This is a genomic window from Lentimonas sp. CC4, assembly GCF_902728235.1.
Lineage (GTDB): Bacteria > Verrucomicrobiota > Verrucomicrobiia > Opitutales > Coraliomargaritaceae > Lentimonas.
Genome location: NZ_CACVBO010000001.1, coordinates 1 through 57,671 on the forward strand (window position 1 = coordinate 1; position 57,671 = coordinate 57,671).

The 57,671-nt window shown below is 52.1% G+C and carries 50 protein-coding genes, 3 pseudogenes and 1 riboswitch (1 of these 54 running past the window's edge); of the genes and pseudogenes, 32 read left to right on the top strand and 21 right to left on the bottom strand.

The genetic code is table 11. From position 1 onward, the window contains the following. Nucleotides 1-898: 898 nt before the first annotated feature. Nucleotides 899-1,090, top strand: a complete 192-nt coding sequence (locus GZZ87_RS00005; RefSeq protein WP_206753323.1) for a hypothetical protein — start codon at nt 899-901, stop codon at nt 1,088-1,090. A gap of 58 nt (nt 1,091-1,148) precedes the next feature. On the opposite strand, the gene GZZ87_RS00010 is transcribed toward GZZ87_RS00005, so the two are convergent. Beyond that, nucleotides 1,149-1,886: an insulinase family protein gene (locus GZZ87_RS00010; protein WP_162071416.1), complete on the bottom strand. Its 738-nt coding sequence runs from the start codon at nt 1,884-1,886 to the stop codon at nt 1,149-1,151. A gap of 2 nt (nt 1,887-1,888) precedes the next feature. Then, on the bottom strand, nt 1,889-3,244 hold the full coding sequence (locus GZZ87_RS19860; RefSeq protein WP_162071417.1) for a M16 family metallopeptidase: 1,356 nt from the start codon (nt 3,242-3,244) through the stop codon (nt 1,889-1,891). Nucleotides 3,245-3,742: 498 nt separating this feature from the next. Here GZZ87_RS19860 and GZZ87_RS00025 point away from each other — a divergent pair, with 498 nt between their 5' ends. Then, entirely contained in the window at nt 3,743-4,318 is a 576-nt protein-coding gene (locus GZZ87_RS00025; protein ID WP_162028339.1) for a hypothetical protein, read from the top strand. 124 nt (nt 4,319-4,442) lie between these two features. On the opposite strand, the gene GZZ87_RS00030 is transcribed toward GZZ87_RS00025, so the two are convergent. From GZZ87_RS00030 to GZZ87_RS00040, 3 genes are all read right to left on the bottom strand, one after another. Further along, nucleotides 4,443-4,868 (bottom strand): Minf_1886 family protein, encoded by a 426-nt coding sequence (locus tag GZZ87_RS00030; RefSeq protein WP_162028340.1) that lies wholly within the window; start codon nt 4,866-4,868, stop codon nt 4,443-4,445. A 61-nt stretch (nt 4,869-4,929) separates the two neighbouring features. Next, on the bottom strand, nt 4,930-6,417 hold the full coding sequence (gene glgA / locus GZZ87_RS00035) for a glycogen synthase GlgA (protein ID WP_162028341.1): 1,488 nt from the start codon (nt 6,415-6,417) through the stop codon (nt 4,930-4,932). Between the two features lie 10 nt (nt 6,418-6,427). Then, nucleotides 6,428-7,480, bottom strand: a complete 1,053-nt coding sequence (locus GZZ87_RS00040) for an exosortase/archaeosortase family protein (protein WP_162028342.1) — start codon at nt 7,478-7,480, stop codon at nt 6,428-6,430. Between the two features lie 151 nt (nt 7,481-7,631). On the opposite strand from GZZ87_RS00040, the gene GZZ87_RS00045 reads away from it, so the two are divergent. The 4 genes from GZZ87_RS00045 to ybeY all read left to right on the top strand — a co-directional run bounded on the left by GZZ87_RS00045 (nt 7,632) and on the right by ybeY (nt 12,155). Continuing rightward, entirely contained in the window at nt 7,632-8,207 is a 576-nt protein-coding gene (locus GZZ87_RS00045) for an HIT domain-containing protein (RefSeq protein WP_244648046.1), read from the top strand. Between the two features lie 81 nt (nt 8,208-8,288). Beyond that, nucleotides 8,289-9,239: a PhoH family protein gene (locus GZZ87_RS00050; RefSeq protein ID WP_162028343.1), complete on the top strand. Its 951-nt coding sequence runs from the start codon at nt 8,289-8,291 to the stop codon at nt 9,237-9,239. Nucleotides 9,240-9,247: 8 nt separating this feature from the next. Beyond that, nucleotides 9,248-11,722, top strand: coding sequence for an HDIG domain-containing metalloprotein (locus GZZ87_RS00055; protein ID WP_162071419.1), 2,475 nt, complete (start codon nt 9,248-9,250; stop codon nt 11,720-11,722). Then, nucleotides 11,685-12,155 (top strand): rRNA maturation RNase YbeY, encoded by a 471-nt coding sequence (ybeY, locus tag GZZ87_RS00060; RefSeq protein ID WP_162028345.1) that lies wholly within the window; start codon nt 11,685-11,687, stop codon nt 12,153-12,155. The genes GZZ87_RS00055 and ybeY overlap by 38 nt, the downstream gene beginning before the upstream one ends. Before the next feature lie 578 nt (nt 12,156-12,733). Here the strand turns inward: ybeY and GZZ87_RS00065 are convergent. Together GZZ87_RS00065 and GZZ87_RS00070 are read right to left on the bottom strand one after the other, a co-directional pair. Then, nucleotides 12,734-13,159: a hypothetical protein gene (locus GZZ87_RS00065; RefSeq protein WP_162030922.1), complete on the bottom strand. Its 426-nt coding sequence runs from the start codon at nt 13,157-13,159 to the stop codon at nt 12,734-12,736. Between the two features lie 1,719 nt (nt 13,160-14,878). Then, nucleotides 14,879-16,285, bottom strand: coding sequence for an integron integrase (locus GZZ87_RS00070; protein ID WP_162028294.1), 1,407 nt, complete (start codon nt 16,283-16,285; stop codon nt 14,879-14,881). A 666-nt stretch (nt 16,286-16,951) separates the two neighbouring features. On the opposite strand from GZZ87_RS00070, the gene GZZ87_RS00075 reads away from it, so the two are divergent. The 6 genes from GZZ87_RS00075 (at nt 16,952) to GZZ87_RS00100 (ending at nt 20,556) form a co-directional block, all read left to right on the top strand. After that, entirely contained in the window at nt 16,952-17,317 is a 366-nt protein-coding gene (locus GZZ87_RS00075) for a hypothetical protein (protein ID WP_162071420.1), read from the top strand. 776 nt (nt 17,318-18,093) lie between these two features. Next, a complete protein-coding gene (locus GZZ87_RS00080) occupies nt 18,094-18,480 on the top strand; it encodes a hypothetical protein (RefSeq protein ID WP_162026037.1) in 387 nt (128 codons plus the stop codon). Between the two features lie 88 nt (nt 18,481-18,568). Next, nucleotides 18,569-18,949: a hypothetical protein gene (locus tag GZZ87_RS00085; RefSeq protein WP_162026036.1), complete on the top strand. Its 381-nt coding sequence runs from the start codon at nt 18,569-18,571 to the stop codon at nt 18,947-18,949. A gap of 73 nt (nt 18,950-19,022) precedes the next feature. Beyond that, nucleotides 19,023-19,529, top strand: coding sequence for a hypothetical protein (locus GZZ87_RS00090; RefSeq protein ID WP_162026035.1), 507 nt, complete (start codon nt 19,023-19,025; stop codon nt 19,527-19,529). A gap of 25 nt (nt 19,530-19,554) precedes the next feature. Further along, nucleotides 19,555-20,253, top strand: a complete 699-nt coding sequence (locus tag GZZ87_RS00095) for a hypothetical protein (RefSeq protein WP_162026034.1) — start codon at nt 19,555-19,557, stop codon at nt 20,251-20,253. Between the two features lie 69 nt (nt 20,254-20,322). Next, complete coding sequence (locus tag GZZ87_RS00100) at nt 20,323-20,556, top strand: hypothetical protein (protein WP_162026033.1); 234 nt, start codon at nt 20,323-20,325, stop codon at nt 20,554-20,556. Between the two features lie 88 nt (nt 20,557-20,644). On the opposite strand, the gene ltrA is transcribed toward GZZ87_RS00100, so the two are convergent. Continuing rightward, nucleotides 20,645-22,024 (bottom strand): group II intron reverse transcriptase/maturase, encoded by a 1,380-nt coding sequence (gene ltrA, locus GZZ87_RS00105; RefSeq protein ID WP_244648176.1) that lies wholly within the window; start codon nt 22,022-22,024, stop codon nt 20,645-20,647. A gap of 515 nt (nt 22,025-22,539) precedes the next feature. On the opposite strand from ltrA, the gene GZZ87_RS00110 reads away from it, so the two are divergent. From GZZ87_RS00110 to GZZ87_RS00130, 5 genes are all read left to right on the top strand, one after another. Then, on the top strand, nt 22,540-23,223 hold the full coding sequence (locus GZZ87_RS00110) for a hypothetical protein (protein WP_162026032.1): 684 nt from the start codon (nt 22,540-22,542) through the stop codon (nt 23,221-23,223). 35 nt (nt 23,224-23,258) lie between these two features. Further along, on the top strand, nt 23,259-23,798 hold the full coding sequence (locus GZZ87_RS00115) for a hypothetical protein (protein WP_162026031.1): 540 nt from the start codon (nt 23,259-23,261) through the stop codon (nt 23,796-23,798). Nucleotides 23,799-25,007: 1,209 nt separating this feature from the next. Beyond that, nucleotides 25,008-25,334 carry a hypothetical protein gene (locus GZZ87_RS00120; protein WP_162026030.1) on the top strand — a complete coding sequence of 109 codons (327 nt, stop codon included), beginning with the start codon at nt 25,008-25,010 and terminating at the stop codon, nt 25,332-25,334. 70 nt (nt 25,335-25,404) lie between these two features. Next, nucleotides 25,405-25,812 (top strand): hypothetical protein, encoded by a 408-nt coding sequence (locus tag GZZ87_RS00125; protein ID WP_162026029.1) that lies wholly within the window; start codon nt 25,405-25,407, stop codon nt 25,810-25,812. Nucleotides 25,813-25,930: 118 nt separating this feature from the next. Beyond that, the gene (locus tag GZZ87_RS00130; RefSeq protein WP_162026028.1) at nt 25,931-26,341 is read left to right on the top strand and encodes an ACT domain-containing protein; all 411 of its coding nucleotides are present in this window, start codon (nt 25,931-25,933) and stop codon (nt 26,339-26,341) included. Nucleotides 26,342-26,398: 57 nt separating this feature from the next. On the opposite strand, the gene fmt is transcribed toward GZZ87_RS00130, so the two are convergent. Together fmt and GZZ87_RS00140 are read right to left on the bottom strand one after the other, a co-directional pair. Next, nucleotides 26,399-27,391: a methionyl-tRNA formyltransferase gene (gene fmt, locus GZZ87_RS00135; RefSeq protein WP_162026027.1), complete on the bottom strand. Its 993-nt coding sequence runs from the start codon at nt 27,389-27,391 to the stop codon at nt 26,399-26,401. A gap of 50 nt (nt 27,392-27,441) precedes the next feature. After that, nucleotides 27,442-28,083, bottom strand: a complete 642-nt coding sequence (locus GZZ87_RS00140; protein ID WP_162026026.1) for a 3'-5' exonuclease — start codon at nt 28,081-28,083, stop codon at nt 27,442-27,444. A 541-nt stretch (nt 28,084-28,624) separates the two neighbouring features. On the opposite strand from GZZ87_RS00140, the gene GZZ87_RS00145 reads away from it, so the two are divergent. Genes GZZ87_RS00145 through GZZ87_RS00155 form a run of 3 tightly spaced genes read left to right on the top strand, consistent with a single transcriptional unit; the run spans nt 28,625 to nt 31,865 of the window. Further along, nucleotides 28,625-29,413: an inositol monophosphatase family protein gene (locus GZZ87_RS00145; RefSeq protein WP_162026025.1), complete on the top strand. Its 789-nt coding sequence runs from the start codon at nt 28,625-28,627 to the stop codon at nt 29,411-29,413. Between the two features lie 32 nt (nt 29,414-29,445). Then, nucleotides 29,446-31,284, top strand: a complete 1,839-nt coding sequence (locus GZZ87_RS00150) for a SulP family inorganic anion transporter (RefSeq protein ID WP_244651532.1) — start codon at nt 29,446-29,448, stop codon at nt 31,282-31,284. Between the two features lie 8 nt (nt 31,285-31,292). Further along, a complete protein-coding gene (locus GZZ87_RS00155; protein ID WP_162026024.1) occupies nt 31,293-31,865 on the top strand; it encodes an alpha/beta fold hydrolase in 573 nt (190 codons plus the stop codon). A gap of 62 nt (nt 31,866-31,927) precedes the next feature. Here the strand turns inward: GZZ87_RS00155 and GZZ87_RS00160 are convergent, their stop codons facing one another. Further along, nucleotides 31,928-33,268, bottom strand: a complete 1,341-nt coding sequence (locus GZZ87_RS00160) for an MFS transporter (RefSeq protein ID WP_162026023.1) — start codon at nt 33,266-33,268, stop codon at nt 31,928-31,930. A gap of 172 nt (nt 33,269-33,440) precedes the next feature. Beyond that, the gene (locus tag GZZ87_RS00165; protein WP_162026022.1) at nt 33,441-34,145 is read right to left on the bottom strand and encodes a ribonuclease HII; all 705 of its coding nucleotides are present in this window, start codon (nt 34,143-34,145) and stop codon (nt 33,441-33,443) included. Between the two features lie 286 nt (nt 34,146-34,431). On the opposite strand from GZZ87_RS00165, the gene GZZ87_RS00170 reads away from it, so the two are divergent. Both GZZ87_RS00170 and katG read left to right on the top strand, forming a co-directional pair. Next, a complete protein-coding gene (locus tag GZZ87_RS00170) occupies nt 34,432-37,728 on the top strand; it encodes a matrixin family metalloprotease (protein ID WP_162026021.1) in 3,297 nt (1,098 codons plus the stop codon). Between the two features lie 166 nt (nt 37,729-37,894). Beyond that, a complete protein-coding gene (gene katG / locus GZZ87_RS00175) occupies nt 37,895-40,093 on the top strand; it encodes a catalase/peroxidase HPI (protein WP_162026020.1) in 2,199 nt (732 codons plus the stop codon). A gap of 202 nt (nt 40,094-40,295) precedes the next feature. On the opposite strand, the gene rnhC is transcribed toward katG, so the two are convergent. Continuing rightward, entirely contained in the window at nt 40,296-41,300 is a 1,005-nt protein-coding gene (rnhC, locus tag GZZ87_RS00180; RefSeq protein ID WP_162026019.1) for a ribonuclease HIII, read from the bottom strand. Nucleotides 41,301-41,543: 243 nt separating this feature from the next. Between rnhC and GZZ87_RS00185 the strand changes: the two genes are divergently transcribed. Further along, nucleotides 41,544-42,212: a hypothetical protein gene (locus tag GZZ87_RS00185; protein WP_162026018.1), complete on the top strand. Its 669-nt coding sequence runs from the start codon at nt 41,544-41,546 to the stop codon at nt 42,210-42,212. 49 nt (nt 42,213-42,261) lie between these two features. Here the strand turns inward: GZZ87_RS00185 and thiD are convergent, their stop codons facing one another. From thiD to thiC, 8 genes are all read right to left on the bottom strand, one after another. Beyond that, on the bottom strand, nt 42,262-43,041 hold the full coding sequence (gene thiD, locus GZZ87_RS00190) for a bifunctional hydroxymethylpyrimidine kinase/phosphomethylpyrimidine kinase (protein WP_162026017.1): 780 nt from the start codon (nt 43,039-43,041) through the stop codon (nt 42,262-42,264). Between the two features lies 1 nt (nt 43,042). Further along, nucleotides 43,043-44,152 (bottom strand): molybdopterin-synthase adenylyltransferase MoeB, encoded by a 1,110-nt coding sequence (gene moeB, locus GZZ87_RS00195; RefSeq protein ID WP_162026016.1) that lies wholly within the window; start codon nt 44,150-44,152, stop codon nt 43,043-43,045. Nucleotides 44,153-44,163: 11 nt separating this feature from the next. After that, nucleotides 44,164-45,330 (bottom strand): 2-iminoacetate synthase ThiH, encoded by a 1,167-nt coding sequence (gene thiH / locus GZZ87_RS00200; protein ID WP_162026015.1) that lies wholly within the window; start codon nt 45,328-45,330, stop codon nt 44,164-44,166. A 208-nt stretch (nt 45,331-45,538) separates the two neighbouring features. Next, on the bottom strand, nt 45,539-46,315 hold the full coding sequence (locus GZZ87_RS00205; RefSeq protein WP_162026014.1) for a thiazole synthase: 777 nt from the start codon (nt 46,313-46,315) through the stop codon (nt 45,539-45,541). 11 nt (nt 46,316-46,326) lie between these two features. Then, nucleotides 46,327-46,962, bottom strand: coding sequence for a thiamine phosphate synthase (thiE, locus tag GZZ87_RS00210; protein ID WP_162026013.1), 636 nt, complete (start codon nt 46,960-46,962; stop codon nt 46,327-46,329). Beyond that, nucleotides 46,963-47,550, bottom strand: coding sequence for a thiamine phosphate synthase (locus GZZ87_RS00215; RefSeq protein WP_162026012.1), 588 nt, complete (start codon nt 47,548-47,550; stop codon nt 46,963-46,965). Continuing rightward, on the bottom strand, nt 47,550-47,753 hold the full coding sequence (thiS, locus tag GZZ87_RS00220; protein WP_162026011.1) for a sulfur carrier protein ThiS: 204 nt from the start codon (nt 47,751-47,753) through the stop codon (nt 47,550-47,552). Before thiS ends, GZZ87_RS00215 begins: the two co-directional genes overlap by 1 nt. Continuing rightward, nucleotides 47,750-49,687, bottom strand: coding sequence for a phosphomethylpyrimidine synthase ThiC (gene thiC, locus GZZ87_RS00225; RefSeq protein WP_162026010.1), 1,938 nt, complete (start codon nt 49,685-49,687; stop codon nt 47,750-47,752). The genes thiS and thiC overlap by 4 nt, the downstream gene beginning before the upstream one ends. A gap of 65 nt (nt 49,688-49,752) precedes the next feature. After that, a riboswitch (TPP riboswitch) is annotated at nt 49,753-49,867 on the bottom strand. 143 nt (nt 49,868-50,010) lie between these two features. Between thiC and GZZ87_RS00230 the strand changes: the two genes are divergently transcribed. From GZZ87_RS00230 to GZZ87_RS00270, 9 genes and pseudogenes are all read left to right on the top strand, one after another. Further along, complete coding sequence (locus tag GZZ87_RS00230; RefSeq protein WP_162026009.1) at nt 50,011-51,090, top strand: A/G-specific adenine glycosylase; 1,080 nt, start codon at nt 50,011-50,013, stop codon at nt 51,088-51,090. A 45-nt stretch (nt 51,091-51,135) separates the two neighbouring features. Further along, nucleotides 51,136-51,768 (top strand): hypothetical protein, encoded by a 633-nt coding sequence (locus GZZ87_RS00235; RefSeq protein WP_162026008.1) that lies wholly within the window; start codon nt 51,136-51,138, stop codon nt 51,766-51,768. 120 nt (nt 51,769-51,888) lie between these two features. Continuing rightward, nucleotides 51,889-52,928 (top strand): annotated as a pseudogene (locus GZZ87_RS00240) (PDDEXK nuclease domain-containing protein). A 29-nt stretch (nt 52,929-52,957) separates the two neighbouring features. Beyond that, nucleotides 52,958-53,239: a hypothetical protein gene (locus tag GZZ87_RS00245; RefSeq protein WP_162026007.1), complete on the top strand. Its 282-nt coding sequence runs from the start codon at nt 52,958-52,960 to the stop codon at nt 53,237-53,239. Nucleotides 53,240-53,515: 276 nt separating this feature from the next. Further along, nucleotides 53,516-53,809, top strand: a complete 294-nt coding sequence (locus GZZ87_RS00250) for a type II toxin-antitoxin system HigB family toxin (RefSeq protein ID WP_162026006.1) — start codon at nt 53,516-53,518, stop codon at nt 53,807-53,809. A gap of 100 nt (nt 53,810-53,909) precedes the next feature. Next, complete coding sequence (locus tag GZZ87_RS00255; protein WP_162026005.1) at nt 53,910-54,293, top strand: transcriptional regulator; 384 nt, start codon at nt 53,910-53,912, stop codon at nt 54,291-54,293. Nucleotides 54,294-54,392: 99 nt separating this feature from the next. Continuing rightward, a pseudogene (locus GZZ87_RS19730) lies at nt 54,393-54,596 on the top strand (hydroxyacid dehydrogenase); the annotation flags it as partial. 20 nt (nt 54,597-54,616) lie between these two features. Further along, nucleotides 54,617-55,406: pseudogene (locus GZZ87_RS00265) on the top strand (PDDEXK nuclease domain-containing protein). Nucleotides 55,407-55,424: 18 nt separating this feature from the next. Further along, a protein-coding gene (locus GZZ87_RS00270) for a U32 family peptidase (protein WP_162026003.1) crosses the window boundary here: on the top strand, nt 55,425-57,671 show its 5' portion. It continues 303 nt past the right edge of the window; only the first 2,247 of its 2,550 coding nucleotides appear in the window; its start codon is at nt 55,425-55,427; its stop codon lies off the right edge, out of view.

Sequence of the window (57,671 nt, forward strand, 5' to 3'; positions counted from 1 at the left end):
CCCGGCCAAACCAATTCCCCCCATATCGCCCCATTTCGCCCCACACGTCAAGTGTTTTTATCCAATGAATCCAGTGTGAACAAGTTGTGGATAAGCGATTTAAGTGACTTCAGCTAAGGGATTTGAGTGACTTATTCACAGGCGAATAAACTACATTTATTCCCACCAGAAGATCCCCCACTTCGCCCCACCCCGTCGACCAGCGAACAACCCAAGAATTTCGCCGCGATCCACCAATTTAGAAATACGGAGTGAGCACCTTCAGATTGCAGGAATAGGCGCTATTGCTTACCATTGAACCAGCATCCACTAGAGTCATGCTACGTGCTTCAGGTGGTGTAATACTATCCTTTGACATTTTCTGGTAGCATGTAGCCATCGAAGGGAAGACCACTGTGAATACTTTTCAGCTGTATTTGTTAACCGCCCGCTACGCTAGAGATCGCAGAGCACGCTTAGAGCTGACGCAGAGCATTTCACGCAGCCCGCCCCTTCTCCTCGGCGCACTCAGCGATCTCTGCGGTTAAAGCTTTTTACCAGTTTTAGTCGCATGTTGGTATTATATAGCTCATGGATGTGAGCTAAGGGTAAGAAGCTCTTCGCCATTTTGGCGACCTGTCAGATTGCTTCGCCATCTCCGGACTTCGGCGAGCTCAGTCGTGCCGCAGACCTACGTCGCGTAAATTGAGGATTGCTACGCCATCTACGGCAGACCTCCGTCGTAGTTTATAAAATCGAACCTAAGCCTACTGCCGAATCTAGGTTTAAGTTAAAAGATCCTCAGCCTGAACCCCGCGCCTTCGCGCCCTTGAGCGCAGCGGGTGGTTCAATAAAACAGAACCCCAGCTTCGCATGCACATAAATCCCCGGTTTAGACAGCGCACCTGAAACATGCGACATGTTGCAGGTGCGCGGTCGTCGCGAGCAACGCCCCTGCAAATTACGCTTCTGGCTGCACGATGAGGCGCACTTGACGCTTCGCATCGAAGAACTCCTTGGCGAATGCTGCCATGGCGGGCGCATCGACCTGGTCGAGCTTCTGCGCGTGCTCTGCGTCATCATCAAGCCGGCAACTCGTAAGTCAGATTAATCGCAGTGTGCATTGCACGTGCGCCAATCGTCTGTCCGCCCCATCGGGCGCGCGGCTTTCAACGTGTGCGGCAACGTGCCAACTCATCCTCTGTCACCTCGCCTGCAATCACTCGGGCAATCTCGGCGTCGATCTCAGTTACGACCTCAGCGGCTTGGCTGGGATGCGTGCCAGCATAAAAAACAAACATGCTGCTCTGCAGGCCGATAATACGGCTCGAACCAACATAGTAGGCCATGCCCTTGTCTTCGCGCACGCGCTCAAATAGTCGACTCGACATACCACTAAAGAGTTCGTTCAGCATCTCACCGACGACGTAGCGCTCATCCTTGATACCCACATCGGGATAGGCTTGAAGCACGACCGCTTGTTCGCGATCCATCGGCTCGACAATGTCCACCGCTTCTTCAGGGCCAGCATAGGCTGCCGTTTCATCCACCGCGAACGGCGTAGTCGGAACACCGGATTCAAGCAGGGACTTGAGGCGCGGCTCTAAGTGCGAACGATCAAAATCACCGCTCACCGATAGCACGATATTAGGCGCAGTCACAAGTCGCTCAAAATGCGCCACCACATCTTCGCGGGTTAATTGCTCCAGATCTGCGAGGCGCCCATCCGAGGCAATCGCAAACGGATGCTCACCAAAGAACCGCTCACGTAATTTACGGAAGCCATAATCTAGAATTTCATCATCCTCTTCTTTTAAGTTGGCAATCTGCGCTTCCAGCTCAGTGCGGAACGTCGCTTCTTCAAATACCGGGCAAGTCAATGCATCGCTCAATAAATCGAGCGCCACTTCTAGATCCGTGGCAGGACTTCGATCGCAAAGCTGAACGTGTTATTACCACCGGTCGCTGAAAAGCTTCCACCGATACTATCAATCAAAGTTGAAATCTCAGAGGCGCTACGATTTGCCGTATCTTTGGTCAACAACTCCGCTAGCAATTCTGTGATACCACGCTGATTCGTCGGCTCATAAAACGGACCTCCACGCAGCACACAGCGAAGGTGCACCTTCGGCAGACGCTTATCTTCCTGCAGCAACAAACGCGCCCCACTCTGATACTCGACCAGCTCGAACGGATCTAATGCCAGCACTTCCGCCATAGCTTCCGATTCAGCGACGGCCTCCTCAGGTTTCGGCCCGAGTGTAACCGCCGACATCCCCTCTTCAACCAAATAGGCCTTCGCGACGGCTTGTAAATCCCGCGGAGTGACTGACTGCAAACGTTTCAAATAGCGGCGACCATAGTAAATATCACCGATCACGACTTCCCCCAACCCTAGGCGGGACGCCTGCCCGCTCATAGTCTTGCGGCCGTTAATCTCGCCACTCAATGCCTGCCGACGCGCCTTCTCGACAACGGACTCACTCAAGCCGGACTCACAGACGTCACGAATGACAGCATGAATCGCCGCCTCCACCTCGCTCTGCTTTTCTGGATCACAGACATACGAAACCCACATCAGTCCACGTCCACCTGGATTCCAATTTCGGCAATCAATATAGTGCACCAGCTTTTGCTCGTTGCGCAGGCGCTCCCACAGCAACGAACTCTCGCCGCCGCCGAGCGCGTGCGCCAACGCATCCAAGCGCGGCGAATCCGGGTGACTCAGATGCGGCACCTTAAAGCCGAGGCCACCACGAAAAATATTATAATCGCCCACGATATCCTCTCGGCGCGTTGCCAATTGCACCGGCTCTTCCTCAATCTGCACTGGCGCCAAACGTCCACGCTCAACTTGACCGAATGTTGATTCAACCGCATGCAGGCAGTCCTCCGGCGTCACTGCACCGACGATGGACACGACGATATTATTCGGCACGTATCGAGATTTATAATACGCATACAGTTCCTCGCGTGTGACTTTCTCGTAGAGCGCACGATGCCCGATTACCGGCTCACGATACGGGTGGCATTGAAATGCGGTGCGGAAGAGCGCTTGGCTGAGTTGACGATCTGGATCGTCGAGTCCCATATCAATTTCGCGCAGAATCACATCGCGCTCCCGCTCGACCTCATCAGCAGGCAGAGTCGAATGCAGCACAATATCAGAGAGCACATCGACGATTTGTTCAAACGCCTGCGAAGGCGCATCGATATAATAGACCGTGCGATCAAATGTCGTGTAGGCATTAATCCCGCCGCCCATGCCATGCACTCACGGCTAATGCTCTTACCATCGCGCTTTTCAGTGCCCTTAAACAGCAAATGCTCTAGGTAATGAGACAGGCCAGAACCAATCAGCTGATCCTCATGAATACTCCCCGTCTTCACCCAAACCTGCACCGAGACGACTTCACTAGAGAAGTCCGGGCGATGAACGAGCGTCAGCCCATTATCCAAGACATGACGTTCGACAGGCGCTTTGAAAAGACGCTCAATAATATCATGCGAGGCAGCGGCAGAGAATTGACTGGTGGAAATATCCATATATGCGATCTAACTAATCCTGTTCGTATCTCGATTTCGATACTTACTTTCAAAGGAAACACCCTATTTTAGTCGCAAGAGCAACCTCTAGTTTACGTTATAAATTTGTTTAAGTCATTGCCCTGCGCCACGATGCATGGCTCAAACATTGATATTACAGAACAAGTGCCCCATTATCGCACCATCGATTCCATTCAAAGACTTTCCAACATCGTAAATGAAGCCCAGCAAAGACCTACCTCCACCACCTCCCGCGCGCGAACAGAAGCGGAAGTTAAGCCTTAAGGCCGCCATAGCTGTCGCTACTAAGTCCAAAGGCCACCAAACTTTTAAGCCTTTGATGGACCCGATGGACGAGTTCCCCGCAGCCCAATCAGGCGCGCAGCAGGACATGGAAGCACGCCTGCTGGAGCTACAAGCAGACATCATCAACCGCGAAGAAATACTCAGTCAGAATGAAAAAAACTTTCGTGCCCGCGAACTCGAATTAAACGAACGCGAGGCGCTGCTAGAAGCCCGCACGAAAATTGTCGAGTCTACAGCAACTCAACCGACAGGCACCTCTGACGGCGCAGAAGCCGCACTCGCTGCCCTAAAGAAGACACTCGATGCACAGGAAATGACACTGCGCGACACTCGCGACACATTACGCAAGCGTGAAACCTACATCGAAGAATGCGAGAATGCGCTAGTCGAACAATCCATGATGCTCACAGAACGTGAAGCGCGACTGGAACAACGCGAAGAAGACAGCACGCCACACAACACATCCTCAACACCCCCATCAGAATAATCGACGAACCCCTGTAGGGATTCCTGAACCACTCGACTGTATACTCAGTGAGTGACGCTGATTCGAATCGCCGAAGGCAGAAGTGGGCACGCTTCACGGCCTTTCGCCGAAATGCAGCGAGGACTTAACGTAAGCGCGGGCGCTTAATTGTCGGCTTAACCGAAGGCATATAAGGCGCCTCAAATGCGGTTTTAAAATCGTAGCCGCCATTGAAATCTTCGGGGCTGTCCTTCTCGGTCTTCCCCAGCACACGGCAAGCGACGAGGTTAAACACGATATTTCCGAAATCTCGGCAACTCGTAATCCCCCAGTATTCCAACACAGAGCGCGTCATTGGCCCATATTGCTCCAATGCATACAGGCGAATTCCCTCCAGCAACTGTTGACCGCTCAAGTGGTTCGTTTGCTCCAACTTACCCTGCTTGCCCATTTCTTTGATACTGAAGTCAAGCGCCTGCCTAAGGAAATAATAGGCACCGCGTGCATAGCGTGGATCATCCTTACGAATCGTATGGATCACTTCATTAAAATCTAGGGCTGGATCATTCACTTCGACTCAATAAAAATCGAATCTTGGCACACGTCAACCATCAGGGGCGACCAATCTCAACTCAATAGGTATACGCAGCGCTACGTGCTTCGATCGCCCAACCATAGATATCTTCATATGCACCCGCCGAGGCTTCCCAGCTGAAATCACTGAGCATCCCATTGCGCTGAATCCTCGCATATTCCTCAGGCCGGAAAGAATAAATCGAGCACGCCCTACGAATCGCCTCATACAATGCAGCTGGCGTTGCATCTTGAAATAAGAACCCCGTGCCACCAGCCTCGCCCTCGACATACTGAGTCACCGAATCTTTTAGCCCCCCGGTGGCGCGGACTATCGGCGGCGCGCCATACACCATCGAATACATCTGGCTCAGGCCACAGGGCTCGAACCGGCTCGGCATCAATAGGAAATCCGTGCCCGCAGCAGTGAGGTGCGACAACTCATTATTAAAGCCTAAGTGCACACCGAAGCGCCCGGGATAACGCTGCGCCAAAGCCTCAAATGCCGATTCCAAACTAGGCTCGCCCGTGCCCAGCACCGCGACCTGAAGTTGCTGATCTGCCATCAACTGATCGCTAATCGCTACCAATAAATCGAGCCCCTTCTGAGCGACCAAACGCGCCACCGCAGCAAAAACAGGCACCTCCGCATCAACCGCCAAGCCATAGGCCTCTTGCATCTGCGCCTTACAAACGGCTTTACCGCTCAAATCATCCACCGAATAGCGTGCAGGCAATAACTCATCCGTCTGCGGGCTCCACTCAGATTCATCGATACCGTTGATCACGCCAATCAAATCAGCAGACCGAAAGCGTAGCACATGATCTAAGCCACCACCACCCTCGGGCTCTTGGATCTCACGCGCATAGCTAGGGCTTACCGTAGATACCTTCGATGCGTGATAGATTCCGCCCTTTAGCATATTTAACTCCCCCATCGACTCCAAACTATCAGCGCGAAAGACTGACGATGGCAAACCCGCGAAATCCACAAGGTCACGATGAAACCAGCCTTGGTGCCCCATATTGTGCAAAGTCATCAACGAGGCCGCACGCCCGATCGGCTGCTCACGCTCAGTCGTATTTAAATAAATCGGCACCAATCCAGTTGTCCAATCATGACAATGCAGCACATCTGGCACCCAGTCCAAATACGTGCACAAATCGATCGCGGCACGGCTCAAAAACGTAAAACGCTGGGCATTATCGTCTTCATTGCCAGACGGCCCGCCTCCATACACTGACGGATGGTCGAAATACTGGTTATGCTCCAACAAGTAACACACGACCGTCGAACCGGGCAACTCACACTCCCAAACTCGTGCATACGCTTCATGTCCACCCAGCTTCACCACTAAAGGCGCATCGAGTGGGCGAGCCGACTCGATCTGCTTCAGCCCCGCATATTTCGGCATCACAATGCGCACATCATGCCTACGCGCATCAAGCGCTTTCGACAACGCACCGACGACATCCGCTAGGCCCCCGACTTTCACAAAGGGCACCGCCTCTGGCGCGACCATCAATATCTTACGTTTCTGCGCCATCGAGCACGCGCTACTCCTCGCCGGCAGTAGCATCAAATACATCTGGATGCGGCTCGTAGTGCTTCAGACTGAAGTTAAACACTGGTAACAAGCAAATCAGCCCGATGCAGGTAAACCCAAGAATCGCAAACCCAGTCACATCATGCACACTACCGATATCTCCGATCAGAGGTAGCACCCAGTGCTCATCGATCGCCTCTGAGCCATATTGATACGCCCACATCGTCAGGAACACACTGCGGATCATATTTGTCAGCACCGCAAACCCCATCGCTGCCGCAACCAATAAGATCTTCTTCCAGAAACGATTTAAGAAGACAGAAGCCAGAAACGAGCCAGCAAACAAGCAAGCCGTCAGCGAACGGATCCCCGAACACGCCTCTTCCACACCAACCTGCCCCTCCGGAAGAATCAAGACATTGCCCTCGCGCTCCAACTCGTAGCCCAACACATCAAATAGGTTAAACACCACGATCGTCACCTTCGTCAGCAAGAACACACGAATCTCCTTCTCGACCACAGACACCATCGGTGCAGAAATCAGCCAAATGATCGCGGGAAACATAAACAACGCGGTCAACATCAGGCGACTCTTCAACGACATGGGCTCACCATCGACGCGCTCCTTCGTCATGATAAAGACCACACTCAGCAGCAGCCCAGAAAAGCCAGCAGCAATCGCCAACGAAGCCGGATTTTGCGGACCAGTCACTGAGCGCAACAGCGCACCAATACCAAACAGAGCTAACCCGCTAAAAAAGGCCGCATACGCGATCCATTCACACAATTGAGTCAACCCCGAGGCACTCGGCGCACCAGAAGTGGTCTCGGCACCTGGCGCATCGCCCTTTAATAAATAACTGCGAATAATCGGCCACCGATCATATAGCACATAAGCCGCAAACAACGGCACCAGATAGCCAAAGCTATAATCTTCACGCTGCCCCCACCAGTAGAACTGGTCCCAGATCATATAGAATGCGAAGCCAAGGAGCATGACCACGGCTACGATTTGATCGCGGGCTAGGTTTTTAAAAGAAAAAGCTGGGGCAGTATCACTCACGATGCAGACAAAAAAGGCGAAAATTGATCAGTTAAAGAGCATATTTAATGGAAGCCGCCCTTCGGGATGGCAACCCTCAAAAAGTCACTAAAAGAGAAGGGAACCGAGAAAACACACTTAAAAAGTCTCCTCAATAAATAATCGACGACCCATGATAACCCTCTATCATTACGGGTTCATTTTTATGGTCGATACAGCTTCTGATAGTTCATCTCCCCAACTTCCGCCAGCCATGGAGCGCCTACACGCTTATTGGCGGATGCCTTATATCCTCGCGCCTAAAAACCCCGACGAAGGCGGTAATCCGTTTACGCAGATCCACCAAAGCGGCGACGACAAGAAGGAATACATCCTCTACCGCGGGCAGTGGAACTACATCGTAATGAACCGCTACCCTTATAATGCAGGTCACTTACTCGTGCTCCCCTTCCGCGAAGTTCCCACGCTCGAAGACATGACCACCGAGGAGCGCCACGAACTGATGGATTTGATCGTCAAAGGGCAACAAATCCTGACTCGCGCCCTACGCCCAAGCGGCTTCAACACTGGATTCAACTTTGGCAAAGCCGCCGGAGCTGGCATTCCCTGTCACCTACATTGCCACATCGTCCCCCGCTGGGAAGGCGATACCAACTTCATGCCCGTGATCGGCAACACACGTGTGCTGCCCGATGCGATGGATCTCATGTGGGAGCGTCTCCACGCCTTCGTCGAAGACGACAGCTAAGCTGAACGTCATTCATCCACTCCCCGTCGCGCCCCCTCCCATTCCACCGCGACGCACTCAATCCTATTATCGAATTTCCCGGTGCCTACAGAATCCATACATTTCCCGAGTTCACGCCTACTGAGCGAGCTTTACGCCAACGACACGCGTAATCTCATCGAAGCCGAGCGCATGCTCAACGTCACCCTCGCCAGTCGCGACGACTGGGTCAGCATCGAAGGCTCTGCCGAAGGCATCGCCCAAGTCAAAGACCTGTTCAAATTCCTAGAAGCCGCGAACAAGCAAGGCATTCGCATCCGCACCTCCGACTTTCACTACACCCTACGCTGCATCGCCGAGGGCAAGTCCGAAGAACTGCAAGAGATCTACAACAACCCATTGGTGATCAAACTACAGCGAATCAGCATCATCCCCAAAACGCTCAGCCAGAAGCGCTACCTACAGTGCGTTGAGAAGAACACCGTCACCTTCGGCATCGGCCCCGCCGGCACTGGCAAGACTTACCTCGCCATGGCAATGGCGCTCAAAGAGCTCATGGCGGGCAACGTCGAGCGCATCATCCTCACCCGCCCCGCCGTCGAAGCGGGCGAAGCACTCGGCTTCCTACCAGGTGAACTCCAGGAGAAAATCCTGCCCTATTTGACCCCACTCTATGACGCGATGAACGACATGATGGGCAAAGAGCAAACCATGCAACTGGTCGAGCGCGGCATCGTTGAGATCGCCCCCCTCGCCTATATGCGCGGCCGCACACTTGCCAACGCCTTCGTCGTGCTCGATGAGGCGCAAAACACCACGCATGAGCAAATGATGATGTTTCTCACGCGCCTCGGCGATGGCAGCCGTATGGTCATCACTGGCGACATCACTCAAATCGATTTACCCAAGGCCAAACAATCTGGCCTCAAAGAAGCCACTCGCCTACTCAAGAACATCGACGGCCTGCAGCTCTTCCATTTTGACGGACAAGACGTCGTGCGACACCCCCTCGTGCAAAGCATCATCAACGCCTACGCCCGTAGCGCCGAGTAATTGAGCGTTTGCAACCACGCTCACACCTGACTTTAAGTCGAACCACACAAGAACATGGCCGCATTTTTCAAAAAAAATCCTCGCGCAAAGCGAAAGACCAGCAACTCCCCGTAAAAAACGAAAACGCGGGCCGAGGCGCTGATCGTATTGGAGCCTCTCACTTTTTCGAGACCAGTCGCGTTGTCGAAACGGGGCTCTTCCTGCTCTTCACCGCACTCGTCGTCATCATCTGTTTCCTCGGGCAAAAGTCAAAAGGCCCGCAGGTGATTCTCGGACACCCCGCAGCCTCACGTATTGTCGCAGAATTCGCCTTTCAACAAAGCAGTAAAGTGCTACTCGAAGAGCAAAAGCATGCCGTGCGGGCACAAGTGCCCCCAGTCTTCCAACGCACCTTCGAACCATACGATGAGTTCCGCGCAAACATCAACGAGCTCAATACTAGCATCGCGAAGACATTGATTGATCACGAGGCGGAAGGCGATGAAGCCGTCGCTGCAGAGCTAGAGGCCACAGCCAAGTCATTCATAGAAACCACTGGTCTTAAAATTTCCCCAAAGCGAATCACCCAATTCACCAACCAAACCAACCCCAGAGAGCGTTCCGTCTTAACCAACGACGCACTCAACGTCCTCAAATCACTCTACGAAGACGGCATCTACTCCAACCTAAACACGGACGGAAAATCGCCCCAAGTGACGATGATCCAGCTCATCGACGAAGAGGGTCGCTACAACCTACCCTCATCCCGCTCATATGACGATGCACTCGTCGCGCTACGCGTGCGGCTCGACGCACTGTCTGCCAACCGAACCACCGCCCGCGCACTTTTCGATATTTTCAGAGCAGGCCTACACCCGAACTTACTCTACAGCGCATCAGGCACCAACCGTGCCATTGAGCGCGCCATCAGTGAAATCGAACCGCCCGTCATCGAATACAAAGAAGGCGATACGCTGGTCGAGCCAGGCTCCATCATCACCGAACTCGACATCGAATGCTTGAAAACTTACCGCAAGGTCGAACGCGAACACAGAGGCAACTCTCTGATATTCAATGGACTCTTCCTCGAGCGCGTCACCCTCACACTGATACTGCTAGTCGCAGTGATGATTTTCGTAAAGAGAGGGCTGCGCAACTTCCATAAGCGTAACCGCGCAATCGCCATTACCGCAGTCAGCATTCTGCTCAACCTCCTCATCATTCGCCTGATTATGGAGATCGGCGATATCGCCCTACTCAACAACCGCCCCTCACTGGGCATGCTCCCCTACATTGCCCCCTATGCGCTGGCACCCATGATTGTTGCAGTGCTCGTAGGCACTGCACCCGCAGTCATTACCGCACTGATCATCGCAGTTCTCTTTGGCATCATCCAGGGCAATTCCGTCGAATTCCTCCTCATCGCATTCCTATCTGGTGTGGTCGGCAGCTTTATATCCGCAAACATTCGTAAGCGTGCCATGCTCGTTCGCGCAGGACTCATGGCCGGTATTGCCTCTGCCATGACAGGAGCATTGCTCGGCCTACTCGGCAATCTCTCGATCGGACTCGTCGGCCAACAAGCGATCATCGCTCTAATCGTCGGCGTGCTCTCTGGCGTCCTAGCCGTCGGCTTACTACCGATCTTTGAGCAAGCGTTCCAAATCACAACCGAGATTACACTACTCGAACTCACCGACTTCAACCACCCGCTGCTGCGCCGCATGCAGATGGAAGCACCCGGCACTTACCACCACAGCTTGATGGTCGCCAATCTCTCGGAAAATGCCGCAGCCGCCATCGGCGCCAGCCCATTACTCTGCCGCGTCTGCTGCCTCTTCCACGACATCGGCAAGCTCGTCAAACCAGAGTATTTCGCAGAAAATCAAAAAGACGGCATCAACCCACACAATGAGAAGAACCCTTCAATGAGTGCGCTGGTCATCAAAGCCCACGTCAAAGAAGGCGTCGAAATCGCACGCAAGCACAAGCTCCCACGCGTCATTATTGATGTGATCCGCCAACACCACGGCACCGGACTCATTCATTTTTTCTACCACCAGGCACAACAAGAGCAGAACAAACAAACCAAGCTCCCCTTCCCGGAAAAAACGGGTAAGATCAAAGAGAGTAAAAAGGTCGACGAAAGCACCTATCGCTACGATGGTCCACGCCCGGCCTTCAAAGAAAGCGCCATCATCTTTTTTGCCGACGGCGTCGAAGCCGCCAGCCGCAGCCTCAAAAAAGTCACACAGCCCGCCATCGAAGAGCTCATCGACAGTATGTTCAAGAGCCGCATCGCAGACGGCCAACTCGACGAATGCCCACTCACCTTCAAGGAGTTGCACGAAATCCGCAGCAGCTTCACCTACACACTGCTCAACATGCTACACTCCCGCGTAGAATACCCGAAAGAGATCAACGAAAAGCAGGCCAAAGCAGACAGCAAAAAATCACCTCAAGACAATGAACCGTCTCCATCTGGAAATAAGCAACCAGTATAAACAGCTCTGCGAGCCAATCGCAGACGCTGAAAAACTGTTTCGCACGCTCGAAGCCTCGGCCGCCTTTCCCATCACAGCGGGCGAGCTCTCGGTCGTCTTCGTCGATGATGCCACCATCGGTCAAATACACGACGACTTCATGGGCGATCCCAGCGCCACCGACGTCATCACCTTTCCTGCAAATACTGAAATGGAATCGGCCGGCGAGATCATCGTATCCGTCGACCACGCCCGCAGTCGCGCTGCAGAACTCGGCGAGCCCTTTAGCCGCGAACTAAGCCTCTACCTCGTGCACGGCTGGCTGCACCTTGCAGGCTACGACGACCGCAACGAGACCGACCGCGCAGCCATGCGCATCGCAGAGCAACAAGCCCTAGCGATTCTCGATCAGGCCTCCGCGGGCAGCGACTTCCAGCTCCAGCCTGAAGACTGAGGACGTCGAACCGGGGCAATACCACCCTGCGACTAAACCTAGTAAAACATGAACCAGCAGCTCATCGTGAGTTACAAAAGCGTGAAGTGGGTGGTAAATGAACCTAGATTCAGAAGTTAGACGGAGGTCTGCGGCACGACTGAGCTCGCCGAAGTCCGTAGATAGCGCAGCAAGTTAGTCCTTGGTAATTAAACGCTTACGAGTGTATTCACTACCGCCTACCGAGCGCAGCGACACTTTATTATGCCCTTGGGTGCAACCGAAGGGCGAAGCCAATTGGCGAATCGAAGATTCGTCATAAAACACTGATATTCAGCTCCTAACCACTGCCTTCTAGATTCTAATACTATCCTTTGATATTTTCTGGTAGTATGTAGCCATCGAAGGGAAGACCACTGTGAATACTTTTCAGCTGTATTTGTTAACCGCCCGCTACGCTAGAGATCGCAGAGCACGCTGAGAGCTGACGCAGAGCATTTCACGCAGCCCTCCCCATCTCCTCGGCGCACTCAGCGATCTCTGCGGTTAAACCTTTTTACCAGTTTTAGTCGCATGTTGGTATAACTACTCTTTTTAAGTTAAATCGTCAGCGGATCGACTGCGAAATACTGGCTCGCATTCAGGAACTGACTTTGAGCAGTCAACCAACGCGCATCTTTGGTGACTTCTTCCATCGACTGCTTCGTATTATTACAGAGTAGAAAGATACGCGGCCCAAGGCAGATATAAGCATCTATCCCTTCGCCGCCACCCTCACGCGTGAAACCAAACTCACCGCCGAGATTGTTACGTGTGTCGCCCACGTCATTGCGCAGCGCCACACTATCTTCCATCATTTCATTGAGAAATGCAGCCTCACGCGCCCCCTCATAATAATGCAAGGTCAGTGTCACCTCTTCCGAAACTTGAATGATCGCGAGCTCGTCAAACACAGGCCGACCATAGGCCTCGTTTAGCTTAGCAAATGACTTCTGGATACGGGCAATGGCGGACTCAAGTTTCATACAGCAAATACAAAGCACTTCTGCCGAAAGCTTCAACATTCATTATCCTAAAAAGAATAGTTAGAAGCGAGTAGTCAGGAGTTAGCCCTAGATCATCCGTTGCTTACAACACAATAGAGATTCGCCAAGCGAATGAGACGCACGCTAAGTTCGCTTGATTATACCAGTGGCATCAAATCCACCCTGTAAAAGAAAAAGGGGGCATGTCAGAATGCCACGAACTTAAGCACCGAGCCCAAACGTAGCGGAGCCAGGAACTGGTTTCGACCACAGACCCAAAGCACCAAACCCAAGCGTAGCGGAGCCAGGAACTGGTTTCGACCACAGACCCAAAGCACCGAGCCCAAGTGTAGCGGAGCCAGGAACTGGTTTCGGCCACAGACCCAAAGCACCGAACCTAAGCGTAGCGGAGCCAAGAGCAGGTTTCGGCCCGTTGCATCTGCAATAGCTCACGCCCGCTTCGCTCAAGGCACAAAGACACCTCATCCCTTTTGCCTCAAGCCGTGACACAGACATTCCTGTCTGTCCACCGAGCACAAGCCTCCGAGCCAAAGCCGCAGCGCGAAGATTCATCGAACGTCTCAACCGAACCAACGTATTCCAAACTCAGGCTCTGTATTGTCTAACCGCAGATTTCGCAGATGGACGCAGATTATTACAACATATCAATCGACCTAACAAAGTCTCAGTAAGCGGAAACAAGACTAGTCTGGGCATAGCTTCTTCGACGCCTAAACCAGTATCGACCGTTGCATCTGCAACAGCTCACGCCCGCTACGCTCAAGGCACTAAGCCCAGACAACTGCCACTGAAAGCCTCCCACATTCTCGGACTTTGTGAGCTTTGTGCCTTTGTGAGACACCTAATTCGTTTTGCCCAAAGACGTGACACAGACATTCCTGTCTGTCCACCGAGCCCCAGCCGTAGCGTGAAGATTCACCAACCGTGCACCTCCAAGGCATCTTTTAACCACCCGTTCCCGATGGTCACTGGAGGGCACAGAGGCACGGAGCCTGAACGACGCAACAGAGCACGAAGAGAGAGAGAGGAGTTTCGCATATTTCGTGCCTTTAGTAGTCAAAAAGAATGCCCAGCAGAGCCCAATAAGCCATCCGCGCGAGACCGCCGTGACACAGACATTGCTGCCATCGCGTGAGACATCGTCTTTTACGCGACGCCATCTACGGACTTCGGCGAGCTCAGTCGTGCCGCAGACCTCCGTCTTGTCTGTCCACCGAGCCCAAGCCGTAGCGTGGCAACCGTGCACCTCCAAGGCATCTTTTAACCACCCGTTCCCGATGGTCACTGGAGGGCACAGAGGCACGGAGCCTGAACGACGCAACAGAGCACGAAGAGAGAGAGAGAGGAGTTTCGCATATTTCGTGCCTTTAGTAGTCAAAAAGAATGCCCAGCACAGAGCCCAATAAGCCATCCGCGCGAGACCGCCGTGACACAGACATTACTGCCATCGCGTGAGACATCGTCTTTTACGCGACGCCATCTACGGACTTCGGCGAGCTCAGTCGTGCCGCAGACCTCCGTCCTGTCTGTCCACCGAGCCCCAGCCGTAGCGTGACGATTCACCAACCGTTTCGTTCGCACTAACACTTCCCACTCTCACTAACACTCTCACTTCCACTTCAAAGCCGCGTGGAGCGAAGCTCTTTACGCGGTCACTCGCCGCAGGCGCTCACTCTCGGTGCAGCCGAGTCAGCCGAGTCACAACGAATCCAGCGGACTACGCACCCCCATCCCAGGCTTCTTCATGACATGTGTGTAGATCTGCGTCGTCTCCACATTCGCATGGCCCAGCAGATCCTGCACTGTGCGGATATCCATCCCATCATCGAGCAAATGCGTCGCAAAACTATGCCGCAGCACATGGCTGGTGATCCGCTTCATTGGCACCGCACGCTTACCCGCCTCATACACCGCCCGCTGATACGCATTAGGCAATACATGATGCCTCCGCCGCAATCCGCCACGCGGGTCTGTCGAGATTTTACGACTCGGCCAGAGCCATTGCCAGCGCCAGTCTCTGCCTGCGTTCTTATGCTTACGCGCTAAGGCTGCGGGCTGATACACGCCAGCAATACTCTCATCAAGCATATCTTCCTCAAACAATACACGCACCTCCATCAAATGCGCCTTCAGTGGCTCAATCAATTTTTCAGAGAGTGGCACGACACGATCCTTACCGCCCTTACCGTTGCGAACGATGATCTGATGGCGTTCAAAATCTAAATCCATCACACGCAGACGGCACAGCTCCGAAATACGTAACCCTGTCGAATACTGAACCTGCGCCATCAGGCACTTCTCTCCCTTCATCTTTGAAAGGAAGCGACGTGTCTCATCCTTACTCATCACCACTGGGATTTTCTTGCGGTTCTTTGCTCGCGCAAAATCCCCAATATCACCCAGCTCTAGTTCAAACACTTTCTCAGCCACAAACACCAACGCATTGAGCGCCTGCTTCTGTGTCGACGAAGCAACCTCCCGCACCATCGCTAAATAGTCCAAATACGACTTCACCTGCGCGGCCTTCATCTCAACACCCGCACGCACTCCACTCTGCCTTACGAAATCTCGGTAGATCCGCACATAGTTGCGCTCCGTCGTCAACGCCCTCCCCAGCCGACGCATGACCTTTAATATCTCATTTTCATCGCCAGTGCGCCCCTCGATCCGTTCCGCAGACGTATCATTGACTGATTCGTATTTCCAACTTGAGACCGGCTTCGCGACACAGGCAGACTGCTCCACCTTCGCACCTTCGACCTTCCCACAACCATCACTCTCAGCTTTCAGTGTTTCCGCTTTCAGGTTTTGCTTCGCCATTTCCGGCAGACCTACATCAGATTTTCCTAAGGCCTGCGCCTTAGCTGTCACAAAAAACCACCGAATCGGCTCACGCCAACGTTCCACCATCCACTCATTCGCCTGTTTCTCCTGCCTAGCCCAATCAATAAAATCACGCGCCGACTCTACATTGCAACCCACTGAATGACGATGACACCAACCTAAATACCAACGCAGCGTCACTTTGTAGCTTTCGCGATCTTTCTGCGGAAAATCCGAGGCCCCCAACACCTCAGCCCAACGGGGAAATTGTATGGTTTTCATAACAACCTAAATGGTGATCATAAATTCATTAAAATCAAATTTCAGACGCAATTAAATGCATGATTCGCCGGAAACACGAAAGCCTCACACGAACAACCCACTCTATTATCTACTGCACATGAGTCACTTACGTAATTCACAGGAAATTCCTAGGGGATTCCCCAATAGTGATATCATTCATTCAGACCATCACCCCGCTTAAAACCCCAAAAATGCGAAAATACGCAAACTACCAATATGGCTCATCTAATAAACGCGTAAAAAAACGTCAAACACCATGAATACTAGGATTGAACCCGATTGGCCAGTGATAAACAGGCGAAAATCGTGCACATTTGAATGCACGATTCGACGGGACGAATTACTCATTAGAACCAAAACGAACAAACCACTATCCACTGATTATAAGACTCTTACACCTCCAGGACGCAGGCTAACGCATATATTCATAAAAGTGATATCATGCATTCGTTTTGAAAAAGCCCTCTGAATGCACGATTTGCCGGAAACAAAACCTTGCTCCGCAACGCCCTATAGATTTACCTTCCAAATCTTAATTCTGATCAATCCCATACTAGCACTACAATAGAGACGTCCCAAACTAACCAGATGAAGTGCAGTTCCCATAAAAACCACACACCCCGCACCCTTGATATCATTCATTGAATGAATGACTTAACACTGTTCGAAAATAAAATGAAAAAGGCATTACGTATCTCGGCGGTATTGAATCTCGTTCTGATCATCGGGATTTTCGTAATATACCAACAAAAGAAAGAAATAACCCCCATTCGCGTTAATGAAGCGATCCCAAGGGTTCTGATTGATGAGATGCTAGAACCGTTAAAAGCAAAGGGTTACAGGCTGAATAGAGTTTCAATGGTTGCTATCCCCGAAAACAGAAGCTTCGAAACTGGCTCTACAGTGAAAATTTACCTCGATGACGCGGATGGCACGCCATCAAAATTAATCCACGTCATACTCGATAAGTCAGGTTGGCGGATCGAAAGTGAATCTCACATCATCATCTAAAATGAAAATTCGAACCAGTCGGCATACTCAATTCCTTTCGCGCTCCGCGCTTCAGTCTTGAGTAGCCTCTACGATCTCAGAAAAAATGAATGGAATTAAAGTAAATGGGTAAACTCATCCTAGTCTGGATAGTCGCCCTTTTTCTATCATTGGTATTCTTCGAAAACCTATGGATCTTTTTTATCGTATTCTCATCGGTAACACTAATTCCATTCATCCATGAAGCATCAGAGGACTACAATTTCAATTTGTATGATCATATTGGAAAAGGAGGTCGAAAAAGAAGGAAATACCTAAAGGAACATAAGGAACGAAGAAAATGAAAGACTCACATGATGCCATACCACCTCTACGACCTGCCCACTGTCTCGAATTGAGATCCAGTCAGAGCTATCAACTCCGTTCGCTCGTCCCTCACTCACTACGTCGATAGTCTTCTACGATATACAGAAGGAAGGAACCCAGATTTTTTAACCGCTTATTGACGCTAATTTACACTTATCCAGCACGGCGTGCGACAGAATTTAAATCTTAAGAATAAGCGTTCATAAGCGGAAATAAGCGGTCTCCAGCTCCGCTGGCCTCTGTGAATATTTGAGTTGAATGAAACCACATTCTAACCACCCTGAACGAATCTAAAAAGTCCCACTGAAATGAACCTCAACCACTCCGAAGCGCCGAACCCGATTGCAACGCCCACTGGTATATCCAGACGGCGCACTCAATAGATTTCGCTTCCGCTCATCTATCGAGTGGCCTCCACGATCACAGAAAAAATGAAAACTGAATATAAAAAAGGAAGGACATTGGCGATCATTGGAGCTTACATGCAAATCGCACCAATCCTCAACTTTCTCGTTGGAATGGTATTAATATCTACGACAGGAGAGAATGGATTTGGCACCTTCCTTAAGTTCGGAATCGTCACGATGGCGATGTCCCTCTCGGGAGCCATAATGTTATTTAGCTCACTCGTATTTCTGAAATATAGAGCGGTTTGGTTTTTTCGATTCATGGCTCTGTTTTCGGTCTACCTAGCTTTTAAGATGTCATTGTTTTTTACGCCGATTGGCATCATCACCGCGATCTACCTTCTATCGAAAAGGAATGAATTCACGATGGACAGGACTGAATCACCTCAACAGGCAGCAGCGAACGCCTAGACACGTGTGGCCGGATGTGATCCAGTCGTGGTGAGACAATAGATTTCGCTGGCGCTCATCTACACTCACACTCTACGTTCTAGGAAAAATGAAACGAATACTCCCCCTCACTATCTTATTAGTCGTTTCTACTATTTGCTATGCCGATGAAGACGCGAAGAGTCGCAACGCAGCGACTCTTAAAGCCTACGAATTGCTAAGCAAAGGAGACAGAATAGCTTCAGTCGAAGCACTCCAAATCAACAACAAGCATTTTGGCTACTACTTCCTCTACAGGCACGAGGGGATAATTGAATCAAAAGGAATTGTCGTAGGAAAGGACTTTAGCACCTATCAAGGCGTAAGTTCTAAGGAAATCCTTCCATTTAAATATGATCCTCCTAGAATCCAGAAAATCACAAGCAAAAAGCCCATCGGCGATAATTACAACATGCCCGTCGTCATTCGCGACTCGCCAAATTACAAATAAAACTAGAACCAGTCACTAGACTCAATGTCGCTAACGCGCCATCGAGTCAGCTCTACGATTCTGAGAAAGAAAAATGAAAATTATCAAATACGCTTGGTATGCAGTCGTAGCGATTTCCACACTTGGACTACTGGCAATAATCGGACCGAAAGTCTACAATCAGATCGAGTATCAGTTTTTCGACCCACTAGGAGATCCGTCCATGTGGCCAGCGACATTTGAAGGAATACTGATATTTATCTCCATCCTTGCTGCTGCCTTGGCACTCATATTGGGCTCAAATGGAAAAGATGAAAAAGTGAATAGATTCCCTCGTTTTGCCTTTGGAACCATTGGATTTACCCTCTTGGGAATGTGGGTTTACGGAGCAAAACTGTGGCAAGACTTCCATTCGTCATTTTTACCGCAAAGCCTATTGGACAGAATGATGAGCAATGATGGATCATTGATTATCCTCATTTCAGTAGTATTCCATTTAACATATGCTTTCTCCGGCAGAGGCATCGGAATATGGCTACTCCGATCCTACAATCGAATAAAAAATAAATCAGAACCAGACGCTACTGGGCAATGTCGCTAACGCGCCATCGCCAGAGCTCCACGTTATGAAAGAAAATACAAAAAATGACTGGGATGCATTCATCGAGGACGTGCCATGGTTTTTGCAATCAGATCAAGTCGTAACGATTAATAATCCCACTAAGCACCTACCCCCATCGACAGAATTCAAGAAGACATTTCCCACATTAAGTAACCTACTAAGTCTCTCGAGGAGAACCGAAATCACTATTGATTCAGCTAAGTTTGATCTTTTTGCGTGGAACTCAAATGATGGACTCCGCATGGGCTGGCTTTGCCCCCAAGCCGAAAAGAATACAAACGAAGGATTACATAAATACCACTCATTGCTGCTTTCCATTTTTGGAGGAACAATCGAGCGCTTTAACGAGCCGCAAGATTCATGGCTATTAAATCATGAAGGAGTTTTGACTGCTGAGGAGGCATCCGACGATGCCTCATTTATTGAAGACTCTCTATGGGCATTCGAGAATGATGAAATCCCTCTTCCTGTTGTTTTGTCCGAATTTTATACTGTAGCACGAGAAGCGAATGGAAACGTCACACTATGCCACAGAGACTCAGGTGACATTCTTCTATTCGCACAAGACCACTGCTATGATCATGTTACACCACTAGGAGGATGCCCAGAATACACTTTTTACACGATTAACGACACTCCGACCTTCATCGACTGGGTAGAAGCAATTGCTCGACAGTGGCAATCGCACATAACAAAATCATAACCAGTCGTGTCGAGACAATAGATTTCGCTACCGCTCATCTATACTCGCACTCTACGATCTACAGAAAGAATGACTAAGATTCACAAGACTCTAATCGCCATAGGACTAGTCATCATTGTCATCCTTTCGGCGCGCCTGATGATTCACAAAGAAACGGTGTATACGGCAGAAGCGGAGATTCAACTGATTCGAGTAGACCCAGAAATTCAAGAGCTAGAAACTGAAGCTCCAGAGGATGAAAGAAGCCTAGAGCAAAAGAGCCAAGAATACATGCAGACCAACCACAACAACTCACCCAAATGAAGCGTAGAATCGGGTAGCGGGAAGCATTAACGCTCCCCGCCCCCACACCACCGGCCATACGGGACCGTAGCACGGCGGTTCCGGCGAGCTATCCGTTAGGATAGCTAAGGTTGATCCACTTGTCTTTGATTGAGGGACATCTTTGTTTGGCAAGCCATGTGTTATCCATAGCGATACACACGACGCGCAGATTGCTACAACGCCAATAGCCTTTGCGGCAGCGACTGGCCTGCTTGATGGTCTTTCGATTGATTCCGAGTTTAAGCAGATTACGAAAACGTGTGCGCGGCAGTCGCCATTGTTTCCAATAGCAGAGCCGCACACGGCGGCGCAGCCAGCCGTCCAGCTCTCGGACTTGTGCATACGGGATTCCCATGGCGTAGTAGCCAAGCCAGCCGTTCACGTAGAGCCGCAGCCGTTCGAGACGCTCGCTCATGGCGATGCTCCAACTGCGACCTGTGATATGACGGATGGTTTGCTTAAACGCCAAGATCTTGGCATCCAAACAACGGATACGTTTGGCCGTAATCACAAAGCCGAGGAAGCTGCATTGACTGAGCTCCGCCACTTTGGTTTTCGCGGTGTTTACGATCAGCTTCAGCTTCGTTTCGATGTAGCCACTGATACTGCGCATGACTCGCTCCGCCGCGCGTTTGCTTTTAACGACGATTATGAAGTCATCGGCATAACGAGCGAAACGATGTCCACGTCTCTCTAACTCATGATCGAGATCATCAAGCATGATATTTGCCAGCAGCGGACTCAGCGGCCCACCTTGTGGCACCCCTGCTGGGGTGGGTTCTCGCGTCCCATCGGGCAAGGCGGTGCCTGCCTTCAAGTAACGAGCGATCAGGCGTAACACCCGACCGTCTGTAATACGACGCTTTAAGCGCTGCATCAGTTCGCGGTGATCAACCTTGTCGAAGAACGACTTGAGATCGCAATCGACTGCATAGCTGCGCTTCTTTTGCGCAGCCTGCTGGATCGACTTCACCGCATCATGTGCTCGGCGTCCTGGGCGGAAACCGTAGCTATGCTCACTGAACTGCACCTCAAACAAAGGCGCAATGATTTGAGCGATGGCTTGCTGGATCACACGATCCAATACCGTGGGGATGCCCAATGGGCGTTGCTCCCCGTTGCCCTTCGGTATCCAGACGCGGCGCACCGCGGCTGGTCGATAGGTCCCCTTTCTTAACTGATCCGCGATCCGAGACCAATGTGCTTGAGAGAACGCAGGAAAGGCTTCGATGGACATGCCGTCCATTCCTGCCGAGCCATTGTTCACGCGCACACGACGCCATGCCTCTTTCAAGTTGGCGCGGTCGAGGATCGCTTCCAGTAGGTCTTCCTCCGCAGCTTCATGCTTCCCATGCGATGTGTTGCCCGCACGAGTCCACCAATCGGCTTCGCCCTCATGCTTCGACCACCGAAGGTCAAGCTGCGCTTCTCCAGTTCGAGCCTTCATGATATCAGCTGACCGCAGCCTTCGATTGCATCGCCCAGACACAACCTACTCACGGGTTCCAACACCACTACTATGCTCTCTGCTGACTCCTCAGGGTTCAATGCGGGCATTACTGACCACACCGCGCTGTCCTTGTTGGCAGATTTAAGCCAGACAACGCATGACACTGAGGCCTCCCGAGGTAAGCCCTCGATGCTCCCCTGCGCAACTGCCGTATTTACCTCCGTGGATGAACCAATCGGATTCGCTGTGTGGAGCCAGCTCCCCAGTCCACGTCGGCCTTCTATACGGTTCTTGTTCATCAGCTCACAGGTTTCCCATAGCCTTCCTTCACACCCAGCCTCACGACTGCGCACTTGGCCTCTGGTAATAGTTCTTTCATTTTATGATTTGGTTCTTACTATAGCGGACTTTAACCACATTTACATCGAGCGCATGCTCGGCACACTCCAGTCGAGCTGCTCAATTCCGTTCGTGCCTCACTTCATGAGCACTCTTCACGTTGGGCAGAAGAAATGATAGAAATCACACCGATAATCGAAGGCACAGTTACAGGTATATCAGGTGCCTTTGTTCTTGGGTTACTCGCCCTAGGCTGGAAAGTATGCAGAAACTACATGCTCGGTCGCAAAATCGATAAGGGCATGAAGAGGATCGGCATGGGGAGCGGCATCCACGGAATCAACACTTCCGTAGGAAATGATACAGAAGTCTCATTCACCGTAAGAGAAGTCTACCTCGTAGCCGGTAAAGTGAAATTCAGATTTAATCCCACTGAGGAGGTTTCGACCTACTGGTATGATAAGAAGAAATTTAAGAAAAAAGAGTTACAAGAAGGAGTCCAAGAGACTGTGGTAGAATTTAAACCACTATTCAGCGGCAAGATACCATCTGGCAGTGATATTGTAACGATTGAGCCTTACACCAGAAGAGGGTATCTACTTCCAGCAGGGATCACGGCAGATATTGACGAGTCCAAAGTGACTGAGCTCGAGTTCATACTCGAGTATGTAGACTTCTCTGGTAAGCACAGGATCAAGAGTCACAGATCAGACATCCAATCCAATGTTTTCAGTCGAAAGAATATTGAAAGCTACATGGAGCAGTTAAGAGACGGCAGACTAAATAAAGCCAGAAAGCTATTTCAGCTGCCACCAATCAAAATAAAAGCCCAACCAGCCGCAGGTGACAACGCCTAACGGCGCGTCACTGCTCGACGTTCTGCGAAAATAAAATGAATGCCCGCTACCTATTGCTTGCTCTCCAACTGATCCTACTCTGTCCAGTAAGCGGGGAACAGAATACCTTTAACATCAAGGAGTATGTTACATGCTCACTTCCCGAAGCTTGGGAAGCAGATGGAGCGTATGGAAATGAGATTCAGGGAATAGGCACTATGCATACCGTAGTTTTGAAACATGCGGAAACCTATGATAATCTTATAGTATGCTACTTAGAGCCTGTGAGCCTTGATGTGAGAAAACGTGGGCCGCAGATATTGATGAATTCGTTTCTTGGCGCTTCGGAATCAAAAGCGGCAGAACTTGGTGAAACAGCAGGCGAAAGAAAAGAAGAGATAAAAGATGGGGTGCTATATTACAGCCTATCAATTGAAGACCCGAAAGGTAAGGACAGCTACCTTCGAGGAATCTCATTCGAATGGGCAGATGGTGCAGTCGTTTTTCATTACTTAGGGTATCGTGACATCAAACCAGTATTCTTCGACGAGATAATGAGACAGTTTAAACTGAAGGGGCAGAACCAATCGCGGTGATCAATGAGGTTCGCTTAGGCTCACTCACGATCACGCTCGACGTTGGACAAATAAAATAAATGCCATGGATTCGAAAGAGCGCTTCAGAGATTGAAGCAGTTGAAGCGAAGGAAAGAAAATCGAACCTCTCCATTTACATCTTCGTGTTCATTCTTTGGGGTAGCATGTTCGCGTGGATGACGTTTCGAAACGGTTACGACCATGCACTCTTAGCTCTCTACATTGTGATGATTCTAATCTTCATTGGAGTCATGTTCCTTGGCCGCTGGTTCGGAAGGAAATTCTTAAACGAAAGGGTGAATGATTCAGTGGTTGGTGCATTTAGCGCCTACACTGGACAAGCAAGAAGGTTGTCTCTCGGGTCAGACTGGTCAGGTGATGTTAGCATACTCAAAATAAACAAGAATATGATCTGCATTGAATGCGATGCAGTCTTGCCGACAACGAATGAGATGACATGTTCACGGTGTGGAGCCATTTGTGAAGATCCAACCCTCTGGAAGTGGGTCGAACCGAACGAGGTCCAACCAGTCGAGTGATTCAATGAGTTTCGCTTCCGCTCACTCATGAGTCCTCTCAACGATATACAGAAAAAAGAACCCAGATTTTGACCGCTTAATTACGCTTAATGAACGCTTAACCAGCACGACGTGAACTATCTCATTTTTAAGCGTAAATTAAGCGCAGTTAAGCGGATCCAGCTCCGCTGGCCTCTGGGAATAATTGAATTGAATGAATCCACATTCTAACCACTCTGAACGAATCTAAAAAGTCCCACTGAAATGAACCTCAACCACTCCGAAGCGCCAAACCCCATTGCACTGCCCACTGGTATATCCAGACGGCGCACTCAATAGATTTCGCTACCGCTCATCTATCGAGTGGCCTCCACGATCTGAGAAGAAAATTGAAGTCCCACTCTAGGCAGGTTTGAGCCACAAAAATGCACGAGAAGGCACAAAAAAAGGAAAAGGGAATCAGAGTATTAGATCAGGTTTTTGTGAATTTTTGCGCCTCTTTGTGGCCAAATAAATCAGGGGAGAATGAAATGAACCTTGAGCATCACCGTCGATTTGGACACGTTAGACAGATGCACCAGTTCAGATCCAGACGGAGCTGGTCAACCCCATTTACGCCGCCGGACAATCGACAACCCTCACTAATCCTAAACTCACAGGCTGGGGTGCCAGTCCTCACCGTTCACAGAAAATGAAATCAATTGAATTTAAGAAAGAATGGGTCAACGGCTTTAGTCTCTGCTGGAGAATCCTAGTTCTAGTAATCATAGTCCGCCTAATCTATGGATTGGGAACGATCACAGCAGTAATGGTCGTTGGCATGATTGGTAATGAATCCCTACTGAACCCTATTCTTGGCGTATTTACGTGGATCGGCATACTCATTTTTCCGATCGTTGTTTCGATTGCAGCTGATAATGTGAACTTAAAAGTTTCGAAGATCGGATTCCCTCTAAGTCGAAAGATGAAAGCGAGGCGTAAACCAGTCGACGCAGACAACCCGATAACCCGCCCGTAAAACTCTAAAAACCAACTGGACGATTGAGCCAACAACGCGGCGCCTAGCCTCACGATGTGCAAAAAATAAAATGAAACAGACAGTAATGCTACTCACCGTTCTTTTGATTGTATCGAAATCTTTCTCAGCAGCACCAGATCTCCCTTTAGTTCAATTGCATGACACCAAAGAAATGACGGAATTCTTCGAGAAGCAACTCGATGACTTTCTAGTTTTTGACCATATAGAATTTGATGATGCAGGCAATGAACACATCCGAGATTCCTTACGTAAATTCATCCTATCTAATTTACAAAAAATGAAAGTAGATGACAGAAATATGATGATGTCGTCTAATCTATATAGAAGCGACAAGATTACCAGAATTGAGCTTATGCATAAGCACACTCATGTGGGAGTGGTAACTATATTCGATGACTCTGTATATACGCTACAATTCATACATAATAATAAAAGATATAATACAGCAATTCGGTAGTATAAAAAACCGAGCACAACCAATCGATGGCGACACGTTCAGCTAACGTGCCATTATCCATACTCCATGTGACATCGGCTCGCTTCACGCCGCGTTAGCTCAAGAAAGAATCATCACCATGTCAGGCGAAAGTAATCTAAGTAAACTTCTATCAAATTTATCTCCGGCCTTGTTAGCCGGGGAGTTTGTCTTCTTATCCTTTAGAGGCTCCCATTATGGCGATCATGCAGACTTGGAGCCCATCGCATCTGTAATGGAATGCGAAGGACTCACGCTCGTCATCCCTAGGCAAAAGGCTGAAGAACACGGGTTCGAGTATGAGTCAGCCTTCAGGGCCATCACGCTAAATGTTCATTCAAGCCTAGAGGCGGTTGGTTTAACGGCAGCCATTTCAAGTAAGCTTTCTGAGTATGGGGTGAGTGCGAATGTGATTGCCGGATATTTCCACGATCATATTTTTGTCCCGAATACCTTGGCAGAGCAAGCAGTGGTGGCGATCAACGAGCTTTCTCGCCCACGAGACGAATGACCACCGAAACGCCGAACAAGACGACTTAGGAAATACGGACAAGCAGCATTCCTAGTCTCAGCTTTGCATCGGCTCGCTTCGCACCAATGCTTCCGCGGTGCGACCAATCAGTTGGTCGCCTTGCGCCATCGGATAACCACGAAGAAACTCTGCGACTGGCAACATCCGCGCCCCGGGGCGTTGCAGCTCATGAAAGCAGATCACGCCCTCGCCGGTCGCCACGCGAACGGCCGGCTCAGTGCTGAGCACAGTGCCAGGCCCAGCAGACGCTAATCCATCGAGCTCGACACTGGCAGCGCCGACCTTGATGCGCGACTCGCCATGATCGAAATACCCACCGGGCCACGGGGTAAACGCCCGCAAGCGGTCATAAATCTCAGATGCTGACAGCGAAAAATCGACCGCGCCGTCTTCCTTTGTCATTTTACGACAATACGTGACCTGACTCAAATCCTGCTCAGTCACCTGCAACTCGCCAGCAAGCATCGCCGAGAGATTGCGGCGCAGCAGCGGCACCACGGCCTCGCCAACTTTAACTCGTAGCTCTGGCCCAGTATCCTGATCGCCAATGCAAACTGTTTCAAAGTCCGCAACCGCTCCGGCATCCATCTCTTTGACGACTTGCATCAACCCGACGCCGGTCTCGGCATCGCCGCTGGCCAGCGCAGTCTCGACTGGCGACGCCCCTCGGTATTTCGGCAGCAGTGAGCCGTGAAAATTCCACATCCCTTGAGGCGCTGCCTCGCGGAGCGATTTCTGCAAGAAATGCCCATACGCCATGACCAGCGAGACCGCCGTCTGCTCTGCCTGCATCCAATCGGCCAATTCGCGTGTCGGTTTTTCCGGCTGCAGTAGCTCGACGCCATTTTCCGTCGCCCAGGCTGCCACAGGATTGGGCTGCAGCTTTTTACCACGCCCCTGCCGACGATCTGGCTGCGAGACGACCGCGCGCAGCACACACGCACCTGCAGCGTCATGCTTCAAGTAGTTGAGCACTGGCAAACAGATCGCATCGGATCCAAAGAAAACAATATTGGGCAACTCACTCATACTAATTCCTAATTCCTAATTCCTAATTCTTAATTCTTAATTCTTAATTCTTAATTAAACAGGTCTTGTTGTCCCATCGAGTCGCGCGCCGCGTCCGTCGAGGAACTTTGTAAAAACAACCAACGCAGGCTCATCGCTTGTAGCTCCGGCTCTTCGTAGAGTCGGCGCAGCAGTAAGGCAGAGGCCAGCGTATCGTAAAGTGCGCAGTGGTAGCGTTGTCGTTTCTCGGGGCAATACAGTTTTGCCTGCGCATCCAAATCAGCCTGCAAATCGAACAGCTCAATCAAATCGCCGAGCTTATGACTCTCCAGCTGCGGGTAGATTCCGCGATACAAATACAAGGTATCGAGCCACGGCCCCCAAGTCGCGGTGCTTTGCCCCTCTTCGGCGAAGTTCGGCGAATTACGAGGATATGGCCAAACCGTGCGCAGTAACCCATCTTCCACCGCAGCGTTATGGGCGCAGAGTGGCCCCGTTTCTCGGAGTTCCGCAAAGAACGACCATTCGGCATCGAACAGTGCTTCCGCGCTGGCAACCTCCTCAGAGATCCCATGTTGCTGGCGATCACGGTCACTAATCGTGCCGATCGGCGCACACAAGCGTGTGTGAGCCGCCACGATCTTTGCTCCGAGTAGAGTCACCACGCCATACTCAACAATACCGCTTTGGCGGCTGCCTTCGAAATCAATCACATGTATGGGGGTCGCTATCACGGGGGAGAACGTTGTTCCGAGTGCGATAGCACGACAAGACCGGATTTCACAAAGTGAAAGACCGGACCACGTCGAACGTCGAACATCGAATGCAGGGAATTCTTCAAGTGTGGCACAGGCATTCCTGCCTGTTCTTTATACACATCTGCTCTTCAGTCGCTCTACCTGCGTCTGAACCATTCCGACTGCTGGTTAAACCGCCCGTTCCCTACGGTCACTAGAGTTCGCAGAGGACGCGGAGGGGGTGACGCAGAGCATTTCACGCAGCCCTCCCCATCTCCTCGGCGCACTCAGCGATCTCTGCGGTTAAACCTTTTTACCAGTTTTAGTCGCAGGTTGGTATTAGAGGCTAGAGATGTGTATAAACTTCAGGCATTCCTGCCTGTTACCTCCGACGACCTAACAGACAGGAATGTCTGTATCACGGCTTCTCCTATCAAAAAATCGCCTGACTCTACGGTTGCCAGCGCGGGAATCACTGACCAAATTGCTCGATTTTAAACACGCACACACAGCAGATATGTCAGAACTTACACGCGCTCAAAAAGACGAATTCATTGAATTTATTGCCTATCTTTGCGAAGAGGCCTCCAAAGAAATCCTCCCTCACTACGGGCCGGATGTTGAAATCGAGCGCAAGTCCGACAAGACACCGGTCACATTGGCAGACCAAAATGCCGAGAAGCGTATCCGCGAAATCCTCGCTGAGCGCTATCCGGAGCACGGTATCATTGGAGAAGAATACGGCAGCGAGCGTGACGACGCGGACTTCGTTTGGGTGCTCGATCCAGTCGATGGCACCAAATCGTTCATCTCAGGGGTGCCGCTTTTCGCGACGTTGATCGCCCTGCTCTATAAGGGGCGCCCAGTCATCGGCGCAATCAACCAGCCAGTGCTCAAGCAACTCGTGATCGGCGACTGCGAGACCACGACACTCAACGGCAAGCCTGTCTCTGGACGCGAGGCCTGCCCACTTGCAGAAGCAACCCTTTGCACCACAGATCCAATCCGCACCACGCTTTGGCAGAACAACGCCGACTGGACAGCACTACCTCCGAAGACAGCACTCTACCGCTCATGGGGCGACGCAGGTGGCTACATCCTACTCTGCTCTGGATTCACCGACATCATGTGTGATCCGATGATGGAGATTTGGGACTGCGCTGCGATTATCCCTTGCCTACAAGGCGCGGGCTTCAAAGTGACTGGCTGGAAAGGTGGCGACGCCTTCGACGAGCGCTGCATCATCGCAGCAAAAGCGCCACTACATGACGAAGTCATGGCGACATTGTATCCGGACGGACAGTAAGATTGCATTTGATAAGATCTTACACATAATAGGTGTTAAACCTCATAAAAGTGCCTTCGATTTTTCAACACGCAAAACAAGCTGCAAGTGCAGCAAAGGATTATAACGTTCTAGACTTCTTCCCGATCCGTAAATCGCTCGGTGAATATAAGCAGAATTTCAAAGATTGCTTGCTCGGCGACACCCGAGCAGGCGTCAACGTCGCGCTGTTGGCCTTCCCGCAAGGGATGGCCTACGCGCTGATAGCTGGCTTACCGATCCAATACGGCATCTACGGCTCGGCCATCGCGGCGATGGTCGCGCCGATATTTGCAAAGACTCACTTCATTACCCTAGGGCCGACCAACGCGACCTCGGTCATGTTGCTCAGCGCCTTTGCCAGCCTAGGCATTGTCGGGCAAGAAATGCTCGGTCTCGTGCCATTGCTGATCCTCATGGTCGGCTTGTTCATCGTAATTGGTGCCTATTTCAAAGTCGCCAACTTTGTCCAATACATTTCCCGCTCAGTCATCACCGGCTACATCTCAGCAGCCGCACTCCTGATTATTGCGAATCAGGTGCCCAAGGCCTTAGGCTTGGAACTCCCGCGAAAAGGAGCGACATTCTACGACTCCCTCACACTCATCGCCTCAAATATCGAGACGATACATTGGGCGACCGTAGGCATCAGTCTCGCCACTGCGGCACTCTACATTCTCTTCAACCGCTACTACAAAAAGCTACCAAACGTCGCAATCTGCCTGATTACACTCTCAGTTGCTGCCGAATGGATTGTTGGTCGCAGCGCGGGGGTATCTTTCCTATCAGGGATCAACGCATCAGACTGGTCCTTTCAAGCGCCAAATTTCTCACTCAGTAACATCCAGCTACTCGCCAGCCCCGCACTTGCGATCGCCTTGCTGTGCATCTTAGAAGGTATTTCTATTGGCAAATCACTCGCGGCCAAAACAGGCTCACGCCTCGATGCCAATCAAGCGATGTTCTCAATTGGCATGGCAAACATCGGTTGCGCGTTCTTTTCGGGCATGCCTGCCTCTGGCTCATTGACCCGCTCTTCCCTGAGCGAAAGCAGCGGAGGACGCACCGTATCGGCCAGCTTTATCAGCGGCGTGATTGTCTGTATTGGTGCCTTCGTGCTAGGGCCCTACACACGCTTCATCCCCCAAAGTGCCCTCGCCGTGCTTGTCATCGCAATTGGTATCTCGCTACTCAACAAGCACGCCATCCGCATCGTCACCCGCTCCACAAAATCAGACGCCATGGTCTTCGGCACCACCTTTGTCAGTGGCCTACTCATGCCACTCGATATGGCGATCTATATTGGCGTCGGCATTTCCATTATTCTCTTCCTCAAGAAAGTCGCTCGCCCAGAGATGGTCGAATATGCATTTAATGACGAAGGCCACCTCGCCGCAGTTGAAACCCCGGAGCAACGTGGCACGCCCGAAGTGTCGATCGTGCACGTCGAAGGCGAACTCTTCTTCGGCGCAGCCGATCTATTTCGCGATCAAATGCGCCGTATCTGCGAAGACCCGAACCTAAAAATCGTCGTCCTTAAAATGCGTAATGCGCATAACATGGATGCCACCGCAGTCATGGCACTCGAGGAACTGATCCTCTACATGGAGGAAAAAGGCCGCTATCTGATCCTCAGCGAAGTGAAAGCGGACATGATCAAAGTCCTCAAAAATTCGGGGCTCTACAAAATCATTGAAGAGCGCAATATCTTCACCGACGAACCGAGCAACCCCACACTTTCGACTGCCAAAGCACTCAAACGCGCCAAAGAACACATGGGCGACACCGTGGCCAACGTCTCGATCTACGTCGATCCAGTGAAGGACAAACAGAAAAAAGGCGAACGCACCTAACACTTCAGATGACTATCATTATGGTTCATGGTATCTGGGATAAAGGCACCGTCTATCGACGGATGGCCCAGTATCTAAGCGAGCAAGGCCACAACTGCTACTACCCCGACCTCGAACCCGCCAACGGCCGGCATGGCCTCGCCGACTTAGCCGAAAAGCTGCAGACGTATATTAACCAAAAGATAGGCACCGACACTCCATTTGCCTTAATTGGATTCAGTATGGGCACCGTCATCTCACGCTACTATTTACAATGCCTCGGTGGCGCCTCACGAGTGAGCCACTTCTTTAGTATCTCCGGCCCTCTACGTGGCACATTAACTGCATATTTATGGCCAGGTAAAGCGAGCCGTGATATGCGCTTTCGGAGCAAGCTACTGCAACAGCTCAATAACGACACCGTGACTTTAAAGGGCATCACGATCCATAGCTATCGCACGCCTTTTGATTTATTAATCATCCCCGCTCGCAGTTCACACTGGGAACTGGCCGACGACAACCATATCGTCCCAGAGATATTCCATCACCGCATGCTCATCAGCCCAAGAGTGCATCAACACATCGCAGACACTTTGGGGTAGAATACCAAAGACAGATAATCCTGCCACACTCCCACATCCATGTTGCTCTGCTTGACCGTGACTTACCGAGGCTTACCAAACCGCAGACGATAGAGCATAAAAACGACGCACACAGTTACCAGAAAATACCACGGGAACCATCCCAACGATTCAACAAACACTGTATGCTCAAACGCAAGTCCACCGGACTCCCCTGCTTGCTCATACCCAGACCGGATCGATGTAATTAGCCCAGCATACATCAACGACACTGCACCATAGATAAAATTCGTCGATAGCCCGCGAAAGCTCAATACCGTCGCGCGCTGCTCAGAAGGCGCCACATCATTTAAATAGCGGCTCACGAAATACCCAGTCATCTGAATGCCCGCATACAGTAGGATCGTCGGTAAAATCCCCCAATAAGGAATCGCCATCGACAGCCCGACCAAACCGAGCAACACCCCCACACATACCGTCAAAAAGTTCTGCAAGGGCGAATACTTATCGGCTAATAATCGCGCAAGCCGCGGCACAAAGGCTCCCATCAGCGCCATTCCTGAGCCAATCAGTCCATAACTCGCAATCGGAAGATCGATCACATTCCAATATTCACTGGCCAGCGTCAAAAACTGCCGCACGACACTGTCCAAAACCATCGCCGCCAAGAACACACCAAAGGGGAAGGCCGTTAGCCAAACCCATCGCGACGCAGCGATCGATTGCCGCCAAGACTTCGCCAACGTTGCACGCACACTGACCTGATCTGCAAGCGCTTGCTCCTGCATACGTAGTGCCATTGCCAATACAATTAACGCCGAAAGAAAGGACAAAAAGATAGGCACCTTCACCAACTGCCCTTGCTCCACCAAATGTGACGAACCACAAAACTGCAGCACCGCATTGACCATGTCGGCATCGTAAACCGCCGCACCGATCATCATTGCAAAAAAGAATGCCAGCGAGGTATCGCGCTGCACGCGCTCCAAAACACGCCCCCAACGGTCCTTCTGCCCCGCAGCCTTCAGCGAGTCATACGCCAAGGCCTCATCCGCACCACTGGCAGCCGCCTCCGCCGCGCCACTCAAGACACGATTCACAACAAACAGACTAAACAACAAAGGCCCACCACCAATCGGTGCGACCAGTAGCACCGCCATTTCAAGCACCATCAACACCCCCGCTAAGATCAACAACTTACGCCGTCCCAGCGTATCGGCCAACGCTCCCGAAGGCACCTCAAGCAGAACGATCGTCGCCGCCCATATCCCATTTAAAATACCAAACTGCTCGAGCGTCAGACCATAGTCCAAAAACAGCAATGCATAGACGGGGTAGTAAAACCGCGCCGAGAAAAACATGCGAAACACTGTAAACGCACGCACATTGCGCTGGGCGGTCTTCTCTAGATTAGGCTCAGCCATTACAGTCATTCGATCTCATGAGTATTCACACAACTTGGCCAGCAGAACCATACATCGCAAGCCGAGAGCCATAGTTTATACGATAGAAAGTGACACAGACATTCCTGTCTGCCCCGATTCCAAGCAACAGCATGAACGGACCTCAGCTGGAGATGGCGCTGCAAAGCCTATATCACGACCCAGTTCCCAGCACCTTACGCAAAAACAGCTCGCGATGAATCGGCGTCGCTCCATGCGCATGCAAGGCCGCCCGATGCGCCGCCGTGCCATAGCCCTTGTGCTGCGCAAAGCCATATTCCGGATACTGCTTAGCCAACGCCAACATCTCACGATCACGCGTGACCTTCGCCGCGATACTCGCCATCGCAATCGCCAACGATTTCCCATCGCCCTTCACGATACCCGTATGCGTATAGGGAAATGGCTTCAACGGGCGCCCATCCACGATAATGCGCACACCTCCAGCAGACTCAAACAAGGGTCCATCTGCGGCCAACAACGGCAACTCCCAGCCCTTCGCACGTGCAGCCAGGCCGTCCACAGCACGCCGCATTGCTAAACGGGTGGCACCTAAAATATTCAACTCTGCGATCTCTTCGACCGAGCCCGAGGCCACTTCAAAATCCAATAAGCCCCGATCGCGCAACTGCTCAATCACCGTAAGCTGATCAGCCCGCGCCGACGCACTCAACTGCTTCGAGTCATTAATCGCGGTGCTCAGCTCCACAGCTTGCGCCGACTCAAAAAACGCCCGCGCCAACACACAGGCGCCCGCCGTCACTGGCCCAGCCAAGCACCCACGCCCTGCCTCATCGATCCCGATCAACCAATCCACGGACTGAAGCTGCGCTAAATCATGTTGTTGTAGTTTGTTCATTTTCAAAAGCCGATGATACTAGTCCTAAAGGAACACTCACAGTGCCAGCACTGTCCTTTTCAAATTCTGATGACACACATTCGCTAAGAGATCAAATCATACAATTAATTCCAAGGTCGCAGCCCATCATCACGTCGAAAACACTCCGTATTAATAAATACGGAACCGTAAATAAAACATCAAAGAAAGTGAAATTCCGATCAAAATTTGCCCTTCCCTTGCATTACTCTATGTTCTGCGACACACCATGCCTCAAGCCCCTTAGGCGCTTTCACATGACTTGCCCATGAAACTCTCAAAGCTCGCTATCGCCATAGGCGGCATCGCATCTGCCCTACTTATAACTGCACTGCTAAAAAACGAAATTGCTCAACCGACTGAAGGGATTAGCGGCACTGAACACTCTCTACAACCTGCGGAGATCGCTCAAGAACACGTGGCCACCCCAAAAAACGCAGCGAGTCCTAAGACAGAGACAACAGTGGAACAGCCCACAGAGCGAGTAGAGCCCCACACACATACATGGCCAACATCTATAGTCGAGGCTATCGAAATTGCTCATCCTGATCAGATTGCGGCCATCAGGCATATTGTAAGATCGGTCGAGTTCGAAACCTACGCGAGTCTCTCGGAAGCTGACGCAGACAACCTGTTGAAATACGCACACGCGCTTCAATCAGCGGCTCCGCAACAGATCACCAACCTATGCTGGGCGCCGAGCACATCACCACATGTTCAAGCTGCATTCGAAGGCGTTCGCGCACTGGCGATCAGCGATGGCGAGAGCGATCCCCTCATTCCTCAGGCCATCTTTCAAGCAGATGTTCGCTGGACATCGACTGCCACCGACGGAAGCACAGGCAACGAAGGCACTCCAATCACACTGACATGGAGCTTCGTCCCAGATGGCACCATGATCAATAACAACAACGGCCAAACCTTAGCCAGCGACCTCATCGCACAACTCAATACCACATACGGCGCTCCAACGACTGCGAATGACTACACGACCGCCGCCTGGTTCCCACTCTTCGAAGATGCCTTTGCCTCATGGGCGGCTGAGACAGGTAATAGATATATCTATGAACCAGCCGATGATGGTGACACATTCCCGATCCTAGGGTCCTCTTCAGGTGCATCAGGCAGCATCGGCATACGCGGCGACGTCCGCATCGCAGGCGTTTCGATCGATGGCAACAGCAACACACTCGCCTTCAACTATTACCCGAATTCTGGCGACATGGTCATCGATACTGCGGACACATCCAACTTTACAAACAATTCAACGACTAAAGCCCGATTCCTGAATACAATAGCCCACGAGCATGGTCATGGGCTGGGGCTCGGCCATGTTTGTCCGACAAATCAAACGAAATTAATGGAGCCATCGGTGACTACGAATTTCTCTGGCGTGCAATTTGATGACAGCCTCACCTCACAAGCACTTTATGGAGACGGTTTCGAACGCAACGGCGCGAATAAAAACAACAATACCATCGCCACCGCACACGACCTTGGAGCGCTCAACGCAACGGGCACCGCTCAGAACGTAACTATTGGAAATAGCAACGATATTGACATCTATCGCTTTCAAATTAGCTCGGCGCGCCAACTCAACATCACAGTCACCCCAACCGCTCAAGCCGCTTATACGGAGGGCGCCCAAAACGGAAGCAACTGCTCTGCAGGCACTTTGTTCGACCCAACGGATCGTCAGAATCTAAGTATTCGAGTCATTGATACCGATGGCACGACTGTCATGGGCAGCTCAGACACGTCAGCGATCGGGCAAATTGAGACACTCAGCAACATCCAGCTGTTACAAACTGGGCAAGACTACTATGTCGAAGTCACCGGCGGTGGCGAAAACAGTGGGGACGCCAATAATGCGCAGCTCTATGCGCTCGACTTGGAATTAGTCGACCCCAGCGCCGTGCAGTTGAGCAACTTTACCATCACACAAGAAAGCTGTGAGCCGAACAACGGTGTAGCCGACCCTGGCGAAACCATCACAGCATCCATCGACATCTCTAATATCGGAACTGAGGCAGCCTCAAATATCGATGTCACCCTTTCGGGAACTGCGAACCTAAGCATCATTGGAAGTGCCACTCAAAACATCGCCTCGCTCACAGCAGGCAGTTCCACAAGCCTAAGCTATACATTCATTCTCTCTGGAGAGTGCCAAGCGACTGAAACCATCCAATTCAGAGCGGACACTTCTACAGGATTCGTAGAGCTCAATCCTGAATTAACTTTAGGAACCATCGGAGTCGTCTCCATCGAAAACTTCGACAGCACTACCGTCGGTCAAGTGCCCACGGGCTATACACAATCCTCAGATAATAGCGCGGCAGACTGGCAAACAGTCGCTTCAAATATCGGCTCTTCGCCAAACGCCGTCGCAACTCAAAACGCCAATTTCTCTGAAAACTCAGCGGTCTTAATTTCTCCGACTTTGAACGAAGTAGCCGAGTCCACCACTATCGAATTCGACCACAGATACAATCTGAATAATAATATTAACGCTGGAGTGTTCGAAATCTCAATTAATAATGGCCCATGGGTCGATTGGATCACCGCCGGCGGCACATTCGAACAGAATGGCTATGATGGAGTGACCTATACAACTGTAACCATCAACGATGTTCCCTATGTGAATCCCGTCGGAGCAAACCGCGACGCATGGACCGGCGATTTAGGAAGCACCGTAACAACCATAGCGAAATTCCCACCGCTGTCCGTCGGTCAGTCAACACGCGTGCGTTGGTTCATGGGAAGCCTATATTCCAACACGGGAAGTCATTCAGGCTGGTTCATCGACAACATCACCCTTCGCGGCCCTGTATGCTGCGAGACGATCATCCCCACGATTAGCGTCACAGCACCGAGCCCAACCGTAGAAGAGCTCACGCCCTCAACGACTGCCGATTTTGTCGTGACAGCCGATATGGATGTCAGCAGCAACCTGACTGTCGCGTATACACTCTCGGGAGATGCCACCTCTACCAGTGACTTTGTCGCACTCGCAGGCACTGCAACCATCGATTCCGGTCAAGACAGCGTCTCCATCCCTGTCACAGCGATCACGGATAGTGAGATTGAAGGCGATGAAACACTGACACTAACACTGTCGCCCTCGGTCAACTACGGCATCGATACCGCAACAGCGAGCATCACAATCAAAGACCTCCCATTCGACGAGTTCCGCAGTGACAACTTTGGAGCTGCCACCACAAATATCGCCGATGCTGCAGACTTCGACTTCGATGGCATTCAGAACTTAGTCGAGTATGCGTTCCGCCTCGATCCCACCAATTCAGACACACTTCCGTTCAGCCTAGTCGTGCAAGGATCGGAAGGCGCCACGCTCGACCTGACCTACTACGAAGACACCGAGCTCAGCGACGTCGGGTATATCGTCGAAACGTCAACAACACTTACCCCAGAGTCATGGACCATCGTAGGAGTCACCATTACAGCAGGCAGCACAACAAATGGCTTACAAACAAAGACCGCGTCGGTCGACATCGATGACCAGCCGAGGTTCATACGTATTCGAATCGAACGAACGGCGCCATAGAGCCGGCCTCAAAGAAACACCTCTGCTGTCGTCAGTTCATGACAGTCGCCAATGCTGTGACTCTCGGAAAATCGAGAATTCACCGATATATTTGTTTATCACAAAAATTTGGTTAGGATAGCTACCCCACTCTACTAGTTATTCACCGCATAAAAGGAACAAATATATGTCAGACATCAGTAAATGCCCGGTTATGGGCGGATCGCACGCCAACAATGCCACTGCCACCTCATCTAACCAGCAATGGTGGCCGAATCAGCTCAACCTGAGAATGCTGCGCCAGCACTCCAATTTGTCGGATCCCATGGGCGAAGACTTTGACTACATCGAGGCATTCAAGACCCTCGACCTAGACGCGCTCATCGCCGACCTCAACGCCCTCATGACGGATTCTCAAGACTGGTGGCCTGCGGACTACGGACATTACGGCCCGTTTTTCATTCGCATGGCATGGCACAGCGCCGGCACCTACCGTATCTCCGATGGCCGCGGAGGCGCTAGCACAGGTTCACAACGCTTCGCACCGCTCAACAGCTGGCCAGACAACGTCAATCTCGACAAAGCCCGCCGCCTACTCTGGCCCATCAAACAAAAATACGGCCGCAAGCTCTCCTGGGCCGATCTCATGGTGCTCGCTGGTAATTGCGCACTTGAAAGCATGGGCTTCAAAACCTGCGGCTTCTCCGGAGGACGCGCCGACGTCTGGGAGCCGGGCGAAGATATCTACTGGGGCGCTGAAGGCGAATGGCTTGCCGACGAGCGCTACAGTGGCGACCGCGACCTCGAAGAACCATTGGCTGCCGTGCAAATGGGCCTCATTTACGTCAACCCCGAAGGCCCGAATGGCGAGCCCGACCCGCTCGCCTCTGCACGCGACATTCGCGACACCTTCGGTCGCATGGCCATGAATGATGAAGAAACCGTCGCACTGATCGCCGGCGGCCATACCTTTGGCAAAGCGCACGGCGCAGCCAATCCCGACGAACATGTAGGGCCCGAACCAGAAGGCGCCAGCCTCCAAGAGCAAGGCCTAGGCTGGACGAGCAGCTATGGCAGCGGCAATGCAGGTGACACCATCAGCAGCGGCCTCGAAGGCGCATGGAACTGGACGCCGACTAAATGGGACAACAGCTACCTCGATACACTCTATGCATTCGATTGGGTGCAGACGAAAAGCCCTGCGGGTGCCACACAATGGATCCCCGCAGATGGGGCGGCCGCAAAGACCGTCCCCGACGCACACGATCCCGAAAAGCGCCACGCACCGATCATGTTCACCTCAGACCTAGCACTGAAGATGGATCCGATCTACGCACCTATCGCTAAACGCTTCCATGAGAATCCCAACGAGTTTGCAGAAGCCTTTGCCAAGGCTTGGTTCAAACTCACGCACCGCGACATGGGGCCGATCTCACGCTATGTCGGACCACTCGTGCCCGAGACTACTGAGATCTGGCAAGACCCGATCCCCGCGGTGAATCATCCGCTCATCGACGCGCAAGACATCGCAGAGCTCAAAAGCGCCCTCCTCGGCTCCGAACTCTCGATCGCACAACTCGTCAACACCGCATGGGCCTCTGCTTCCACCTTCCGCAATTCCGATAAACGCGGCGGTGCCAATGGCGCACGCATTCGCCTCGCTCCGCAAAAGGATTGGGCAGCCAATAATCCCGAAGAACTCGCCAAGGTGCTGCAACTCCTCGAAGGCATTCAAGCCGAGTTCAACAACAAGCAGACCGACGACAAACAAGTCTCCCTCGCGGATCTTATCGTGCTCGGTGGTTGCGCTGCAGTCGAGCAAGCCGCAAAAGATGCTGGCCATGCAGTCGCCGTGTCCTTCACCCCGGGCCGTATGGATGCCCCGCAAGAGGACACCGATGTCGAGGCCTTTGCACCACTGGAGCCAAAAGCAGACGGATTTCGCAACTATCAAGATCACGAGCTAAAGACACCCGCCGAAGCCTTACTCATCGACAAGGCGCAACTGCTGTCCCTCACAGCGCCAGAGATGACTGTCCTCGTTGGTGGCATGCGCGCGCTGAACGCCAACACCGCTCAGTCGCCGCTCGGTGTTTTCACCAAGCGCCCAGAGACCTTGACCAACGACTTCTTTGTCGAACTACTCGACATGAATACACAATGGAAAGTCTCTCCACGTTGTCCGCATTTCTATGAAGGCACCGAACATGGCAGCAGCGAAAGCAAATGGATGGCCTCCTCCGTAGATCTCGTCTTCGGCTCCAACTCAGAGCTCCGCGCCATCGCCGAAGTCTACGCCAGCGACGACGCCCAACAGACCTTCGTCGAAGACTTCGTCGAAGCTTGGACAAAGGTCATGAACCTAGACCGCTTCGATCTGGCATAAGATGCCACATTCGTAGGGGCTTTGCTCGCGAAGACCGCGCAAAGGCCGTAAGCGCACGAAGTCTTGCAGGTTCTGCTGCCTTCGCGGTTCGCGCAAGCACGCCCCCTACGGGAAGATGTTTCGCGAAGGCCGCGACAACACCAACGGCTCCAACATCAAACAACAAAAGCCCCGTCTAACCAGACGGGGCTTTTTCGTATCTCTACTTAAACTTCGACCAAGCTGGCTTCTTCGGCGGCTCCAAGCCTTGCGCCTCATAGGCCGTCTTAAAATGCATCTTCGCATAGCCCGCCAACTCGCCTGGCCCTTTCGCTGCGACGATCTTCTTGGCCTGCTCGAGCACTTTCCCGCTCGCACCTTTCATTAAAGGCTCGCCGAGAATCGGCTGCAGTTCGTCGGAGAGTCGCTTCATCTCACGCACGTAAATCGCACGCGCCACGATCGATGCCGCAGCCACCACCGGATCGGACTCCGCCTTCGTGCGGCTCACCAATTTGAAATCTTTACGCTCAGCGACATACGCATCCACCAGTTTTTCTTTGGTAAATTGGTCGAGCAAGCCCCACGGCGCTGGGCGTTTATCCAGCGCCTCATTGAGACCGCGACCATGATACCACGCGAGCAGCTTGTTTAGATTACTGCCAAACTTCTTATACAAATGGTTGTATTTCGTCATCCGCGCAAACGCAGTCGCAATCACCACGCCCTTGGTTTGACGAATCAACTTATCCAGCTTCAAAATCGTGTTGTCCGTGATCTTCTTACTATCACAGACGCCCGCCTCGATCCATTCGCGCACCATCGCTTCGTCCGCCACCACACAGGCAACGACCAGCGGCCCGAACAAGTCGCCCTTACCACTCTCGTCACAACCAGCATGCAGTGTGAACCACTCGGGATTATGCACATCGTCGTAGCCTAGACGCGCCTCGCCCGTGATCTCGGCTTCCAAAATATCACGCACAAAATCTTCGGTCTTCTTGCCCTGCACGACCAGCTTGCCACTCTGATAGCCGACCACATTCACACCCTCGCCCTTAAAAGCGAACTGCGAATAAGCCACATCGTAATGCATCCACTTACCCGCCGGAGCCGAATCCAAGCGTTCGCCCAACGCCTCAAGCTGCTCTTGGCTCAGCTTGATCGTATAAATCTTTTTAACTTTTGGACCTTCGTCCTCCGTCTTCGGTGTTTTCTTTTTCGGCATGGTGTGAGATCAGGTGGCTCGCAAAGTTAAGAAGTAAGGACATTCAGAGTTCGACGTTCAATGTTGAATTCAACTCGTGCAGCGACTCTTTAAAAGTGATACAGACATTCCTGTCTGTCTACCATCGAAACATCACCAGATGACCACCTCATTACTTTAAATATGATCCGACTACGCCCCCTGACTCTCTCCCTGTTACTTCTCTGCTGCGCTGGATGCCATCATAAGCACCGAGAGTATTCCGTGTTTACACCAACGAAACAGGCGGAAGAAGGCGCACCCCAGATCTACAGTCAGACGAATCAATCCACTTTCAAAAAAGAGCAGCTTCGGATGGAGGTGAACGGCGATGTTGCGTTTCAACAAGGTGAGATCGTCGAGTGGACACCTGAAGCGTGGGTGCGGGTCACTAAAAAGGTCGGCCGCACAGAGCAAGAAGCCTTGCTCTCAGAAAAAGACGGACTGTGGCAGCTACAGATCAAACGCGATGCTGTTCTAGTGCCCGACACAATGGAAAACCAACCATGGGTCACAGAAGTCATCAAAAGTCTACTGCCAGAGACCGCAGCCGAGCTAGCGGAAAAAGCGGCGGATACCGAGGACGTCGATGAGCTCTTGGGGATACTAGACTCGGTCAAGACAGTGTCATTTGATTCGAACAAAGTAACCATTCTAGACAGTATCGCTCAAAAAGAAAAGTTGCCAGAAGCAGCTCAACTACGAGTGGCTCAGTTAGCCTTCGATGATTTGAATTTCAACTCGGATCAAATGACAGTCTTGCTGCAATTGATCGAAAACCCTGCGTTATCAAAGCGCACGATCAAATACATCACCTCTCGAATCGATAACTTATCCTTCGAGTCCGACAAGTCACAGCTGCAGTCCGCTCTATTACAGGCATTGCTCAATTAATCGCAGCCATCGCACGTAACAGGCTGTTAGGCTCTATCGATTGAATCGCTCAGTCATAAAAACTCGGGCCACCGCCCTTCCAGCCGACCTTTGCATGCTCATATAACGAGCATGACAATTGATCCTTCGCAGACTTGATCGCACTCTCCAGCTCATATGGTTCCAACGCGAGATGCGCCGCAATCAACGCACTCAGCGCGCATCCTGTGCCGCGCGTATTCAGAGTCTCAACACGCTCGTCACGATGACAATATCGGCGACCATCTGGATAAAACAACCAGTCATCGCAATTCTCCCCCGTGGCATGCCCGCCTTTCAATAAAATCGCCTGACCACTCGATCTCGCCAGTTCAGCGCCTGCCTCCCACGCGTCATCAGCGATGCCAGACAAAATCTCAACCTCATCGAGGTTCGGCGTCGTCAACGTCGCGCGCGGCATCAAGCCGGTGCGCAAGGCTTCGATCGCTTCGATCTCTAGTAAACGCGTGCCACTACTCGAGCACATCACTGGATCTAACACATAGGGAATATCGGGATACTCACTCAAGACTTGAGCGACCCGACACACAATCTCAACACTGCCGAGCATACCGCTCTTAATCGCTTTCACATCATACGACTTGAGCATGGATCGAAGCTGTTGCTCTACAAAGTCGGGCGACATCAGCTCAACCGACTCCACCCCCTTTGGACCCTGCAGAGTCACCGCAGTCAACACGTTAAGCGGAAAACAACCGCAGCAGTGAATCGCGCGATTGTCTGCCTGCATCCCTGCGCGCCCTGAACTATCAGAGCCCGAAATCGTTAAGACATGAGGTGGTGCGTTCATCTTACAACGCAGCCGCCCAAGCCTGCATGCCCCCTTTCAAGCTATAAATCCGCGAAAAACCATACTGCGCTCGCAAGACATGCAGCGCCTTCAAACTACGTCCTCCGGCTTTGCAATACACTACGGTCGGCCGATCCAGTTGCAGGCCAAACTCTGTTATATCCGCCGTCTGCTCAAGTATTTCACCGAGTGGAATATGCACTGAATCGATTTTAAACAGCGCACGCTCCCAAGATTCTCGCACATCAATCACCTGAATCGCACTCGCATTAATCGCCCGCAGCGCGCGGAGTGCATCCACCGCAATCTCCTCCTCCACATCCTCTTCCGGCAACGAACAGCAATACTGTAACTCTGTCAGTTCCGTCACGTCAGCCACCTCAGGCACACGCTCAAAGCGCACCGTCGTCTGACTCATCTTCAGCGCATCGTAGATTAATAGCCGACCAGACAAAGGCTCACCAATCCCCGTCAGCACTTTGATCGCTTCGGTGGCTTGGATCACTCCAATCATCCCAGGCAAAACACCGAGCACTCCCACCTCGGAGCAATTGGGCGCATCCTCTGGTCGGGGTGGCTCTGGAAAGAGACAGCGATACGTCGGGCCGCCTTCATAATTAAAGACACTCGCTTGTCCTTGAAAGGCCTGCAACGCACCATAGATCAAAGGCTTGCCTGCCAAGACACAGGCATCGTTCACCAAATACCGTGTAGTAAAATTATCTGAACCATCCAGCACCACATCATACGCCCCGATCAGCTCTAAAGCATTCGCGATAGTTAGACGCGTGGCATGCACCTCGCAGCACACATCCGGATTCATTGCCAACAGCCGCGCCGCCGCAACCTCCGCCTTGGACTGCCCCACATCCGATTCCGCAAACAAAATCTGCCGCTGCAAATTCGAACGACACACGCGGTCATCATCGACAATCCCCAGCGTGCCCACTCCTGCAGCCGCCAAATACTGCAACGCCGGACAACCAAGCCCACCCGCGCCGACCACCAGCACACGCGCCGTTTTCAGCTTCAGTTGAGCGACTTCGCCAAACCCAGGTAAAGTCAAATGACGCTGGTAGCGCTCGATTTCAGATTTCCTCAATGTAGTCATATCCTTCAAAGTTAAACGTTCAAAGTTCGATGTTCAACGTTCGACGAGCTTGACGAGTCGAAGCCATCATAGGTCGCATCCCAATCTTTCCAGACCACTTCATAGCCTCCCTGACGTAGCATGCTAGCCACCTCCGCCGGACTACGATCATCCGAGATCTCAAACTGCTCTAGCGTCTGTGGATCAACGGCATAGCCACCTGGATTCGTCTTAGAACCTGCGCTCAACGTAGTAATCCCCAACTTGTGTGCATGATCACGGAAGGATGCATGCTCACGGGTCGACATCGATAGCTCCACCTCGGAACTCAGCATTCGATACGCACACACTAATTGCACCAGATCACGATCTGTCATCACTGAGACAGGCTCAAAGTCGCCTTCGTGCGGTCGTATGCGGGGAAACGACAAACTGTAGCGAGTCTTCCAATACGTCTGCTCCATGTAACGCAGATGTGTCGCCACCATGAACGAATCCGTGCGCCAATCATCCAGACCATACAATGCGCCCAATCCGATTTTCTTCACCCCTGCACGACCCAAGCGATCAGGCGTCTCCAAGCGATACTCAAAGTTGCTCTTCATCCCCTTCGGGTGATACGTTGCGTAGGACGCACGGTTATACGTTTCCTGATAGACCAACACCGAACTCAGACCGGCATCGATCAACGCCTCATACGCATCCTGATCCAGTGGCTGCACTTCCATTGAAATGCTGGAGAATTGACGCCGCGCGATCTCAAAGGCTTTTTTCAAATACGGCACACCCACACGCACATTCGCTTCTCCAGTAACAAACAGCACGTGATCCATCCCCAAGGCTTTGACCGCCTCTAACTCTTGCTCAATCTCAGACTCATTGAGAATTTTCCGTGGGATTTTGTTATTCGCGCTAAAGCCGCAATACGTGCAAATATTACTGCACACATTCGACAGATACACTGGCGCATACATCTGCTGCGTATAGCCAAACCGCTCCACCGTCCGTGTATGACTGATCCGCGCCATTTGCTCCAAAGAGTCAGCCGCAGCAGGCGAGATCAGCGCTTGAAAATCCTCCAGCGTCAACTGCCCGACTGGCCGTGCCAAAGCACGCTCCACATCACTCGCTTGCTTCGCGAGAATTGCAGCCTTGGTCGTCTGCCAATCCAGACGATTTAATGTATCAATAAAACTCATGCTAAAACAGATTGAATATAGTTTACCACGGAGAACACTGAGACACGGAGGCGAGCAACACTGCAGGAAGAAACAGAGCAATCGCTCAAAAACAGCATATTAGCTCCGTGTCTCAGTGAACTCCAGCGAAGCGAGTGGTTAAATGATTCAATCCAAGCTTCTTGTTTCATTACTAATAGTCTCTAGGTATTTAATAGTTACAGACTCACTAAGCCTCCAAGAACGCAGTCAGCGGTGACGATGCCACGGCCTCGGTCGATTGTGCACCACGGCCTGCTTCATACGCGACACGCCCACACTCAACTGCCATCTTAAAGGCAGCGCCCATAGCAATCGGATCACGAGCCGTCGCAATTGCGGTATTCACCAACACTGCGTCGGCTCCGATCTCCATGGCATCGGCCGCATGTGAAGGTAAGCCGAGACCCGCATCAATCACCACGGGCACCTGACTCTGCGCGATGATAATCTCCAAGAAACGACGCGCCGCCAATCCTTCATTCGTGCCGATGGGTGCCGCCAGCGGCATCACTGCAGCCACGCCGACATCCTCTAAGCGCTTACACAGCACAGGGTCGGCATGCACATACGGTAGCACGACAAAGCCTTCTTTCACTAAGATCTCAGCTGCTTTCAGCGTCTCGATCGGATCCGGCATCAAATACTTTGGATCGGGGTGAATCTCTAATTTCAACCAATTCGTGCCCAACGCCTCACGCGCCAACTGCGCCGCAAAGACCGCTTCTTTAGCGTCACGCACACCGGAAGTATTAGGCAACAAACGATAGCGATCCATCTCCATGAATTCCATGATGCCGTCATCGCCGCCATGCGTCTGCACACGACGCATCGCCATCGTCACCAACTGACTACCAGTGGCTCGAATGCTATCACGCATCATTGCACCCGAAGCATATTTTCCGGTGCCTACAAACAGACGTGACTCGAAGGTTTTACCCCCAATTTTTAATGGTTTATTCTTCATACGAAAGTTCCTCAAACACCGACTGCCTCCGACTCCCACGCATCGAGAAATGCGCGGTAATTATCTGTTACTTCGGCATGTCGATACACACCCGAGCACACAGCCACACCAGTTACCCCGCGCTCACGAAGTTCCGGTAAATCCTCAACGCAAATCCCACCGATGGCATACGACGGAATCGGCCCAAGTGTGCGTAAAATTTCCTGCCACTCCCCGCCTGAAAGAATCGGAGCGAGATTCTTCTTCGTCTCAGTAAAACGATACGGCCCCACGCCAACATAATCCAGCAAGCCCGGCTCACTCGCGCGCAGTGCATCTGCGACTGAGTTTACGGTGCCCCCTATAATAAAATCCTGCCCTGCAAGCGCACGCGCCTCGTGCCATGGCATATCTAATTTGCCCAAATGCACACCATCCGCACCGACCGACAGTGCGACATGTATGCGGTCATCCACAATCAGACGCACACCACGTGCACGGCACACAGGCAGGCACGCGTCAGCCACCATTGCGACTGCATCATCAGTCGCCTCCTTAAAGCGCAACTGTATCCACTGAGCACCAGCAGCACAAAGCGCCAACACCTGAGCTTCGTGAGACATCTCGATGCCATCCTGAGTTAAACACTGTATTGGTATTTCATTCATTTATACGGTCCTCTTAATTTCATTAAATTGTTTGATGGGCGCGTCATCTAACCATAACGCCCCGTGTAACACTGCCCCTGCGAATCCTAAATCGGCGCAGACCGCACAATTCCCAGCATCAACTCCTCCAAGCGCATACAGCGAAGCGCCGGCATACTGCAACAAGGCCTGCTGCAACTGATCCAACGTCCATGGCGCGGTATAACCGACCTTTGTAAGCGACGGAAATATGGGGCTCAAGAATCCATAGTTCCAGCCTGACATATCCGTATCCAAATCACTGATACGATGCAGCGAGCGGCTCATCGAAGGCGCATGCCACCGAGAGCGAAGCTCAACTGCATCAAGTCGATCCTTCATATGGCACCCTGCGAGCATATACTCTGCTACTAAGCTATAATGTTCATGGATTACGACTCGCCCACGGCACCATTGCGGCAACTGCTCCAGCAACGACTCACACTGCGCCAGTGTCCACCCGGGCTTACGCACGTGATACAGGCAGAGCCCCGCATCGAGGAGACGCTCAATCACGAACGCCTCCTCAGGGTAATCCGCTTCCGGAGAAACTGCGAGCCACTCAAACATCAGCCGCCTTGTGTTGCTTGAATGAGTAGAATGGAGTCACCGTCACTCAAGTCGCAACCCTCCCATTGGCCTACAGGCACAATGGAATGATTGACTGCCACAGCGATCCCTGCCTTCGCGGCAAAGCCACAGTCAGTTAAAAAAGCATGCAAGTTGCAGCCGTCTGCCACTGTGCGCGGTTCATCATTGAGTTGAATCTTCATGCTTTAGAACCAGCGAGATAGACCTCGCCGCCTTTGTTTTTAAATTCAGCCGACTTTTCAGCCATGCCCTTTTCGAGTGCTTCCTGCTCTGAGACGCCAAGCTGCGCTGCATATGCGCGGACATCTTCGGTAATCTTCATCGAGCAAAAGTTCGGTCCACACATCGAACAGAAATGCGCCGTCTTCGCGGAGTCCTGTGGTAAAGTTTCGTCGTGAAAGGACTTCGCCTTCTCGGGATCCAGCGAAAGATTAAACTGATCCTCCCAACGGAATTCGAAGCGCGCCTTCGACAGCGCATTATCACGATACTGCGCGGCAGGATGCCCCTTCCCGAGGTCAGCCGCATGCGCCGCGATTTTGTATGTAATCACGCCTTCACGCACGTCGTCCCTATTCGGCAAACCGAGGTGCTCCTTCGGCGTCACATAGCAAAGCATCGCACAACCATACCACCCGATCATCGCCGCACCGATACCACTGGTAATGTGGTCGTAGCCCGGCGCGATGTCGGTCGTGAGTGGCCCAAGCGTGTAGAAAGGCGCCTCATGGCACCACTCAATTTGCTTCGTCATGTTCTCCTCAATCATATGCATCGGCACGTGCCCAGGGCCTTCATTCATGACCTGCACCCCAAACTCCCAAGCGCGCGTCGTCAGCTCACCCTGCGTTTTCAATTCAGCAAATTGCGCTTCATCATTCGCATCCGCAATCGAGCCCGGACGCAGACCGTCTCCAATCGAAAACGAGACGTCATAGGCCGCCATGATTTCGCAAATGTCATCCCAGTGCGTGTAGAGAAAATTCTCCTTGTGGTGCGAGAGGCACCATTTCGCCATGATCGAACCACCACGGCTCACGATACCCGTCATACGCTTGGCAGTCATCGGCACGAAGGGCAGCAGCACCGCCGCGTGGATTGTAAAGTAATCCACACCTTGTTCGGCTTGTTCGATCAAGGTATCACGGAAGATTTCCCAAGTCAGGTCTTCAGCCTTTCCATTCACCTTTTCCAAGGCTTGGTAAATCGGAACCGTCCCGACAGGCACAGGGCAATTACGCATAATCCATTCACGCGTCTGGTGAATATTTTTACCCGTCGAAAGATCCATCAAAGTATCACCACCCCACTTCACCGACCAACGCATTTTCTCAACCTCTTCTTCGATCGAAGACGCCACTGCAGAGTTACCGATATTGGTATTGATCTTCACCAAAAAGTTGCGGCCGATAATCATCGGCTCCAGCTCAGGGTGATTGATATTCGAAGGAATGATGGCACGACCACGCGCCACCTCCGAGCGCACGAATTCCGGCGTGATTTCATCTGGAATCGACGCACCAAAACTTTGCCCTGGGTGCTGAATATTTAGCGTATTCTGATCCGCATTCGGCGAAATGTCGGCTCCCTGCTTCGCCGCTTGCAGCTTCATATTCTCACGGATCGCGATGAACTCCATCTCCGGCGTAATGATGCCAGCGCGCGCATAGTGCAGCTGCGTTACACACTTACCGGCCTTTGCGCGCAAAGGACGATATGGTTTATTCTCAAATTCGATCAGCTTACGATCATTCTCTTTCAACCGGGCGCCCGCTTTATGCACCTCGGACAAATAGCCATCATCCTGAGGTTTGACTGCACGGCCCTCGTATTCCTCGACATCCCCACGCTCACGAATCCATGCCTCACGCATGCGCGGTAAGCCCCGAGTCACATCACCGTGATAGTCCGCATCACCCCATGCACCTGCCGTATCATAGACGCGAACTGGATCATTCGGCGACTCACCCGCACCATTTGGCAAGATCGTCGGCGAAAGCTGAATCTCACGCATCGGCACCTTCAGGTCTGGCCGTGATCCAGTAATATAAACCCGCTCGGAGTTTGGAAATAATGTATGGTTCGAAATCGTTTCGTTGGTGGAATTTTCTGACATAATCTAAGTGAGTAACGACCCGCCTCACACTGCCCCGAAAAAATCCCGCCCAATAGTCCAACTGCCCCATTCGACTCGATAATCCCTACGGCGGTGTTAACACGCATCAGGTTCAAAGGATCTACGGGTGGAGCGCACCCAAATCTCAGCTCCACGCCTGGAGCTCTCCTATATCTAAGCACCGATAGATAGAACGCCCCAAACTGAATGCAAATTAAAAAAAGAGACAGAGAGCAATTTTCACCGCGCTGACACAATCCCAAGCACCGCGCTTTTCTGCTCGCCCTAGCTGCGATCCACGCTGTGCTTTGCTGCCACGAGCCATGACCAAATTGACCGACAACATTGCCGACTTTCAACAAGCCCTCGCCGACTGGTATGCCACCGCGCAGCGTCCGCTGCCGTGGCGCACGGCCCCCTCGCTCTACAAAACCGTGGTCTCCGAGCTGATGGCGCAGCAGACGCAGATCAAGACGATGCTGCCCTACTTTGATCGTTGGCTCAAACGCTTCCCCGACTTCCAAGCACTCGCCGACGCACCCAGCGACGATGTGCTTAAGCACTGGGAAGGCCTCGGCTACTACAGCCGCGCCCGCAATCTACACAAACTCGCGCAGGAATATGTCGCCCTCGATCCGAAGCCGACCACCGCCAAAGAGTGGCAAGCCCTGCCCGGCATCGGCCCCTATACTTCAGCCGCCATCAGCTCGATCGCGCAAAACTTCCCAGCCGCCGTCGTCGATGGCAATGTCGTGCGTATTCTCGCACGCCTGACCAACGACGACCGCGCCTTCAAAAACAACGGCGATGCCGTCAAGAGCTTCACGCCAACCGCCGACACCGTGCTCAACCACAGCACCCCGGGTGATCACAACCAAGCAATGATGGAGCTCGGGGCCACGATTTGCCAGAAAGCGAATCCGCTCTGCACCGTCTGCCCTGTCGTGCAATTTTGCGCCGCCGCTGCAGCCGGCACCCAGGAAGGCATTCCCAACATTCAGCGCAAAGCGATCCAGCAAGTGCAGATCGACCGCGTCTGGATCGTCCAAGACAAAAAACTCCTCCTCCACCGCATCCCCGACAACGCCAAACAACTGGCAGGTCAATACGAACTGCCCGCCACCACACACTTCGAAGCCAAACCAAAGCTAGGCAAAGCCCTAGCCACCAAAACCCGCGGCATCACCAACAAGCGCATCAAAGAGACGATCTACCCACTCAAATCTCAAACCTCAAGTCTCCCCCCTCAAGTCTCAGGTCTCAAATCTCCCCCCTCTCAGCTCTCTGCCCTCCCCCCTCAGGTCTCTTCCCTCTCCTGGGTCGCCCTTGACCAGCTAGACAGCATCACCCTCTCCGGCCCCCACCGCCGCTGGACTAAAGAGCTGTTAAAACAACGATTATAAAAATCAGCACTTTACTTTAAGTGAAAATTCGTTCACCATAAATCTATGGACGATTCCTCTGCCAATGACGAAGAAGACGACATCATTGAACGCGTTTTACGCATTGCTCAATTACGCGCCGAAGTCGAACAAGTAGCAGGCACGCCGATCGTCGGAGAAGGTGGCGCAGGTGCCACACTTGAAATGCAGGAGAGCTTTTGGTCGCACATCCACGCCTTCGAAACTGCGCCCTATATGTCTCTCAAGGCAGCACTGCTAGAGCGGCACGGTTTCTGTGCTGTGCCCCCCGATCAACTCACGACTGACGACGACCTGCACGCAGCCCTCTGGAAACTCCTCAGAGCCTTGGCGACCATGCGTGTGTTCTTCTATTGTAGCGACCATCTCTCCGACCGAGTTTTCTACGACTTACTCTTCAACGAGGTGCTACCGGAAGAAACGCAGATCATGCCTGATGGATCTGGATGGAATAGTCGCTACGACATGACCGAATTCCCAACCGAAGATACGCCTGAAATGAACGGAATTCACCTCAAATACTACGCCGACGACACGGAACGCGATGACTGGAAACATGAATTCCCCGAGGATGTAATGCCGCGCAAAGCCGAACGACCTTACGACCGTGACCGCCTCTTGCCGATCCCTCCCGAAGAGCAGCAGAATACAGGCAGCTAGCACTGCGCCCCGCGCCACTCGTCTGTAAAGAGAATGCACATAAAAGGGCTGGTCTGTTTTATTCTGTCCTCAAGAAGCCACAATAGCTAACCTGACTTTAATAAACGAATCCAGAAGACAATGAGTCCGCAAAACATCGACATCATCCAAAGCAAGGAAGGTCTGGCGACCGACGTGCGCCGCATGATCGAGCAAACCCGTGAAGGTGTGGCTCAAACGGTCAATGCCGGCATGACTTTGCTCTACTGGCGTATCGGTAAGCGCATCCAGACAGAAATCCTCAACAACGAGCGTGCCGAATATGGTAAAGAGATTGTGCAATCACTGAGTGCACAATTGACAGAAGAATTCGGTCGCGGCTTCAGCCGACGCAACCTCTTCAACATGATCCGCTTTGCCGAGGTTTTCCCCGAGGCGGCAATTGTGCAGACACTGTCTGCACAATTGGGCTGGTCACATTTTTCTGCCCTAATCCCGCTCAACCAGCCACTCCAACGTGAGTTCTACGCAGAGATGTGCCGCGTCGAACGTTGGAGCGTGCGCACGCTACGCGCCAAGATTCAAGGCATGCTCTTCGAGCGCACCGCCATTTCCAAGAAACCCGAGGAAGTCGCTGAAGCTGAAATCACTGCACTCCGCACCGAAGACCAATCTCTCCCGACCTCGTCTTTCGCGATCCCTATGTCCTCGACTTTCTAGGCCTCTGAGACCGCTACCTCGAAAAAGATCTCGAAGACGCGATCCTGCGTGAACTCGAAACCTTCCTGCTAGAGCTCGGCAGCGGCTTCGCCTTCCTCGGACGTCAAAAACGCATCCAGATCGACTCCGACGATTTCTACATCGACCTCCTATTCTATCACCGAGGCCTCAAGCGCCTGATCGCGATCGACCTCAAACTCGGCGATTTCCAAGCCAAAGATAAAGGACAAATGGAATTGTATCTCCGCTGGCTCGCCAAACATGAGCAACAACCTGGCGAAGACGCCCCACTCGGCATCATTCTCTGCGCAGGTAAGAAGCAGGAACAAATCGAACTGCTAGAGCTCGATCAATCTGGCATCCACGTCGCCGAATACTTGACAGCTCTACCCTCGCCCGCACTCCTACAGCAGAAACTGCAAGCCGCCATCGAAACCGCACGCGCACGTTTCGACAGCTAGCACGTATCACGAATACTTCCGATATTTGTATGGAAAATGGACTCCGTATTCAACAGAGTCTCGTAGCGGGCAACGCCCCTGCCGCGCAGGTCGACGATGACGGCTTTTTCACTCTCACCTTCCCTAGCGTAGCGGAAGAAATGGCAGAAGAAATCCTCCAGCTCCAGCTCGCGACTCCGGAGATTGCCACCGTCGATCTAGCCGTAGCACTCAGCTCCAGCTCCCGCACAATTCAACGCAAACTCCGATCCCTACAAGACTCAGGGCACATTCAGCGTATCGGCTCCCCGCAAAAGGGCTCTGATCCCTGAAATCCTCCAAAAACTAGGCTCCCAGCACCTGGCACCCCGAAGACTACGGACTCGCCGTAAACGAATCAAAAGTCGCCAAAGAAACAGACACACTTGCCCCATTGCTAAAATGGATGGCTTCAGAAGGCCTCCCAGCAGCACCGCAGCCGTAACGGAAACAGCCAACGAGGACGTTGCGGCTCCCTGCCGTCCTGAGCTCAAAACGAACAATGTTCCCAAAATGGGAACCTTTAGCTTGCCTAAAAGCTGCTCCCCCTCATCCTTACCCTCTAAACCATGCGAATCATCAGCCGAGGCACCTTACGCGATTTCTGGCAAATACATGCCGATGCTGAACAAGCTCTACGTGCATGGTTCCATGAAGCTTCGGAAGCAAAGTGGTCCACCCAGAAAGCAATCAAGCAAGCCTATCCATCTGCTGATATCCTTCCAGGCAATCGCATCGTCTTCAACATCAAGGGCAATCACTACAGACTCATTGTAAAAGTCCACTACAACACAGGAATCCTCTTTATTCGTTTTATCGGAACGCACGCCGAATATGACAAGATCGACGCCATCATTATCTAAACACTCCTCACTCCTCACTGCTCACTCCTCACTCCTCACTGCTCACTCCTCACTCCTCACTCCTCACTCCTCACTCCTCACAGCTGCGAAGCAGCCAGCCATGCAACCCAAAATCCTACAGACAAAAGCCGACCACTCCGCAGCGCTCAATCGTGTGGAAGCCCTGATGGATGCCACGCCCGGCAGCTCAGAAGAAGCGGAATTAGAGCTATGGACGCTGCTCATCGAAAACTACGAATCCAAGCACCAGCCCGTGCCACCGCCCGATCCCATCGAAGCCATCAAATTCCGGATGGAGCAACTCGGGCTCAAAGCCACCGACCTCACCAAATACATTCCCAGTAAGAGCAAGGTATCCGAAGTTCTTAACCACAAACGCCCCCTGAGCCTCAACATGATCCGCGCCCTTCATACCGGCCTAGGCATCTCAGCCGAAACGCTCGTGCAGGAACCACAGTCCGACTACGGAACACAGAATAAATAGAAAATCCGCTCTTCCTCAAAACCCTAAACCGACTTGCTGCACACTGCCCTTTACAAACCTGCCTGATCACCACACCGTCGCCTCCTCGACCAACACCTGATGTTCATCCTTTACACAACCGAAGACGGCAAAAGCCAAATTCAGCTCCGTGCCGAAGACGAAACCGTCTGGCTCACGCAACTGGAAATAGCGGAGTTTTTTCAGACGACAAAGAATAACGTTTCCATACATGAGAAACATATTTTCGAAGATGGAGAATTGATCTCCGAGGCAACTGTTAAGGAATCCTTAACAGTTCAAACATAACTTCTTCCCACAATCCAATGAGCACCAATCTATCTGATAGCGACGCCAACGAGTTCTTTTCTGAAGTCAAAGAAATATTGCAGCGTGCCCGAGGCCAAGCCGTCAAGACCATCAACTCCGTAATGGTGGAAGCCTACTGGAGTATCGGCGAACGCATCGTCAAGGAAGAACAAGGCGGAGCTGCCAAGGCGACTTATGGCAAACGAGTCATCGAAGCACTCTCCAAAAGCCTGACGAGTGAATTTGGCAAAGGATTCTCACTCGCGAACCTAAGAAATATGAGGCAGTTCTACCTAAGTTGCCCAGAAAAAGGAATTCGCTACACACTGTCTAGCGAATTGAGCTGGAGCCATAATTGTCTCGTCATGCGAGAAGAGGATGAAGCAGCTCGACACTACTACCTCGTCGAATCCAAGAAGCAAAACTGGAGTGTCCGAGAACTAGAGCGTCAAATTAAAACTCAGTCGTATTATCAGCACCGAAACCAATCACTTCTATCTCGACCTAGTTTTCTACAACTACTTGCTCAAGTGCTTCGTGATATTGGATCTAAAAACAACCAAGCTCACCCACCAGGACATCGGCCAAATGGACATGTATGTGCGCATGTTTGACGACCTAAAGCGCGGTGAAGATGACAACCCCACCATCGGCATCATCCTCTGCGCGGACAAAGATGAAACGATGGTGCAATACTCCGTCCTCAAAGAAAACGAACAACTGTTCGCCTCCAAATACCGCACGATTCTCCCAAGCGAAGAAACACTCAAAGCTGAAATCGAACGCGAACGAAAACGTCTCGATTAAATTTTCAACCTTCCCAGCATGCCAAAACTCATACCAAAGCGCCTCAACGTCGATAGCGACCGCTCGCACGCCACACTCTACAAACCTGAAATCCTTGCGCCTGCAGGCGACTGGGAATGCGCCCGCGCGGCTGTCGAGAATGGTGCCGATGCGATTTTCTTTGGTCTGGATCGTTTCAATGCGCGCATGCGCGGCAAGAATTTCACCGAAGCCGACCTGCCAGATTTGATGGCTTACCTACATGAGCGCGGTGTGCGCGGCTATGTGACTTTCAATACGCTGGTCTTTTCCAATGAGCTCGAAGATGCCGAAAGCTTCCTACGCTCCATCATCAGCGCCGGAGTCGATGCGGCCATCGTGCAAGACGTCGGTATCTGCCGTCTGATCCGCAAGCTGTCTCCAGACTTCCCCATCCATGCGTCCACTCAGATGAGTGTGACCAGCGAAGCCGGCGTTCATTTCGCTGAAGAACTCGGTTCCAGCGTCGTGGTATTGGCACGTGAGTGTTCGCTCAAGGAGATCAACGCGATCAAAGAAAAGACCCTCAAGAACGGCCTTGATATGCCGTTGGAAATCTTCGTCCACGGCGCGCTCTGTGTGGCGTATTCGGGGCAGTGCTTGACCAGCGAATCGCTCGGCGGACGTTCCGCCAATCGCGGCGAATGCGCGCAAGCCTGTCGCCTGCCCTACGACCTGTTTAGCGACGGCGAACAAGTAGAGCTCGGCGCGCAACGCTACTTACTCAGCCCACAAGACCTTGCAGGACTCGATGCAATGGACGGCATCATCGATGCTGGCGTTGCGAGTTTAAAAATCGAAGGCCGCCTGAAAGCACCTGAATACGTAGCCGCCGTAACCAGCGTCTATCGCAAAGCACTCGATGCCGCGTGGAATAAGCGCTATCCCGAACAAGCGACAAAACTCGCCCCCTTCAGCGCCGACGAAGGCCGCTACGCCTTGGAAATGACCTTCTCTCGTGGCCTCACCACTGGCTGGCTCGGCGGTATCGACAATCAAAAACTCGTGCATGCGCGCTTCGGCAAAAAGCGTGGCGTTCGTCTCGGCGTCGTCGAGCGCATCGAGCGCGACGGCATCTGGCTCGCACTGGATCATGAGGTCAAAGCGGGCGACGGCGTCGTGCTCGACCGCGGACATCCCGACGAACGCGAAGAAGGCGGACGTATCACATCCGTGGATACTGAGAGCAACCGTAGCTTCATCCGTTTCCTAAGAGACTCCATCAACTGGCACCGCGTCAGCGCCGGCGACACCGTTTATAAAACATCAGACCCTGCGTTGGATAAGGCACTGCGCCAAAGTTTCGAAGTGGAGCAGCCAAATTACAAACGCCCAATTACTGCAACCGTCACTGGATGCATTGGCCAACCACTCGTGCTCTCACTTCAAGATGAAGAAGGCCGCGTCGTGCAAACCGAATCGGAGCAATCCCTCGAAGCCGCACAAAAGAAAGCCGCTGACACCGAAACACTCACAAAGAAGATCGGGCGACTTGGCAGCACAGGGTTTCATCTCGCATCTTTGGACAATCAACTCGGCGACGGCTGCATGGTGCCCGCGTCGATGCTCAACCAATTACGTCGCGACGCAGTGGACCAACTGATCGCGCTACGCGCCCAACCACTACGCTGGCAACTAGCACTTCCAGGCCCGATTCTCACTTCCCACCCCTCACAGACCTCCACTTCTCACTCGGCGCAGCCGTATTTGATTCCGTATGTTAGGAATTGGGAACAGTTCGACGTGGCGCTCACACTGCCCTACTCCGAAATCTACATTGAGCTCGAAGATCCACGCAAATATGCCGAAGCCGTGCAACGCGCCCGCGACGCCGAACAACAAGACGGACGCAAGCGCGACATCTGGGTCGCACCACCGCGCATGTTCAAATCCGGTGAGGATTTCATCACGAAGCAGTTGCTCAAATGCGGCGCAGACGGATTCCTCGCCCGCAACCATGAACACCTCAACGCGCTATCAGAGCATCGCATGCGCGGGGACTTCTCGCTCAACGTTGCGAATCATTTGACCGCCGAATATTTGATTGATCGTTGGAAACTCGAACGCCTCACCGCCTCGTATGACCTGAACACCACGCAACTTGATGCACTACTCAGCAATTCAAAGCCCGGCTGGTTTGAAATTACGCTGCACCAACACATGCCCATGTTTCATATGGAGCACTGCGTGTTCTGCGCCTTTCTATCGGAGGGCAAAGACTTCCGCGACTGCGGACGCCCGTGCGAC

What these genes read in the sequence shown, in the direction of transcription:
- moeB (WP_162026016.1), bottom strand. Translation starts at nt 44,152, where the DNA reads ATGACTACATTGAGGAAATCTGAAATCGAGCGCTACCAGCGTCATTTG.
- GZZ87_RS00120 (WP_162026030.1), top strand. Translation starts at nt 25,008, where the DNA reads ATGAAATCAATTGAATTTAAGAAAGAATGGGTCAACGGCTTTAGTCTC.
- GZZ87_RS00045 (WP_244648046.1), top strand. Translation starts at nt 7,632, where the DNA reads ATGATAACCCTCTATCATTACGGGTTCATTTTTATGGTCGATACAGCT.
- GZZ87_RS00115 (WP_162026031.1), top strand. Translation starts at nt 23,259, where the DNA reads ATGAATGCCCGCTACCTATTGCTTGCTCTCCAACTGATCCTACTCTGT.
- katG (WP_162026020.1), top strand. Translation starts at nt 37,895, where the DNA reads ATGTCAGACATCAGTAAATGCCCGGTTATGGGCGGATCGCACGCCAAC.
- GZZ87_RS00250 (WP_162026006.1), top strand. Translation starts at nt 53,516, where the DNA reads ATGCGAATCATCAGCCGAGGCACCTTACGCGATTTCTGGCAAATACAT.
- GZZ87_RS00065 (WP_162030922.1), bottom strand. Translation starts at nt 13,159, where the DNA reads ATGAAACTTGAGTCCGCCATTGCCCGTATCCAGAAGTCATTTGCTAAG.
- GZZ87_RS00145 (WP_162026025.1), top strand. Translation starts at nt 28,625, where the DNA reads ATGTCAGAACTTACACGCGCTCAAAAAGACGAATTCATTGAATTTATT.
- GZZ87_RS00125 (WP_162026029.1), top strand. Translation starts at nt 25,405, where the DNA reads ATGAAACAGACAGTAATGCTACTCACCGTTCTTTTGATTGTATCGAAA.
- GZZ87_RS00245 (WP_162026007.1), top strand. Translation starts at nt 52,958, where the DNA reads ATGGAAAATGGACTCCGTATTCAACAGAGTCTCGTAGCGGGCAACGCC.
- thiC (WP_162026010.1), bottom strand. Translation starts at nt 49,687, where the DNA reads ATGTCAGAAAATTCCACCAACGAAACGATTTCGAACCATACATTATTT.
- GZZ87_RS00160 (WP_162026023.1), bottom strand. Translation starts at nt 33,268, where the DNA reads ATGGCTGAGCCTAATCTAGAGAAGACCGCCCAGCGCAATGTGCGTGCG.
- GZZ87_RS19860 (WP_162071417.1), bottom strand. Translation starts at nt 3,244, where the DNA reads ATGGGCGGCGGGATTAATGCCTACACGACATTTGATCGCACGGTCTAT.
- GZZ87_RS00100 (WP_162026033.1), top strand. Translation starts at nt 20,323, where the DNA reads ATGACTAAGATTCACAAGACTCTAATCGCCATAGGACTAGTCATCATT.
- GZZ87_RS00005 (WP_206753323.1), top strand. Translation starts at nt 899, where the DNA reads ATGTTGCAGGTGCGCGGTCGTCGCGAGCAACGCCCCTGCAAATTACGC.
- GZZ87_RS00130 (WP_162026028.1), top strand. Translation starts at nt 25,931, where the DNA reads ATGTCAGGCGAAAGTAATCTAAGTAAACTTCTATCAAATTTATCTCCG.
- GZZ87_RS00255 (WP_162026005.1), top strand. Translation starts at nt 53,910, where the DNA reads ATGCAACCCAAAATCCTACAGACAAAAGCCGACCACTCCGCAGCGCTC.
- GZZ87_RS00025 (WP_162028339.1), top strand. Translation starts at nt 3,743, where the DNA reads ATGAAGCCCAGCAAAGACCTACCTCCACCACCTCCCGCGCGCGAACAG.
- thiE (WP_162026013.1), bottom strand. Translation starts at nt 46,962, where the DNA reads ATGAATGAAATACCAATACAGTGTTTAACTCAGGATGGCATCGAGATG.
- ybeY (WP_162028345.1), top strand. Translation starts at nt 11,685, where the DNA reads ATGAACCGTCTCCATCTGGAAATAAGCAACCAGTATAAACAGCTCTGC.
- GZZ87_RS00075 (WP_162071420.1), top strand. Translation starts at nt 16,952, where the DNA reads ATGAATGACTTAACACTGTTCGAAAATAAAATGAAAAAGGCATTACGT.
- GZZ87_RS00205 (WP_162026014.1), bottom strand. Translation starts at nt 46,315, where the DNA reads ATGAAGAATAAACCATTAAAAATTGGGGGTAAAACCTTCGAGTCACGT.
- fmt (WP_162026027.1), bottom strand. Translation starts at nt 27,391, where the DNA reads ATGAGTGAGTTGCCCAATATTGTTTTCTTTGGATCCGATGCGATCTGT.
- GZZ87_RS00110 (WP_162026032.1), top strand. Translation starts at nt 22,540, where the DNA reads ATGATAGAAATCACACCGATAATCGAAGGCACAGTTACAGGTATATCA.
- thiD (WP_162026017.1), bottom strand. Translation starts at nt 43,041, where the DNA reads ATGAACGCACCACCTCATGTCTTAACGATTTCGGGCTCTGATAGTTCA.
- GZZ87_RS00070 (WP_162028294.1), bottom strand. Translation starts at nt 16,285, where the DNA reads ATGAAAACCATACAATTTCCCCGTTGGGCTGAGGTGTTGGGGGCCTCG.
- GZZ87_RS00080 (WP_162026037.1), top strand. Translation starts at nt 18,094, where the DNA reads ATGAAAACTGAATATAAAAAAGGAAGGACATTGGCGATCATTGGAGCT.
- GZZ87_RS00235 (WP_162026008.1), top strand. Translation starts at nt 51,136, where the DNA reads ATGGACGATTCCTCTGCCAATGACGAAGAAGACGACATCATTGAACGC.
- GZZ87_RS00090 (WP_162026035.1), top strand. Translation starts at nt 19,023, where the DNA reads ATGAAAATTATCAAATACGCTTGGTATGCAGTCGTAGCGATTTCCACA.
- ltrA (WP_244648176.1), bottom strand. Translation starts at nt 22,024, where the DNA reads ATGAAGGCTCGAACTGGAGAAGCGCAGCTTGACCTTCGGTGGTCGAAG.
- rnhC (WP_162026019.1), bottom strand. Translation starts at nt 41,300, where the DNA reads ATGCCGAAAAAGAAAACACCGAAGACGGAGGACGAAGGTCCAAAAGTT.
- GZZ87_RS00230 (WP_162026009.1), top strand. Translation starts at nt 50,011, where the DNA reads ATGACCAAATTGACCGACAACATTGCCGACTTTCAACAAGCCCTCGCC.
- thiH (WP_162026015.1), bottom strand. Translation starts at nt 45,330, where the DNA reads ATGAGTTTTATTGATACATTAAATCGTCTGGATTGGCAGACGACCAAG.
- GZZ87_RS00215 (WP_162026012.1), bottom strand. Translation starts at nt 47,550, where the DNA reads ATGTTTGAGTGGCTCGCAGTTTCTCCGGAAGCGGATTACCCTGAGGAG.
- GZZ87_RS00085 (WP_162026036.1), top strand. Translation starts at nt 18,569, where the DNA reads ATGAAACGAATACTCCCCCTCACTATCTTATTAGTCGTTTCTACTATT.
- glgA (WP_162028341.1), bottom strand. Translation starts at nt 6,417, where the DNA reads ATGGCGCAGAAACGTAAGATATTGATGGTCGCGCCAGAGGCGGTGCCC.
- thiS (WP_162026011.1), bottom strand. Translation starts at nt 47,753, where the DNA reads ATGAAGATTCAACTCAATGATGAACCGCGCACAGTGGCAGACGGCTGC.
- GZZ87_RS00095 (WP_162026034.1), top strand. Translation starts at nt 19,555, where the DNA reads ATGAAAGAAAATACAAAAAATGACTGGGATGCATTCATCGAGGACGTG.
- GZZ87_RS00155 (WP_162026024.1), top strand. Translation starts at nt 31,293, where the DNA reads ATGACTATCATTATGGTTCATGGTATCTGGGATAAAGGCACCGTCTAT.
- GZZ87_RS00165 (WP_162026022.1), bottom strand. Translation starts at nt 34,145, where the DNA reads ATGAACAAACTACAACAACATGATTTAGCGCAGCTTCAGTCCGTGGAT.
- GZZ87_RS00170 (WP_162026021.1), top strand. Translation starts at nt 34,432, where the DNA reads ATGAAACTCTCAAAGCTCGCTATCGCCATAGGCGGCATCGCATCTGCC.